The organism is Shewanella sp. 125m-7, from assembly GCF_052977045.1.
Map to the genome: position 1 here is coordinate 57,672 of NZ_JBRILQ010000001.1, position 57,671 is coordinate 115,342.

The following is a 57,671-nucleotide window of genomic DNA, read 5'->3' on the forward strand; positions in this document are numbered from 1 at the left end:
GGCTTTAGCGGGTCACTGGGCTGATAAGCTTCCGCAGGATCCGCAACAAAATATTGTTTATCAATGTGCTGAATTTTTCTTGAGCCATTTAGATAAAAGTGCGGGTCTTAAATTAACCTTAGAAAAGAATTTACCTGTTGGTAGTGGCTTAGGTTCGAGTGCCAGTTCAGTTGTCGCCGCGTTAATGGCATTAAATGAATTCTTTGAACAACCATTTAACCAACAAGAACTGCTGCGTTTAATGGGGGAGTTCGAAGGTAAAATTAGTGGTTCAGTGCATTACGATAACGTAGCTCCTTGTTACTTAGGTGGCATGCAATTGATGCTCGATACACCAAAGTCTGTTTGTGAGGCGATCCCAGAGTTTAAACAATGGTACTGGGTAGTGGCTTACCCAGGGATTTCGTTATCAACTGCAAGAATGCGTCAGTTGATGCCAAATGAATTTGATAAACAAACCACAATTGATTTTGGACGTTACTTAAGCGCATTTGTACACGCATCCTATAAGCAAGATGCTGAACTTGCGATTAGTGTTTTAAAAGATGTGTTAGCAGAACCTTATCGAGCGGCGGAAATCCCCCATTATCAAAAGGCTAAAGCGGCTTTAGCCGAGGTAGGCATGCTAACTACAGGGATCTCAGGCAGCGGACCAACCCTATTTAGCATCACTGATGATTTAGCTGTGGCAAACACTGCTCAACAATGGTTAGACAAAAACTATGTCGAAGCGGGTAAAGGCTTTTCTCATATTTGCCAAATTGACAATCAGGGCGCACGAAGGGTGGATTAAGCCATTTTTCGTAAGCAATGCCAGAACCTAATATTTAGAATTTAAAGGAAGTCACCATGGAACTGTATAACCTAAAGCACCCTTCTCAAGTGGTGAGTTTTACTGAAGCGGTTAAGTTAGGTCTAGGAAAAGACAGAGGATTATTCTTCCCAAAACAGATCCCGCAGCTAGAAGATGTAGATAGTTTGTTGGCATTGCCTTTTGTTGAAAGAAGTCAAAAAGTCATTGGTGCTTGGTTAGCATCTGAGCTTGGACAAGACATTGTCGATAGATTGGTAGAGCGTGCCTTTAACTTTGAATTACCCTTAGTAAAAGCTGACGATAATCTGTATAGCTTGGAGCTGTTCCATGGCCCAACGTTAGCGTTTAAAGATTTTGGTGCCCGTTTTATGGCCCAGTGTTTAAATGAGCTGGCAAAATCAGAAAAGATTAATATTCTTACGGCAACTTCTGGTGATACTGGCGCAGCGGTTGCTGATGCATTTTACGGCTTAGATAATATCAATGTGGTTGTGCTGTATCCAAAAGGTAAGATCAGCGTACTACAAGAAAAAATGTTCACCACCCTAGGGAAAAATATTCACACCGTGGCGGTGGAGTCAGACTTTGATGCTTGCCAAACTCTAGTTAAGCAATCATTTGAAGATCTCGATATTAGAGACGGTTTGCATCTTAATTCAGCGAACTCTATCAATATAAGTCGCTTACTCGCTCAAATTTGCTACTACTTTGAAGCGGTTGCACAGTTTAAACGACACAATGAAAGCGATCCTGTGATTGCTGTACCAAGTGGTAACTTCGGTAACCTAACCGCGGGTTTATTTGCTAAAGCCATGGGGCTGCCCATTAAGCGTTTTATTGCTGCTACAAACAGTAATGATACCGTACCACGTTATCTTGGCAGTGGTGATTGGCTACCCGTTGCCACTGTTGCCACAATGTCTAATGCGATGGATGTGGCAGAGCCAAGCAATTGGCCGCGTGTTGAAGCGATAGTCGCAGCAATGGATTGGTCTTTAGAGGATATTGTCGGTTTGGGTATGTCTGAAGCGCAAACAGTTGCGTCGGTAAAGGCACTTAGCAGTGCGGGTTACCTTTCAGAGCCTCATGCTGCAATTGCAGCACTTGCACTTAAGCAAACTATGTCAACTGATGAGTCGGGTATTTTCTTGGCAACAGCACACCCAGCTAAGTTTAATGAGGTGGTCGAGGAGATCCTTAATACTGATCTAGTTTTACCAGAACCTTTAGCTCGAGTCGTACCTAAAGCTATTTTATCTGCAGAGTTACCGGCAGATTTTGAACAGCTCAAGGCTCATTTATTCAAGGTTCTAGCTGACTAATTTGCTATGTTCCGTTACTTATAAAAGGAAGCTGTTAATGCTTCCTTTTTTTTGTTGGTACTTTGTGGGTTTCAGTTAAAACCCTCTGATGTGGCTGGGTTACTGTCTCATGTGCTTGATGGTTAGTCATACTTTTTAACAGGTGCAACCAGGTGTAATGTGTAAACATAATATTGTGTGATCTGAGTCACTAATTAAACTGGAGAATTTTTATATCGTGCGCCGCAGTTTTTAAATGGAGTCGATATTGTGTTTCGTTTTGTTATGGGTGTTTTGTGCATCAGCCTGTTAAGTGGTTGTGCGAGTGAAGAGTTTGAGTTGTACCATAGAATAAACGAAGCTTATGACTTTGAAGTAACCCATTGTGATAGCTTTGCAATGGTTACTGGGGTTGGACGCGGCGATAATGCGCTCGCTGATGCAAGGCTAAGCGCCATTAAGCAAGGTGAAGCGCTTAAAGGCACTCATATAGTATGGTTGCAATCAGATTTAGGCGAACCGACTAAAGTGGTTGCAGTAATTTATAAGTGTTTGATATAAAACTAAAGCACTTTTCAGTGTGCTTTACTTTGCAAGAAAGCGTAACCAATTAATCTCTTGTTGCCAGTTCTCTGGTCGTACAGTCTCTAAAATGAGTGGGATCCCTTTAACGACCTCTAGTTTCATCAAACTGGCAAAAGCCTCTTGACCTATCTCACCTAGACCCAAAGATTCATGGCGGTCGACACGGCTGTTTAGCGGCGTTTTACTGTCATTTAAATGCATGGCTTTGAGGTATTGATTACCTACGACTTTATCAAATAACCCAAAGGTCTGTTGGCAAGTTGCCTCTGTTCGAATATCGTAACCTGCTGCAAAGAGATGGCAGGTATCGATACAGACACCCACTCGAGATTTATCTTCTACGCCCTCTATTATCTGCGCTAATTGCTCAAAAGAGTGCCCAAGGTTTGAGCCTTGTCCTGCGGTATTTTCAATAACAGCGGTTACGCCAGATGAGCGTTCTAAGGCTAAGTTAATCGATTGACTAATTTTAGCTAGGCAATCATCGATCGGCATTTTTCTTAGGTGACTACCGGGGTGAAAGTTCAATAAACTTAGGCCTATCTGCTCACATCGCTGCATTTCATCATAGAAAGCAAGGCGCGACTTTTCTAACTGCTCAACATCAGGATGACCTAAGTTAATCAAGTAACTATCGTGAGGCAAAATGGCATTTAGAGAGATCTTAGCATCATCACAATGGCGTCTAAATAGCTCTATTTGCGTTTGCTGTAACTCATTGGCTTGCCAGCGACGTTGATTTTTAGTGAATAAGGCAAAAGCGTTAGCACCAATCGCAGCGGCGTTAAGCGGGGCATTTGCGATACCACCTGCAGCGCTAACATGGGCACCAATATAGTGAGAACTTTGCATCTAGAACTGTCCTTGCTATCTATTTTCTATTTTTGGTTATTATGCCACGAGATAGTAATGTCGATTTGTCTTATGGAGTTAATATTTATTTTTATTACCGTCGATGACTGTAAGTCAGTGTTAATTATGCAAAAGTAACTTAATCTCTATCATTAAGCTACTGATAAGTAGTTTACGGCATTGGGTGTTATTTATACTATTTACTATTATAAAGGGTAGTGGCGCGAATGAAAATGGAGATGACAATGCTAGAGAGACTGATGCATGACCATAAGCATATCGCTGTTTTGCTGAAAGTGTTAAAGGGAAAATACACCAAATTAGCTGCAGGTGAAGCGATTAACTACAACGTTGTTCGAGATATCGTTGAGTATATGCAAAGCTATGCGGAACACAGTCATCACCCTTTAGAAGAAGTGATTTCAGAATTTTACTGGCACAAACTGGGTAAAGCTCATATCAACGAAAAGCTGACTTCTGAACATGCAAAGTTGGGTGTAGCCTCCGCGGCATTGATGACAACATTAAATCTCATTTTAAATGACATAGTGGTATCGAAAGAGCAGTTAGTTGCCGATCTTGAAAGCTATGTGCGAATGCTGCAAGTTCATATGGAGTTTGAAGAATCTACGGTGTTTCCTAAGTGGAAGGAGGTGATTACTGATGATGACTGGGTGCTAGTTGCCGCGATGTGTGATGCTCGATTGATTGATGACCCCCTGTTTAGTGACAATGATAAAGCATTGTTTGAAGAGTTGAGGCAATACCTAGCAACAGCAGAATAGCTGTGTTGCTGAATAATTGAACATCACAACGAATAATTTAGAAGCGATATAATGAAAAAGAGCGCGTTAGGCGCTCTTTGTGGCTATTACATCAGGAGTGTATCTAGTCTACCGTCGAAACTATTGTCCATATCTTGTAGTTCTTTAAGTAAACGGTGCTTTTCCTTTAGTGCTTCAATTTCACGCCACTTTCGCTTCTTGCTGGAGCTTTTAGAGCGGCTTGGTTTCTCAACTACACTATCTAGATCTAGCGCACTACCATAATCGAGTCGATTCATGGCAACCTCCTGTTGTTTATTTTGTCTTCAAATTAATAGCATGATTTTCGTTCATGATGCAATCAAAATGTTTCATAAATGTTAAATTGAAATGAATTTTAAATGTTTCAACTATGGGGGAAGAGAAGCTAGATATGAGTTTATGATTAACTGATTTGGAATGCCCTACTGTAAAAAACAAAAAAGCCAGTCGAAACTGGCTTTTTGATTGATAGCGCGGATTTAGATTTTTCCCTGCCTAAACAGGTTGATTAAGCCATTACTCGATGTGTCGAGTTCATCTGCATCTTTGCTTGCCACAAGACGGTCTAGAACATCGTTGCCTAACTGCTTACCGAGTTCTACACCCCATTGATCAAAAGAGTTAATCTGCCAGATAGCACCTTGAACAAAGGTTCTATGTTCATACAGGGCAATTAGTGCACCTAATGTTGATGGTGTTAGCTTATCCATTAACAGGGTGTTGCTTGGCTTATTACCTGGCATTGCCTTATGTTTAGCGATAAGTTGCTTCTGTTCATCGCTAAGAGCGCTTGTGCTTAACTCTGCTAATGCTTCTTCATAGGTGCGACCTTGCATCAATGCTTGAGTTTGACCAAAGCAATTTGAAGCAAGTTGCACATGATGCTCACCGATAGGGTTGTGGCTATTAAGTGGCATAATGAAGTCAGCAGGGATAAGTGCTGTACCTTGATGCAATAGCTGGTGGTAAGCGTGTTGGCCATTAGTGCCTTCACCGCCCCAAATGACGGGGCCCGTGCTGTAATCAACATCGGTACCATTTAGAGTGACAGACTTGCCGTTACTTTCCATATCAAGCTGTTGGAAGTAAGCCGGTAAGCCTCTTAGATAATGATCATAAGTTAACACTACATGAGACTGGGCATTAAAAAAGTTACCATACCAAAGTGAGAACAAGCCCATAATGACAGGCATGTTATCTTCTAATGGCGTATTGGCAAAATGTTCATCCATCTCGTGAGCACCAGCCAATAACTCGCGAAAATTATCCATGCCGATAAGTAAAGCAATTGGCAAACCAATAGCTGACCACAGTGAATAACGGCCACCAACCCAGTCCCACATTGGGAAGATGTTTTCAGCATCTATACCAAATTCGGTTGCTTTAGCAACATTTGAACTCACAGCGACAAAGTGTTTAGCCACATCAGACTGTGATGCACCTTGGCTTAAGAACCACTCTTTAGCGGTAAGGGTATTAGTTAGTGTTTCTTGAGTGCCAAAAGACTTAGAAGACATCACAAACAATGTCGTTTGCGGATCTAGGCCTTTTAGCTTTTCGGTGATTGAAGTTCCATCAACGTTAGCAACAAAGTGGCAATTTAGCTCACCTGTCCAATATGGACGCAAGGCTTGGGAAACGATTTTAGGCCCTAAGAAAGAGCCACCAATACCGATACTGACAACATCGGTAATCGTTTTTCCGCTGTAACCTTTCCAGTGACCGGAAGTTAATGACTCAACGAACTCACCCATCTTCGCCAATGTTTGCTGCACCTCGGCGACAATATTATTACCGTCGACATTTATCACTTTGTCAGCTGGTGCACGAAGAGCTGTGTGTAGTACCGCTCTTTGTTCAGTGTTGTTAATTACTTGACCCGCAAACATCGCCTTGATTTTGGATTCAAGCTGAGTGTCTTTTGCCAGCTTAAATAGTAGAGACATGGTCTCTTTTGAGGCGCGGTTTTTAGAGTAGTCTAGAAACAATCCACAGGCTTGAGTCGACATGTCATTAAAACGTTGAGGTTCGTTGCTAAATAGCTCGCGCATATGTGAAAGCGTTTTACTATGCTTTTCTAATGCTTGCCATGTGGCTTGTTGAGTGAGTTCAGTCATCTTCTTGTCCTATAGGGTTAAGACGAAAGCTTGTCTTTAAGCATGACTTCAAGCTTACCTTGGTCGATAGCGAAGTTGCGAATACCTTCAGCCAGTTTTTCAACTGCCATAGGATCTTCGTTAAACTCCCAACGGAATTGTGCCTCTGTCATTTCAGCTTCTGCTGCAACGACCTCTGTTGCAGGAAGTAGCTTTTGCACGATTGGCGTGGTGCTATTTTGTAGCTCTTCTAATAGCGCAGGACCAATGGTCAATCGGTCACAACCTGCAAGCTCGATGATTTCACCCGTGTTTCTGAAGCTTGCACCCATAACGACGGTGTTAAAGCCATGACGCTTATAGTAGTTGTAGATACTCGTGACTGATACAACACCGGGATCATCAGTTGCTGAATACTCAAGACCGGTATCTTTCTTATACCAATCTAGGATTCGGCCAACGAATGGAGAAATAAGGTAAGCACCGGCTTCTGCACATGCACGTGCTTGAGCAAAGCTAAATAGCAAGGTTAGGTTACAGTTAATGCCTTCTTGCTCAAGTTGCTTGGCGGCGCAAATACCTTCCCATGTTGATGCTAGCTTAATAAGGATACGAGACTTGTCGATACCCGCTGCTTGATAAAGGTCGATAAGCTTATGCGCTTTGGTGATTGAGGCTTCTTTATCAAATGATAGACGGGCATCAACTTCTGTTGAAATACGACCAGGAACAATTTTTAAGATCTCGAGACCGATATTAACCGCAAGTTTATCCCCAGCATCTTCTATCTGTTGCGCAATATCGTCACTCTGGCTTTTTGCCCAGTCGATTGCGTTTTCAATGAGTGTGCTGTACTCAGGAATTTCTGATGCTTTTAAAATTAGAGAAGGGTTAGTCGTTGCATCTTCTGGCTGATAACGTTTTATGGCTTCAATATCACCGGTATCGGCAACGATGGTTGTAAAAGGTTTAAGTTGTTCTAATGTATTGGCCATGGGTATTACATCCTTACGCTAGGAACTGCATCTATATTAGGCAATTAATCTTATTAATCTAGCAGCTATTAAAAGCCATTTTAATCAACATTCCAACTGTATATGAAAAAAAATTACAAAAAAGTTGCATAAAATCATTTTAAGCGTGTTTTTTTGGTAATCTAACTACGAGATTTGCTACGAATTGATGTTTGATAAGAGTTTAATCAAGAAGTATAGCGTTTTTATGAAGGCATAAAATTAAAAAAGCCCACGGCTGTGATAACCGTGAGCTTTTACTAACGAGCAGTGTTTTTATTTAAGCACAGGAGTCACTTCTGTATCTGTTACATGGGCTTCGATACGACGGTTAGCGGCGTTAGCTTCAGCAGAGCTGCCTTCCATTAGCGGCCTTGTTATACCGTAACCTATTGTTGATATTCTACCCGGTGCAATACCGTATTCATTAATAAGCACTTCGGCAACACCAATTGCACGTCGCTCTGAAAGATCCATATTGTAATCGGCCTTACCTACATTAGAGGCATAGCCTGAAATAGTCACCGTTGAATTGGGGTACTGTTTCATATAGGTAACGAGTTCAGTCATGGCACCATATGAAGACTTTTCTACTTCAGCTGAGTTATTAGCAAACTTAGCTCCAATATCAAGCTGAGTTTCTACTTCTAGATATATAGGGCAGCCATTTGCGTCAACCTTATAGGTAATCGGTGTGTTTGGACACTGATCCATATCGTCATTGACACCGTCATTATCAGAGTCTAGTACTGGAGTAACAGGCTTAGCTTTACTACCAAAGCGATAGCTCAGCTCGAGTCCCCAATAGTTACTCTCCATCTCGAGTGTTTTCCACTTGTCTTCGTCTAAATTTTCATAACGACGATACTTAGCTTGAATTTTTAGATTGTCAGTAATGTTGTAGCCGATACCCGCACCAACATACGGCGCGACACCACTATCACTGTAGTATTCACTACCGTAGTTTTTGTTGTTTGAAATAAGGTAGTTGAAAGCACCTGCTTCGGCAGATAAGCTCCAATCACCAGCAAATGGCCAAAATGCCACTAGGCCAAGGTTGATACCTTTAGCGCCAACGTCATTGAGTTTATTTGAGTAGTCGACCCATTCTGCACGGCCTAAGTCGCGATAACCTAGCTCTGCACCGAAGTAGTCATTAAATAGGTAACCTGCAAATACGTCCCATGCATAGGGATCATCTTTACCACAGCTTTTCATGGTTTTTTGATCGCAATTGGGTTCGTAATTATTGATGCCGACACCGCCACCTACATACCAGGGGCTCATGCCGTCAGCTGCGCTAGCAGCGAAAGGTAACATCGAAGTAAGCAGAACTGCTTTTAGTGTATTGTTCATCATTCAAAATCCTTATGTTTTATTTATAAAACTCCTCCGTCTACTTATTATCGTCCTAAGCAGCGCTAGCACTTATCACGGAGATCCTTTATGTTTTAGCTAGCTGACACTATTATCTGTTGCAAGTGTAGTGTTTTCCACTTTAATTGTGAAATATTATGTAGTTTCTGGTTGCAAAGAAAAGGGCGCCTTTGTCAAAGGCACCCTTTAATTTAAATCACTGTGTGAAACTTGGATGATTAACGCGTCCAAATCCAGTTTTCGATGCTTTCAGGATCAACACCGTTGGCCTTAATGTAATTTCTATGGTCGACTAAGCGTTGCAGCATATCGGTGGTGATAGCAACGTGCTGCGTCTCATCGATGACACCTTGCTGAAATAGCTTATAGGCCATGTCGATAACGAGGTGATAACGAGATGTTCCGTTACGTACACCCATATCAAATGGCGTTGTTGTCGAACCTTCTTCTTCATAGCCTTTAATTCTGAAGCGCTTACAACCTTTATAATCAAACACCAATTTCTTAATCGTGTTTGGATAACCGTGATAGTTGAAGACAACACCTTTATCAGCGGTAAACACTTCATCCATTAACCAAGGTTTGCTTTGGAAATCTAAACTGCCTAGGCCGCTGCTTGTCAGTTCTGTAACACTGACAAAGCGGATACGTACACGTGGTAGAAGCTCTCGGATAAGCACAAGTGCTGCCATCGCTTCTTGAGTCACATAGTCACCACACCCTACTAGAACCACATCAGGATTTTCATCTGATGCGAAATCCCAAACCATCACACCGTCTTTTGCTTGTTGACGGGCTTCATCTAGCGTTAGCCACTGTGGTAGATCTTTCTTACCCGCAACTAAAATATTTAATTTGTCGCGATCAGCATAAGCACGCTCAGTATAAACCAAGGTACTATTACCATCTGCAGGTAAGTAAGCAGAGATTATCTTTGGATGTTTCTCAAGCATCGCACCCAGGAAAGACGGGTTTTGATGCGAGTAACCGTTGTGATCTTGGCGCTCAAGTAGTGAAGATAAAACCACGTTACAAGCTGGAACAGGCTTACGGAAATGTACGCCTTGGCTTGCGTACACATATTTACAGTATTGGTCGGCCATTGAAGAGACAACTTGTGAGAATGCCTCATAAGTTGGGAACATTGCGTGACGACCCGTCACTGTATAGCCGTGTAGCATGCCGAACAGTAAGTTTTCAGAAAGTAGCTCGATGACTCGACCGTCGCGAGACATATCTTCATCCCAGCTTTCTATTGGCCACTGCCATGCGCGGCTCGTTTCTTCAAACACCGCTTGCAGTTGGTTTGAATAGGTCTCATCTGGACAGAAAATACGAAGGTTACGTTGATCGCGGTTTAGTTTAAACGCTTCACGCATCCATTCCCCCATCTTGTACATCGATAGGCCGCGATGTCCGCGGGGCGTTTCTGGACCATAGGCTAGCTTTTTAAGATCTGGATTAGCCAGTGCACGTACTACTTCACCGCCATAACTTAGGTGTTGGCGGCCACAAGTTAGTTCTTTAGGGGGGAGAAGAGTCTGAATGTCCTCATCAAAGATCAATTCGCCTTTATCATTGATGTTATACAGTTCGTCAAATTTGTAGCTGGCAAGCCAAGTATTTAGTGCGTCTAGCTGACCTTTGTCACTAGCACACTTGTTGACAATAACTTGGTGCGACTCGCAGTTACCGACGAGCTTCTTACCATTATACTCAGCAGTCCCTGTCCAGCCTTTGGCTGTGCGCATTAAGATCACAGGCCAACGTGGCTTAACGATATCTTCGCCTGCTCGAGCACGGGTCTGAATGTCGTTAATCATTGCATATGACGTGTCCATCGCGGCAGTCATTTGCAAATAAACGTCTTCTTCTAATTGATCATCAACAATAATGGGGTGATAGCCTAAACCTCTAAACTCAAGATCAAGTTCTTCATGGCTCATACGGCCCATACGGGTAGGACCCGAGATTTTATAACCATTGATATGAACGATAGGTAAAACAGCACCGTTGTTTTTTGGCGACACAAGACGATTCGCATACCAAGATGCCGCAAGTGGGCCAGTTTCAGACTCACCATCACCAATAAGACAAGCAGCAATCAGATCTGGATTATCTAATACAGCGCCCCAAGCAACTGAAAGTGAGTAACCGAGTTCACCCCCTTCAAGGATTTGCCCCGGTGCTTCTGGATTTGCATGAGAAGGGTAGCCATAGGCGGCTGAGAATTTTTGGCAAATATCAGTGATCCCGTTTTCATCATATGGAATAGTGTCGGGGTAGAAATGGCTCAATGAGCCTTCCATAAATAAGTTTGCTTGCACTGCAGGAAAACCATGACCTGGGCCAACTAAATAAACGAATGAGCGATTGTGTTTGGTGATGAGCCGGTTAACGTTGGCGTAGACAAAATTGATACCTGGGCAGGTTCCCCAGTGACCCAGCAGCCTGGGTTTGATATCTGAGTGTTCAAGTGCGCGTTTATGCAGCACGTTTTTCTTTAAATAAATTTGTGATGTCGCTAGAAAGTTAGTTGCTCGAACAAATTTCTTTAGTGCGACAATTTCTTGCTGATGTGCCATAAATAACCCCATTTACGTAATCATAAAGTTAAACAAATTTCATGTTATTTACTATATTTGTAATTTTATTACAAAAACGTGTGCTGTATCCGATTTATTGAAAGAATTTTGTACAATTAAATGTAGCTAATTGTCGCGTGATCACTATGTTAATTTAGTTGTATTTTATGGTGGTGGATTGGTGCGGCTGTGATGTGGATGTCAGCTAAATGAGAAACTGTGATCTATATCGCTCAGGGTTGAAGCAATGCTATGCTATTTTGCTGCGCGGAATACAGCAGGCGTGATGTAGTTTTTGCACGTTTAAGATAATTTGAAAATAAAATCTGCTGTTATTTAAATACTTTAAGAAGGATAAACACAGGGTAAACCTAATCTAGTGTTCGACTCGCTTGATTATGTTTGTCATGGGGATTGAAATTATATGATAGAAACGACGGTTAATTTTCTCAATGCGCTACTTTGGGGAAAACTCTTAGTATATGGTCTGGTTGGCGCCGGACTGTATTTTACAATTCGACTGGCATTTATACAGATCACACATTTTAAGCATTCTGGTGAGATTATGCTTAAAAGCCGACAAGGTGAAAGTAAAGGTGGCCTTTCATCATTCCAAGTATTTTGTACTAGCATGGCAGCCCGCGTAGGTGCGGGTAACATGGCGGGTGTTGCGGTTGCTATTGGTGCAGCAGGTCCAGGTGCCGTATTTTGGATGTGGTTGATTGCGGTGCTCGGTATGGCAACAGCAATGGTTGAATCAACGCTTGCTCAGGTCTATAAAGTACGCGATGAAGATGGTCAGTATCGTGGCGGCCCTGCTTACTATATGGAGAAAGGCTTAGGACAGCGTTGGATGGGGATCTTATTCTCTATCTTCTTGATTATTGCTTTTGGCTTGGTCTTTAACGCGGTTCAGGCCAACACGATTACCGGCGCTATGACACAGGTGTTCGGCTTAGATCCGACTTATGTCGGTATTGGCATTGTAATTGTCAGCGCGTTCGTGATTATGGGCGGTTTACGTAAAGTCGCTAAAGTGTCTGAGATTGTTGTCCCTGTGATGGCAATAGCTTACATTTTGATTGCATTTGTCGTCGTGGCAATGAATATTGAAAAGCTACCTGATGTATTCATGCTGGTGATTAAGAGTGCCTTTGGTCTACAAGAAGCTGTGGCAGGTGGTGTGGCTTACACTATTGCTCAGGCTATGCAAGCCGGTATTGCGCGTGGTTTGTTCTCTAACGAAGCGGGTATGGGTAGCGCTGCAAACGTTGCAGCAAGTGCTTCTCCAAATCCAAATCATCCAGCATCACAAGGTTTTGTACAGATGATGGGGGTATTTGTCGATACCATCGTTATTTGTACTGCGACTGCAGCGATTATTTTGCTAGCGGGTGATGTCGGCGCTAATGGTGACGGTATTAAAGTCACGATTGATGCGTTGACTCAGCATGTAGGCCCTTGGGGTGGCGGGTTTGTTGCGTTGGCTATTTTATTGTTTTGCTTTACATCTATTATTGCAAACTATTCATACGCAGAAACTAACGTGATGTTCTTATCGGGTAACAGTAAGAAAGCACTGCCAATATTTAGGCTCTGTGTTCTTGGCATGGTAATGTTTGGTGCGGTGGCTAAGGTTGGTTTAGTTTGGAATCTAGCCGATGTATCGATGGGCTTAATGGCGACGGTTAATATTGTTGCGTTGTTACTGTTGTCAGGCGTGGCTATTCGCGTCATTAATGATTACCGTCAACAGCTTAAAAGCGGTAAAACACCGACATTTGATGCAAGTCAATTCCCTGAGTTATCTAACTTAGAAGGGGAGATTTGGACCAGTAAAACCGTAGCGGAAGAGATTAAATCACAAGAAGTTGCAGATGCGACTCGTGCTTAATCTATAAGCTTCATCAGTACAATCTAAAAAACCACGCTGTTAAAGCGTGGTTTTTTTGTTTTTGATCAGTATGATTGTGTCAGTTTAAGAATATCTCTTTATAGGAATTAGCTATGCTGATTTTAATTTCTCCAGCTAAAACGCTAGATTTTGAAAACCCACCAGGCACTGAAAACTATTCGATGCCAACGCTGCTGGATCAAAGTGAGCAACTTATCCATGTTTGCCGTGGGCTGACTCCAACCGATATTGCCAGTTTGATGAAGGTAAGCGATAAAATTGCTGGGTTAAACGTAGCAAGGTTCAGTTCTTGGGATAAAAACTTTACCCCAATTAACGCTAAGCAAGCCGTGTTCGCCTTTCGTGGTGATGTTTATACTGGGTTAGAGGCCGATACATTATCGGAGGTTAGCTTACAAAATGCACAAGCGCAGTTAAGGATTTTGTCTGGTTTATATGGATTGCTTAAGCCGCTGGATTTGATGCAAGCCTACCGTTTAGAGATGGGCACCCGATTGGCGAATGACAGAGGCACGAATCTCTATCAGTTCTGGGGCGACATTATTACCGATGAAATCAATAAGGCTACCGCGGCGCAGGGCGATGAGTTTATTATTAACTTAGCATCGAACGAGTATTTTAAAGCGGTCAAGCCTAAGAAGCTGACAGCAAACCTCATTACACCGGTTTTCAAAGATCGCAAGAATGGCCAATATAAGGTGATTAGCTTCTTTGCCAAAAAGGCGAGAGGTATGATGGTACGTTATATTCTCGATAATAATGTTGATTCACTGCAGGCGTTAACTCAGTTCGATACTGCGGGCTATTACTACAGCGAAAAAGATTCGACAGTCAACGAGCCCGTTTTTCTGCGTGAAGAGCAATAACCCCTGTTGGGTGATGTAAGCCGCCGGAACTTGGTATGAAGCAAAAAAGAAGCAGCCGAATGGCTGTTTCTTTGTTTTTAAGTGCGAGTAAGTGAGTCGGGGATGAGTATTACTTTGCCGCTCGCGGACGAAGCTCAATACTCGATTGTGCCATTAGGTAAGCAAATTGAGCGTATGCGGCGACATTTTGCTGCGGTGCAGCAGGCTCAATCTTATCTAATGTGTCATTAGGAGTATGGTGATAATCAAAGTAATCGGCGCCGTCTTGTCTTAAAGAGGCTGCGGGGACGTCTGTTGATGGCAATATCGATACGTCAGGGCCGCCGGAGGCCGCGTTACTGCCCATAACGATGCCATTGTCGTCATTAGCTGACTTAGCTTAACAAGTTGCTCATATCCTTGCTCACTGGCTCTAAAGTCAACTTGATAGATACTCGCTGCGCCAAAGTCTGATCCTACGGCAATATAATGCTTATCAAGCTCTGTTTCATGGGCTCTTTCATACACTTTATCAAAGCCTAGGCTGTTGAGTTTTGATTCCGCCTACTGCACTGGCGTCAAATTTTTGTTACTAGCGAGTCTTGGATCCACCTTCTACTGTTAAAGATTCAACCTGCTCGTAAGCAAGATTGGATATAGATGTTTTTCATGAGTTTCCTTTGTTTTTATTACGTATGTCCCATTGTTTAAAAACAATCTAGTAAAAAGTGTGCTTTACCTCCCGACTATATCTGTAAGGCAACGCTATATTAGGGCGTCGGTTTGTTTTAGGAGAAATAGCTCGTAATGAATATAGAATTAATGCAGCAACGAGCAGACCATGCCGTTGTATTGTTGAAAGCATTGGCTAACGAACGTCGTCTGTTTATCTTGTGTTATCTTCTTAATGAAGGCGAGATGTGCGTTGGTGAAATGAACAAGAAATTGGGGCTAAGCCAATCAGCTTTATCTCAACATTTAGCTTGGTTACGTAAAGATAATTTAGTTGAAACACGCAAAGAAGCTCAAACGGTTTACTATTCGTTAAAGAGTGAAGAAGTCGTAGAGATCATTAAATTACTGAATAACATCTATTGTGAAAGCTTAAAAACTGTTGCTTAGTCTACTGAAAGACCGTTGTTAATCATCGAAAGGTTTATTTGCGACGGGTTTTTATTGACGCGATAGAAGTGACATAATGGATGACTAATGGAGAGGCTTGCCTCTCTATTTTTTTGCCTGCAGTTTGTCATTATACTGATTACATCTTAGTACAATAGGTATCATTAAAGCTCAATACAGAAATTACAGATATAAAAAAACCGGCCAAGGCCGGTTTTTTTCATTTGCTTTACAGCTAAAACTTAAGCAGCAAGTGCTTTGATTTTAGCGTTCAAGCGTGACTTATAACGAGCAGCCTTATTCTTGTGAATAAGACCTTTAGTCGCCATACGGTCAACAATTGGTTGTGCTACAGCGAAAGCAGCAGTAGCTGTCGCATAGTCACCTGCATTAATTGCAGCGATTATTTTTTTAACGTAAGTACGTAGCATTGAGCTACGGCTAGCGTTGTGCTGGCGACGCTTTTCAGATTGAAGCGCGCGCTTCTTTGCAGACTTGCTATTAGCCAAGGTGCAACTCCTAAAACTGGGTTTGGTATTTTTAAGGTCGAGGAATATGCCCTATTTATGTCACTTTGTCAATGACAATGATTAAATCAATTTGATTAACGCAAAATAATTCAACCAGCTTGGCTTTCTTCAACCTAACTCGTGTAATATGTGGCGCAATTCTAGCAGGTATTGTTATGAGACAATAGGGCTAATAACAATTTTTACGTGATATTGGCAAAAGTTATTTAGCTCTGTAACCGGAGCAGGGGGCGTTTTGAGCAGAAAGTTAATTAAGTCTGGCATAATAGTGAGTGCCATGACCTTGATTTCTCGCGTTTTAGGATTAGTTCGAGATGTGGTTATCGCGAATCTAATGGGCGCGGGAAGTAGCGCAGATGTTTTTTTCTTTGCTAATAAGATCCCCAACTTTTTAAGGCGTTTGTTTGCAGAGGGCGCTTTTGCACAAGCATTTGTGCCAGTACTGACTGAATATCAAGAGAAAAATAGCAGTGAAGAAGTTAAAGATCTAATTTCAAAAGTCGCGGGCACCTTAGGTGTACTTGTTAGTATTGTGACCTTAGTTGGTGTTATAGCTTCCCCCGTTTTAGCGGCTTTGTTTGGTGGAGGTTGGTTTTTAGCTTGGCTTAACGATGAGCCCAACGGAGCAAAGTTTGAACTTGCCTCGTTAATGCTAAAAATTACTTTTCCCTATTTATGGTTTATTACGTTTACCGCGTTAGCGGGATCTATACTCAACACTCGTGGGCGCTTTGCCGTGTCGGCATTTACGCCGGTATTTCTTAATATTGCCATTATCGCAGCGGCTATTTACCTTGCGCCCAATATGCAGCAACCTGAAATTGGTTTGGCGTGTGGTGTGTTTTTAGGTGGCTTAATTCAGTTCTTGTTTCAAATCCCTTTCCTGATGAAAGAGAAAGCGTTGGTGAAACCGAGTTGGGGCTGGAGTCATCCCGGGGTGACAAAAATACGTACCTTGATGATCCCGGCGCTTTTTGGTGTCTCGGTGTCCCAGATTAACTTATTGCTTGATACTTTTATCGCTAGTTTCTTGATGACGGGCTCCATTAGCTGGCTTTATTACTCCGACAGGCTATTGGAATTTCCTTTAGGATTATTTGGCATTGCGATTGCGACCGTTATTTTACCTGCGTTGTCGAAAAGACATATAAACGCAGAAACTGATGAATTTGCAAAAACCATGGACTGGGGAGTAAAAGCGATAATTTTGCTCGGATTACCGGCTATGTGCGGTCTTATAATGTTAGCTAAGCCCATGCTGATGGTGCTGTTTATGCGCGGAGCCTTTAGTTATGAAGACGTTGAAATGGCGTCATACAGCTTAATGGCATACGGTAGTGGTCTACTCAGCTTTATGTTGATTAAAATCTTGGCGCCAGGGTATTACTCGAGGCAAGATACCAAAACGCCTGTACGTTATGGCATTATCGCCATGGTGAGCAACATGGTGTTTAACCTTATTTTTGCGATTCCATTTGGTTATGTCGGTCTAGCGATCGCCACTTCGATGTCAGCGTTGCTTAACGCGGGACTACTGTATCGTGGATTGCATAAGGCTAATGTTTACCGAGTTAATAAGGCTACACTGTTGTTCTTAGCTAAATCAGTGGTAGCGGCTGGGGCAATGTTGCTTGTGTTATTTCAATTTGATCCAACAATAGCGCAATGGCTTGATCTATCCTTTATTGAACGCAGCTATACTTTAGTTAAGTTGATTGTATTTGCAGCAGTCGCTTACTTTATTTGCCTAGTTTGCCTTGGAATTCGCCCTTGGAAGATGAAAGCTGCTGTTTGAGTGCTGATTATAAAGCCTAGCTGGTATATAATCCGCCCATTTACTCTCATGTGTCGTGTAAGATAATGGAATTAATCCGCGGTATTCATAATATTTTGCCGGAACATCGAGGTTGCGTATTAAGCATCGGCAACTTCGATGGTGTTCACCGTGGTCATGCGGAAGTGATTAATCGGCTGGTAAAAAAAGCAGAGCATTTAGGTTTGCCTGCAGCGGTAATGACTTTTGAGCCGCAACCACAAGAGTTATTTCGAGGTGAAAACGCACCGGCACGTTTAAGTTTACTGCGAGACAAGATAGTCTTACTCGATGAGTTAAAAATAGATCGCTTATTGTGTGTAAACTTTAATAAAAAGTTTTCAAGTTATAGCGCTGAAGAGTTTATCGAACAACTACTCGTTAAGGCCTTAGGTGTTAAGTACTTAGTTGTTGGCGATGACTTTTGTTTTGGCAAGCAGCGCCAAGGTAATTTTGAGATGCTACGTAAGGCCGGAGAGAAGTTCGGTTTTGTCGTAGTGAGCACTCAGAGCTTTATATTAGGCGATAAGCGCGTTAGCTCTACAGAAATAAGACAGCTACTTGCAAAGGGTAATCTCGAGCAAGCTAGACGTTTGTTAGGGCACCCTTTTACATTAAGCGGCAGGGTCGCTCACGGTGAAAAAATTGGGCGAACCATAGGTTTTCCTACAGCTAATATTGCCTTGAAACGCAAAGTGACGCCCGTAAGAGGTGTGTTTGCCGTTAAAGTGTATTGGGATAATAGCGACATATATGAAGGCGTGGCCAATGTTGGTTTTAGACCAACGGTAAATGGTCAAGTCTGTCAGTTAGAAGTCCATCTGTTTGATTTTGACGGTGACCTTTATGGTAAAACGGTCGAAGTTGAATTAGTGGCAAAGATTAGAGACGAGCAGCCATTTGGATCGTTAGATGCGCTGAAAAAACAAATTAAAGATGATGCCAATAGAGCGAAAGCCCTACTTGGTAGCGATGCAGGCTGAACAGCTTAGCTAACAAAACGGTAAAGGATCAATGAGCGACTATAAATCTACTTTGAATTTGCCGGAAACAGAGTTTCCGATGCGTGGTAATTTGGCTAATCGTGAGCCAGAGATGTTGAAATCTTGGAACGAGAACGGACTGTACCAACAGATCCGCGAAAGCCGTAAAGATGCAAAACCGTTTATTTTGCATGATGGTCCTCCCTATGCGAACGGTGATATTCATATTGGCCACTCAGTAAACAAAATTCTTAAAGATATTATTATTAAGTCAAAGACCATGTCGGGTTTTGACGCGCCATACATTCCTGGTTGGGACTGTCACGGTCTACCAATTGAGCTGAAAGTCGAGCAAAAAGTGGGTAAGCCAGGCCATAAAGTTACAGCTGCGGAGTTCCGTCTGAAATGCCGTGAATACGCTGCTAAGCAAGTTGATGGCCAGCGTGAGGACTTTATCCGTTTAGGTGTATTTGCCGATTGGCAAAACCCGTACCTAACGATGGATTTCAGCACTGAAGCTAATATCGTACGTTCGCTTTCTAAGGTGATTGAGAACGGCCATCTGCATAAAGGTGTTAAGCCTGTTCACTGGTGTACAGATTGTGGTTCTGCGTTGGCTGAAGCTGAAGTTGAATATGAAGACAAGATGTCGCCAGCGATTGATGTTGCCTTCTCTGTTGTCGATAAGCCTGCCTTACTCGCCAAGTTTGGCCTAAGTGATTATGCTCACAACATCTCAATGGTTATTTGGACCACTACACCCTGGACTATACCTGCTAACCGCGCTTTAGCTGTAGCGGCTAATGTTGAGTACACCTTGGTTGAGATGGTTAAAGAGGGCAAAACTCAGGCTTTAGTCCTTGCAACTGATCTGTATGAATCATGTATTGAGCGCTTTGGCGCACAATCACACACTGTACTGGGTACGGTTGTGGGTAGCGATTTAGAGCTACTGCGTTTTAATCACCCATTCTATGATTTTGACGTACCCGTTATTTTAGGTGATCACGTCACCGTTGATTCAGGTACCGGTATCGTTCATACCGCACCGGGTCATGGTCAAGACGACTTTGTCGTTGGTCAAAAGTACGGTCTAGAAGTCGCTAACCCTGTGGGTGATAACGGCGTTTATAAGCCAGATACTGAAATCTTCGCTGGTTTACATGTATTTAAGGCAAACAAGAACGTTGTTGAATTGCTAGAAGAGAAGGGCGCGCTGCTTAGTCATGTACAAATCAAGCATAGCTACCCGCATTGTTGGAGACATAAAACGCCAATTATCTTCCGCGCTACGCCGCAGTGGTTTATCTCTATGGATCAAAAAGGTCTGCGTACGCAGGCAATAAGTGAAATCGAGAAAACTAAATGGATCCCAGATTGGGGTCAGAGCCGTATCGAGAAGATGGTAGAGAACCGTCCTGATTGGTGTATTTCACGTCAGCGTACATGGGGCGTGCCTATCACGCTATTTGTACACCGTGAAACTGAAGAACTTCACCCTGACAGCGTGTCTTTGATGGAGCGTGTAGCAGCTCGTATCGAGCAACAAGGTATTCAAGCTTGGTGGGATCTAGATGCATCTGAACTATTAGGTGACGAAGCAGACCAGTACCGCAAAGTGACCGACACATTAGATGTTTGGTATGACTCTGGTTCAACATTCTCGACCGTTGTTGCTGCACGTCCAGAGTTTCATGGTCATCCAATTGATTTGTACCTTGAAGGTAGCGATCAACACCGTGGTTGGTTTATGTCATCGCTAATGATTTCAACAGCGATGAATGGTAAAGCACCATATAAGCAAGTGCTGACTCATGGTTTCACCGTCGATGGCCAAGGCCGTAAGATGTCTAAGTCTGTTGGTAACGTGATTTCACCGCAGCATGTGACTAATAAGTTAGGCGCAGACATTCTACGTTTGTGGGTAGCAGCGACTGATTACAGCGGTGAAATGACGGTTTCTGATCAGATCCTAAACCGTAGCGCAGATGCATACCGTCGTATCCGTAACACGGCTCGATTCCTATTAGCTAACATCAATGGCTTTAACCCAGAAACTGATTTAGTTGCTGTTGAAGACATGGTTGCACTGGATCGCTGGGTAGTTCGCCGTGCAGCTGCATTGCAGCAAGAGTTGCTAGAAGCGTACGACCAGTACAACTTCCACTTAGTGACACAAAAGCTGATGCAGTTCTGTTCTGTTGAGCTAGGTAGTTTCTACTTAGATATCATTAAAGACAGACAGTACACCGCAAAGGGCGACAGTAATGCACGTCGTAGCTGTCAATCTGCGCTGTACTTAATTTCAGAAGCTATGGTGCGCTGGATTGCACCAATCCTAAGCTTTACAGCTGATGAAATTTGGAAGCTACTACCAGGTGAGCGTGGTGAATACGTATTTACTGAAACCTGGTATGAAGGCCTAAAGTCGGTGACTCTAGAGTCAGACTTAAGCGATGAGTACTGGGACCAGTTACTAGCCGTTCGCGCAGAAGTGAATAAGGTGATTGAAAATGCCCGTCGTGAAAAGCAGATCGGTGGCTCTTTAGAAGCCGAAGTGACTTTATTTGCCGATGAAGCATTATCAGCGGTACTTGAGAAGCTAGGTGATGAGCTGCGTTTTGTATTGCTAACGTCTAAGACTGATGTTGTTGCGCTAGCGGCTGCACCATCTGATGCGCTTGAAACTGAGCTTGCTTCACTTAAGTTAGCCTTGAAGAAGTCAGAAGCACAGAAGTGTGAACGTTGCTGGCACCATAGAGAGGATGTAGGCCAAGTTGCCGAGCATCCAACTCTATGTACTCGTTGTGTGACTAACATCGAAGGCGAAGGCGAAGTTCGCCAGTTCGCTTAAGCAGAAATTACAACGGCTCTCAAGAGCCGTTGTTTCTTTGTGGCCTACGTTTGTATTGTTAAGGGGTTTTATCTTAACGATATGACAAAACAATATTCAGATTGAAAAGGAACGATAGATGCCAACTAACTGGAAAGACAGTGGCCTGCGTTGGTATTGGATAGTTGTGTTGGTATTTGTTGCCGACCAACTATCTAAGCAATGGGTGTTGTCGAATTTTAATCTTGGTGAATCAATTCAGTTACTGCCGGTTTTTAACTTTACCTATGTGCGGAACTACGGCGCAGCATTTAGCTTTTTAAGTGATGCTGGAGGTTGGCAGCGTTGGTTATTTACCTTCGTCGCAGTCGGCTTTAGCGTATTGTTATCAGTTTGGCTGCGTCAGCAGCCAAGCAAGATGTGGCGCTTAAACCTTGCTTATACTTTAGTTATAGGTGGCGCGCTAGGTAATCTGATCGATCGTCTTCAGCATGGCTATGTTGTTGATTTTTTACATTTCTATTGGAATACCAGTCATTTTCCTGCATTTAATATCGCTGATTCGGCAATTTGTGTGGGTGCAGCACTTATTATCTTAGACTCGTTTATTACGGGAAAAGATGAAAAAAAAACTGATGGTATAAAGGAGTAGCTAAATGTCAGAGATGCATTCAATTTTATGCCACATGAATATCGTGCTTGAAGATGGCTCAACCGCTGAAAGCACGCGTTCAAGTGGTAAGCCTGCACGATTTAATGTGGGTGATGAAAGCCTGAGCCCTGCATTTGAAGCTGAGATTATCAACCTCAAAGAGGGAGGTAAGCACAAGTTTACATTGCAAGCCGCTGATACATTTGGCGAATCAAATCCAGATGCTGTACATCATATGGACAAGAGCCGTTTCCCTGCCGATATGACTCTTGAGCCGGGTGTGATAGTGAGTTTTGCAGGCCCTGGTGGTAGCGAAATTCCTGGCATGGTCAGAGATGTGGCCGGTGACTCGGTAACAATCGATTTGAACCATCCATTAGCGGGACAAGTGCTTACCTTTGAACTCGAAGTAGTACAGGTACTGTAATTATGAATATCCTTTTGGCAAACCCACGTGGTTTCTGTGCTGGTGTTGATCGTGCTATTAGCATTGTAGAGCGTGCGTTAGAGCTTTTCTCTCCACCAATCTACGTTCGCCACGAAGTGGTTCATAATCGCTATGTGGTGCAAAACTTAAAAGATCGTGGCGCAGTGTTTGTTGAAGAGCTCGATCAAGTGCCAGATAATAGCATCGTTATCTTTAGTGCTCACGGTGTGTCACAAGCGGTACGTAAAGAGGCTAAGATTCGCGGTCTTAAAGTGTTTGATGCCACGTGTCCGCTGGTCACTAAAGTCCATCTACAGGTTGCACGTGCTAGCCGAAAAGGCACTGAGTGCATCTTAATTGGCCATGCGGGCCATCCTGAAGTGGAAGGCACCATGGGGCAATACGATAATCCCGCTGGTGGGGTTCACTTGGTGGAGTCACCAGAAGATGTCGCCAACCTAGTGGTTAATGATCCTGAGAACTTGTGCTTTGTCACTCAAACGACGTTGTCGATGGATGACACTCGCGATGTTATCGCATCTTTACAGAAGAAATACCCTTCAATTGAAGGCCCACGTAAAGACGATATTTGCTACGCCACTCAGAATCGCCAAGATGCGGTACGTAATGTGGCAGAACAAGTTGAGCTATTTATTGTGGTCGGTTCGAAGAATAGTTCGAATTCAAACCGTCTGCGTGAATTAGCTCAGAAGAAAGGTACACAAGCTTTCTTAGTCGACAATGCTGATGATGTTGACGCAACTTGGTTCAATGGTGTTCAACGCGTAGCGGTAACCGCAGGAGCATCGGCCCCAGAAGTATTGGTTAAACAAGTTGTTGATGCTATCGCTAATATGGCGCCAAGTGTGGTGACTGAAGTCGAAGGACGTCTAGAAGACACCGTTTTTGCTGTACCTGCCGAGCTTCGTTAATACCTAACGACACTCAGATACAAATTGAAATAAAAAAGAGGCCTAGGCCTCTTTTTTTTGATCAAAATTCAGGTTAACTTTGCCTGTTAATCATGTTTATGACTTAGTCACTACAGTTCAACATTCGACTAATTTACTATTAACCTGTATGTTTTTGTATTACTATAAGTTGCCGTTTTTAAACGCTAAAGTAACATCTTTAACGTCAACAATATGACAAACGTAAAGGAATTGACGGAATGGGAACCAGGGAGAAAGGACTTTCATTGATCGAAGTGCTCGTTGCTTTGGTTATTTTAACCGTCGGCTTGATTGGTGTTTTCAATCTCCACGTGGTTTCTAAGCGTGGTAGTTTCGAGTCCTTCCAGCAAACCTTAGCCGCTTATTCAGCGAATGATATTGTCAATAGACTGCGTTTAAACCGCACTCAGATGGCCGCTTATAGCGGAGAGTATACCGGTACTTTGACCAAGCCTGGGAAGTCTTGTGATGTTGCTGTTGGCGCCGTCGTCACCTGCTCAAATGCTGAGACGTTAGCGTGGGATATCTATCAATGGAAGCTGTTGATGGATGGATTAGATGATGTAACTGCGTGCATAGATGCAAACGTGAACGGTAATGTATCGATAGCGATAACTTGGCGAGGGATCAGAGAAGTCAATGACGGCGCTGAGAATAGTACCTCGTTTGTCAAGGCGTGTGGCGTGGCAAGTGATCGCCGAAGAATATACCTACTCGAAACTGTGATTATATAAATATGAAAAAGTTAGTTAACGCTTATTCACAACAAGGCTTCTCATTAGTCGAGTTGATGGTCGCTATGCTAGTGAGTTTATTTCTAACCGCTGGTTTATTCTCAATGTTTGCCATGTCTTCTTCCAATGTCACAACCACTAGCCAATTTAATCAGTTACAAGAAAATGGGCGTATAGCTTTAGCATTAATTGAGCGTGATGTGAGTCAAGCTGGCTTTATGGCTGAGTTAACAGGTGTTGATCTGAATGTGGGGTCAAGCACCAGTATTATCGCTCCAGCTATCGCAGCTGCCAGTGATTGTATTGGCGGTGGTCCAAACAATGCCAGCTTTCCTGCGAGCGTTACATCTTCAAACTTTAGAAAAATTTGGGGCTACGAAAGTGGAGTGGGTGGAGAGGCCATAGCCTGCTTAGGCACTGTGGTAGCGAATACCGATGTACTTCAAATAAAACGCTTAATTGGGCCGAGTACCACATCCTTTAACGCCAACCGGTATTACATGGGGACTAATTCAAGTGAAGCGGTGATTTTTGCTGGTAGTCAAACTCCCCCGAGTCTAGATAACGGACGGTTTTGGGAATACCAGCACCATATATATTTCATCCAATTGAGTAATGGCGTGCCGGTTTTAATGCGGAGGGTTCTCGGTGTTGGTGGCATGACAGGTTCAAACTCATTAGAGCAACTGGTAGAAGGGGTTGAGGACTTCCGTGTTATGTATGGCTTCGACACGAATGGTGACAGAACAGCCGATAGTTTTATGCCAGCACAAAATGTCACTTCTCCTATTTGGGATGGTTCTCCTAATCAACGATTAGTCGCACTTAGGTTATACCTACTGGTTCGCACTGTAGAAGAAGATAATAGTTATACCGATGAGCAAACTTATGTACTCGGCGATAAGACTATTGCCGCGGCAAACGATGGTTTTAGGCGACGAGTGTTATCGACAACTATCGTACTTGAAAACCCGATATTAGTAGGAAGCTAATCATGCAAAAGCAGAAAGGGATCGTGCTATTTTTTTCACTAATTGTACTGCTGATTATGACGGTAATTGGTGTTGCGTTAGCAGTGAACTCTACGCAATCAATTCGAATGGCAGGCGCCGGTTCTGAGCGGGTAGAAGCCGTTGCTGTGGCTCGCGGTGCGCAAGACCGAGTTATTGCCAATAATAGCGGCACCAACCTGGCACTGATCCGCACTGTCACAACAATTGCGGATGGCACATTTGATGTGACTAATACACTAACGCCGTTATCAGATGGAGATGTCGACTGTATGAGAATGCTTCACCCAAATCAAGCCGGGATGATTGATTGCGTGCCAATGGAAATATCTAGTGAAGCAACCTTTGGTCGTAACGATATGGGACGATTAACGTTAGTTACTGGAATTGAACAAGAAGTTCTCGGTGGAACAGGGAATTAATGATGAAAATAAACAAGTGTCTTAAGTCCATTGTTGTATCTATTTCCATGGCAATGACAGTCGTTTCTGGTGTGAGTTATGCTGATGATACCGAGCTATATGTATTTGAATCGTCTGCACGTTCAGGTTCTCGCCCTCAAGTTCTTATTATCTTTGATAACTCAGGCAGTATGAGTACGGATGAATATACTGAGGAGTTTTATGATAGAGGGGAAACCGTCGATAACTCTACCAAGATTTATTACAGCAAAGGTGGAATAGGGGTTCCAGAGCTCACCAGCCCTAATCACTTCTTTGGCTCTGTTAATGGCTGCCAGTCATCGCGCAGGTATTTACGTTCTTATGGTATGTTCACTGGTTTTGTTCGCCAATATAGCTATACCGGTGAAAATGGTGAGTGGACAGAGCTCCCTGATACTTTAAATGGCAACGTCACTACGCTCGATTGTTTTGAGGACTTTGAAGATCGCGACAAACTGTATTTCGGCAATGCTAGCGGGATCGATAAAGGATTTCCGGTTGATAGCTTAGGCTCTAAAGAAAGTCCGGTTTTGTATACCTATGTTAATAAAAATTCAAATTCATCTGATATTGACTCTTCAGTTGAAACTGCAAAATTGACAAAATTTGGTACCGGTAAGTCAGTGACTTTTTATACTGAGCGTTACGTTAATTGGTATAACTCGACTAAAAGTAAGGGGTGGGAGTCGCGTTTAGATATTGCCAAACGGGTAATGGAAGATACGGTTGTTGCAACGCCTGGCGTAGATTTTGGTTTAGCGGTATTTAACGGAAACTATTACAGTGACCAAAATGGTGGGCGCGTGATCTCAGGGATAAAGCGTCTTAATCCAGCCGATAAAGTGTCTTTGATTAATACTATTAACGATCTTGGTGCTGATACTTGGACACCACTTTGTGAAACCTTATATGAATCTTACCGCTATTTTGCTGGTTTATCAGTTAAATACGGCTTGCAAGCTTCTGGCTTAACGCCTGATAGGGATACCTCAGTAGAAAAAAATGGTATCTATGAGTCGCCATTTAACGCGATGCAATGCTCTAGTAATGCCTATGTTGTTTACATTACGGATGGCTCTCCGACAAACGATACCAATGCTGATTATTATGTTAGCCGTATGAATGGTTACCGTTCATCAGATCGTGAAGGAGGCAGTTATTTGCCTGCACTGGCGAGTATTATGAACCGTAAAGACGTTAATACGTCAATGGATGGTGACCAGCATGTCTCCACTTTTACTATTGGCTTCAGTGATGGGGCTAACAGCGCTGCGCCTATTTTGAAGAAAACGGCAGAATTAGGTGGCGGTAAGTATTTTGCGGCTAAAGATGCATCGGCACTGCAATCCGCTTTACAAGAGGTTTTCTCTCAGATCCTAGAAGTTAATGCCAGTTTCACCTCTCCTTCCATTGCCAGCAATAACTTCGATAGAACACAAACCTTCGATTCTGTTTACTACGCAATGTTCTTGCCGAATAAAGGGCCGCGATGGCTTGGCAATATCAAGAAATTTAAGGTGACGGGTAATGGTGATATTGTCGATAAAAATGGTGCAAATGCCATTGGTGATGACGGTAACCTAAAGGATTCAGCTTGTTCGTATTGGACGCCTAATTCAGTTTGCTCTGCAGCAAGCGGTGGTGGTGACGGTAACGATGTGCGTACCGGCGGCGTGTTACATGAGTTACAAACTACAAGTACCAGTGACCGAACTATTTATGGTGATTTTGGTAACAATGGGAGCCTGTCTGCATTCAGCCGAAGTAATGCGGTAGCCAAAGCGGGCAGTGAAACAGCATTGGCAGCCTATATGGGCATAGATAAGTCGCAAATATCTAGCTACATTGATTGGGTAAAGGGTAAAGACACCGATGATGACGATAATGATAATTCGACATCTGATATTCGAGAAGATGTGTTTGGAGACCCGCTGCATTCTAAGCCGTTAGCGATTAACTTTGGTACTGAAGGCAATCCTGATCTTCGGATTGTATTAGGGACTAACCACGGCTTCCTGCACATGTTTAAAGATGAGGGTAACACCGTCTCAGAAACTTGGTCATTTATGCCCTATGAGCTGTTACCCAATATCAGAGAGTTAAGAGCCAATGTCCCAACTGGATTGCATTCAGTGTATGGCTTTGATAGTTCAACAGTGTCATTTGTGAAAACCAAAAGCTCTGGTGAAGTAGAAAAAGCTTGGCTATTTGCAGGAATGAGACGTGGTGGCAAGTCCTATTATGCGTTAGATATTTCCAACCCAGATAGCCCTAAAAAGCTTTGGAAGGTCAGTGCTAATGATCCCGGAATGGCTGAACTTGGGCAAACTTGGTCTGAACCTGTTGTGACTTACATTCCGGGCTGGCCAGCAGGCAATACTGAATACTCTAAAGCAAAACCGGTATTGATTTTTGGTGCAGGTTATTCACCAGCAACTAAAGATAGTGCAGCCGTTGGCACGAACGATTCTCAAGGTCGTGGAGTATTTATATTGGATGCCGAAACGGGGGCGTTAGTGCATTCGTTTGGTCCAAATAGCGGTGCTAATATCACTCAGATACCTGGTATAACAGACAGTATTCCTAATGCGGTAGCTATATTAGACAGTAATGGTGATAAGTTAACTGACCGTATCTATGCATCAGATACAGGTGCGAATGTATGGCGTATAGACTTACCAAGCGCTAATCCTAAGGATTCTAATAAACCATGGACAGCATTTAAATTTGCAGATTTAGGCGGGAATTCCGTCACCAGTGATAGACGTTTTTTCGTTGAGCCTGCAGTAGCCCAAACGGTGTTTACTAATATTGCCGAAGTTGATGTCACTGTTGGAGGGCAAACAAGCAGCACTACAACGTATCAAAGTGTGCCATATGATGCGGTGGTGATTGGCTCGGGCCATCGCCCACACCCTTTGGATGTAAAGCGAAATGATTACTTCTTTACCTTGCAAGATCGTAATGTAGTTACTCGCTCGTTTACCGGATCGGGTGATAATACTATCCCAAGTCCAATTAGCTTTAATAACCTCTACGATGTGACTTCAGGCTCCCCGGCAACAGATACCGAAAATATCGAGTTTGGCAAGACACTCGGTTGGTACTATAGCTTTGGCGGCGTGGGAGAAAAGAGTTTAGCTGCGGCAACAATTATCGAAGGGCGGGTGTTCTTCACTTCTTATGTGCCAGGCCAAGCCTCAGATGCTAACCAATGTTTAGTTAGCGGCGTTGGTCGTCTATATGGATTTGATCTTCACCGCGGGATCCGCTCATATACTCATGAGTATTTAGAAATGGGTGAGAGAGTACCCGATACCCCGCAGCTAGTTGTGCCACCAAATGGTTCAGATGACAGCTACATGTACCTTATTGGTATCGGTGCAGCAGGAGATAAAATGGAGCTTAAAGATTGCCCTGCAGGTAGTATAGATTGCCCACCGCCTCCTCCTTGTGCACCTGGTGACAATAAGTGTGTTGGTGGCGCATTAGGGGTAAACCGAATTTATTATCATGTAGACGAGTAGGTTAGATAGATGTTGAAACATAAAGGTTTTACCTTAATTGAGTTAATGATTACGGTCGCAATTATCGGCATTTTGGCATCAATCGCTTATCCATCATATGTAGAGTATGTGGCAAAAGGTGTTAGAGCTGATGGTTTATCGCTACTTGTTGAGGCGGCAAATAGACAGGAGCAGTTTTATTTAGATAATCGTGTTTATACAACAGACATGACCAATCTGGGCTTTGATAAAAGCCCATATGTGAGTGAAAGTGGTGATTACAGCCTGAGTAGCTCAACCGGAACGGGTAGCTTTACTTTGACGGCGACAGCATTGGCTGGACAAGCTAAAAGAGACAGCGAATGCGCGACAATAAAAATCACTGAAACTGGAGCAAAAACTCCTAAGGCGTGTTGGTAATGAAATGGCTTCTATTTCCTATATTGTCTTTTTCTGCGGCTGCAGTTGCACAGGACCAGCCAGTAGAAAAAGCAGAATATAAGTGTTTTGTAGAAACATCTGTGAGTAAGAAAGTAGTGTTTTATCGTTGGGAGGTTAATCGCTTTCAACGCAACATGAACCGTTTATCTGCTCGTAAAGTTCCAAATGATGGTCGCAGTAATAGACCTTATATTAAAGATGTCTTTGAGTGTGTTTTACTTGATGAGCCTTTCAAGAGTGCTGAAGCTAACGCGTTGGATAAAGTTACACCTAGATAAACATTTCTAGGTAAAAGAGGGGGGAAGTCATCGCAGTGGCTTTCAACTTGCAACCTAATAACCTTTAATGAACTTACCTCTTGATATATTTAAACATCAAAAGGAGTGTATTGCTGTTGCCATTTAGCTGCTACTTTTATTCTATTGTGGCAGCTAAAGATAGCAATTAGCTGCAAGTTAAGCCAGTGGCAGAAGAAGTACGCAGCTTTCCTGATGACATAATATCGACCGCTTTCGCATTCTCGTTGCTTTTACTAGAAGGGCAATAAATAATTTGTCTAGTACCGCCTGATGAAATTCCTGTCAACATCCCTTCGGGGTTAAAGCTGATAGAGCTTAAGTTATAGCTTACAAAATCATTGGAATTAAAAGCATCGACTTGTCTAATGACCTGATCTTTCACACCATTAGTACTATCAATCGTACCAATAGTGCCGTTATCGATAAAAATACTATAGCCACCTTGCCAGTTTGTGCCACAACTTGTACCTGATAATGGACAGACGGTAACGATAGCGCCGTAACTAATAGCATGGCTTCGAGCGACGGTTAAAGATTGCTGAATATTTCTAATGCTTGAGTCGCTACGAGAAGCTTCGTACATAGCTGTAAAGGAAGGGGCGGCAATACTGATCAATATGGTTGCAACGGCTAACGTCACCATTAGCTCAACAAGAGTGAAAGCTTTTATTGTATTTTTGTACTTTCTCATGGCGATTTCCTTTGCCTAATAACGCCATCAGTATATTACACTTTCGATGTATTTTCAGTAACCAAATCCGCCACTTTACATGCCAATATATTGGCTCGAAAGACTTTTTTGACTTTATTCGAGAAGACATTAACTGTATTAATTAGCAAAGGTTCTACAAGCCTTTAGTCACAACTGATATCCGTTTTCTTTGAGAAGCGGATTCGTCCCGACTGACTGACAATGATAGCTCTCGAGTATTCACTGTTTGCTGAATCTGGACAGTATTTTAATGTGCCGTTAGTACCAGAGGCGAGACCTTCAGGTTGAAACCGAATTGCCGATCGATTGTAACTAATGTAATCCTTTGAGTTAAATGGACCTATTTGATAAATAATTTTGTCATTACCATCAATAATATTAGACTGGCCTGAATCAGTAAAAATACTGATATTACCTTGCCAATCATTGCCACAGGCATGCGCCGTTAACGGACAGACTGTCACCCTAGAACCATAGGCAACCGCATGGTTTCTTGCCATCTGAATTGACTGCTGAATTTTTCTAATATTAGAATCGGATCGCACGCCTGCATATATAGAGTTAAAAGAAGGCACTGCAATTACTGTCAAGATGGTGGCAACAACTAAAGTCACCATGAGTTCAACTAAAGTGAATCCGCTTGATTTATAGTACATATTAACTCTTCCTTGAGTCAGTTTTAATATTTACATCCTGTAAATATTGGAGGGGTAAAGCTAAAGTGTAGCGTAAGGGTGACTAACTTAAGCGCTCATTGATATATTGTTCGGTTATATGAAGACTGCGTTTACTTTTGTGCTAACCCATAAATCACTTTAGACTTCATAGTTTTGCTACTGCATGATAAGCTACCGCGCAGTCAAATTAAGCCTTTCAGCAAGTTTTTAGGGAGTTTTACAATGAAAAAAGTCGAAGCCATTATTAAACCATTTAAGTTAGATGATGTGCGCGAATCACTTGCTGATATTGGTATTACAGGTATGACTGTTTCTGAAGTAAAAGGCTTCGGTCGTCAGAAGGGACATACCGAGCTTTACCGTGGTGCCGAGTACATGGTTGATTTCTTGCCTAAAGTTAAAATTGAGCTAGTCATTCAAGATGAGCTACTTGAGCAGGCCTTAGAAGTCATCGTCGATACGGCGCGAACCGGTAAGATTGGTGATGGTAAAATCTTCGTGACAGATATTGAGCGCGTGATTCGTATTCGCACCGGTGAAGAGAACGAAGAAGCGGTATAACGCTTAACGACTTTTTCGCATTATCTGTTATGACAAATAATGCGAAAAAGTAGAGTCTTACTTATATATTTAATTAAACTCGCGGTTTAGTTGAGGAGTCTCTAATAACAGGCTCAGGCTGGAAGATTTTAGCCAAATCAGACTTTTGGTCTCGGCGTTTAGCTATTAGCAGTTCTGTAGCAATATGTGCTATTTCTTCATTGGGCTGATGCACTGTCGTTAGCTTAGGCCAAGTTTGACGTGAAAATGGGCTGTCCTCAAATCCAACAATAGAGATATCTGCTGGAATATCTACCCCTTCGAGTCTTGCTGCAAATAATGCACCTGCGGCGATCTCATCATTACAAGCGACAATAGCCGTAGGTCTTAGCTGTTTTTCAAGTAAAATTTTAGCCCCTTGAACACCAGACTCAAATGAATACTTTCCATCAATAATATTGCTTTCATTGAGTGGGATATGGTTATCTTTTAATGCTTGTTTAAATCCGGCTAAACGTGCCTTGGTCGATTCATGTTCATGATCGCCACTCAAGAAAGCGATATTCTTATGGCCAAGATCAATCAAGTGCTGCGTAATTGAAATAGCACCGGATCTATCGTTAACCATAACTGCCAGTCCTGTGCCTGTTTCTACTTTATCCCCTGCGATAATGCGCACATAGCTAGCATCGATTTTGTCGAGTTCGGCTAGGATAATAGGATCTTCAGATAACGGCGGGGTTAACACCAAACCGGATAAACGGTTGTGCTTAACTAATTTAGTCAGCTCTTCACAAATATCTTTCGATTTAGAGTTGCAAGGGTGAATGAGCAGCTCGTAACCCAAATCTTTGCAAGCAGAAAGAATGCCGTTTTGCATATCGATGATGTAATAAGCATTAGGGTTATCATAAATAAAACCAATTACATATGACTTTGTACCAGCCAAGTTTCGCGCAGCCAAGTTGGGCTGGTAATTAAGTTCTGCGATCGCTGCATTCACTTTGTCGATAGTCTCTTGCTTTACCGAAGGCTCATTATTGGTAACCCGTGACACGGTTTTTATCGATACGCCGGCATATTTAGCGACATCATTTATGGTGACTTTCATTAAGCGAGATTCTCTTAGTTACACATTCTGTATTGCCAAATCATGGTAACACAAGATTAACAATTGGCACTGAGATGGTGCCATTTGCCCGTAAATTTAGCGGTATAGTGCGAAGTTTTATTCAAATTAGCAATGATAAGCTGGCAACTTTTATGTTTTTTTACCCAGATTAAAAAAAAGTCACTTATTGGTCACAATGTTTTCTGTTATTTAACTATATGTATTTTAATGATTATTAAGTCGTGCAATATCGGTCATTGTTATTTTATACAATTATAATGAGTGCGCTGGTTATTTTGTTGTGGCGTGGCTGTTAATAATTGTGTAATGTTTGCTCTAGACATGACAGCGTTGTCATTCCGCTTCTGGAATGGTTATGGATATAAAAAAAAGATAATAAGTTATGGAAGGGAAACGAGATGCGACCATCTACCTTTAAGAAAAGTGTACTAGCTACAAATATCGCGTTGCTAATGAGCGGCGCTATGTCTGTTTCTGCTATGGCAGCAGAGGCTGATGCGAAAGCGGCAGCTGCAGACGAAAACATTGAAAAAATTGAAGTTCGCGGCATGCGCGCTTCAATGAAAGCGTCAATCAATGAAAAAAGATTTTCAGATTCTGTTGTTGATGCCATTACCGCAGAAGATATTGGTAAGTTTCCCGATGGCGATGTGGGTGAGTCACTCGCTCGTATTCCGGGTGTTACGGTTAACCGTCAATTTGGCCAAGGCCAACAGGTTTCTATTCGTGGTGCATCAAGCCAGCTAACCCGTACCTTATTAAATGGCCACGCTGTTGCATCAACAGGTTGGTTCGATCAGCAAGCTATTGACCGTAGCTTTAACTACTCACTGCTACCGCCTGAGATGGTAAGTGGTATTGAGGTTTACAAGTCATCTCAAGCAGACCTTCCTGAAGGGGGCATTGGTGGTACGGTAATCGTTAAGACTCGTAAACCACTTGATTTAGATGCAAACACCGTTTTTATTAGCGCAAAAGGCGATTACGGTACGATTTCAGAAAGTATCGACCCTGAGCTTTCTGGTCTTTATAGCTGGAAAAATGATGATGAAAACTTTGGTGTTTTAGTCTCAGCAGCAGGTTCTGAAACTGACTACCAGCGTAACGGTATTGAAACACTGCTTGGTTGGGGTGAAATAGTCCCATCTACTTTCCAGCAAGACCGTAAACGTACCGCTATCAATGTGGCTGCACAGTACCGTCCAACCGATGCGCTAGAGTTTGGTCTGACTTATACCGGCTTAGAGATGAAAGCCAATAACGCCAATACCTCTATCTTCCTATTCCCAACTCAGCAAGGTGAGAATACCTGTAATCAAACAAATGCCGCAGGCGTTTGTACAGATATTACCCATACGGGTGAAGGTGGATTTGCTTGGGCTCAAACGTGGGCGCGTAAAGCAAAAATGACTTCAGATACGGTTGATTTTGATTTTAACTATGAAGCAGAAAACTTTACGCTTGATGGCCGTGTGGGTAACACTAAATCAGATGGTGGTACTAGCTTAACCTCTAACTATGGTAACTCAATTGGTCAGCCTGGCGACTTTGCAGGTCGTTACGATGCCACAGGTAAGATTATTGACATCGATATCGCTAAAAAAGACTTTGATGCAGGTGATTTCAATGGCGACCTGTCAACAGCTGCTTGGGCATTGAAGAAGCAGCCAAACAGTGACGAAGAAACCTATGCAGATTTAAACTTTACCATTCCTGTTGAGTTAGGTGCAATTACCTCATTCAAGACGGGCGTTCGTTATGCAGATCATGACGTAACACAGCAAACCGATATTGCAACTGTTGGTGACATTGCAGTGCGTGATCCATCATATTATTACAACGGTACAATCTCATCGGGTGCAGGCTTTACTCTGCCAAAACCTAACTTTGACGCAATGATCAACGATGCGAATGCCGCTATTACCGGTTTTGAGCGTGATAAGTCAGGTTATGGAACGCTGAATGAGAAAAATTTCGCTATGTACGCCATGGCAACATTCCAGTCTGAAGGTATTCGCGGTAACGTCGGCCTACGCTACGTGTCTAGTGACGTCACGTCTGATTATTATGCATTAAGTGATAGTGGTCAGTTTGATGATAACCTCAGTACCGATAAAGCCAGCTACAGCGATGTATTACCAAGCATTAATATTGCGTTTGATTTAACTTCAGATTTAATTTTACGTACAACCGCTGCTCAGGTGATGTCTCGTCCTAACTACTCTGAGTTGTTTGCGACATCGACCTTACCAGGTTTAAACGATGGTACGCCGCATAACGAAAAGTTAAACATTGGCTCTGTTTCACTTGACCCATTTAAAGCGACGCAGGCTGACGTGAGCCTTGAGTGGTATTTCGGTGGCGAAGGGCTTGCGGCGATTACCTACTTTATTAAAGACGTAAATTCATTTGTCTCTACTAAACAGAAGCTTAAACAACAGATTGGTATTGATGATAATGATGTAAAAGCTGATTGGGAAGAAAATGGTAACCCAAGTGCTTGTGGTGAAGGCGTATTTGACTGCTGGACAGTGAGTGAGAAATACAACGCCGATGGTGGTAGCATTGAAGGTGTTGAACTACAGCTTCAAGACTCTTTCGATAATGGTCTAGGTTACTCGGCTAACTATACCTTCGCTGATGCGAGCTCTCCATCAGAAAACTATCCAGATCAAGTGGGTGTGTTCTCTGATTCATCTAAGCACACCGTTAACTTGGTTGGCTTTTATGAGATGGATGCGTTATCTGCACGTGTAGCCTATAACTGGCGTAGTGAGTACATGATGCGTGAGCTTCCAGGTTTCTACGGTAACCGCCAGCACGAAGCATATGGAACACTTGATTTGAGTGCATCATACAGCGTAACAGAGTGGATGGACGTGACGTTCGAAGCGGTTAATATTTTGGAAGAAGATAGCGTTCAAACGGGTGTCGCTCCACTTGATGCTGAGGTTATCCCAGAGTTTAAAGCTGACTACCCAGTGTGGAGCTTTGAGGGCGAAGCACGTTACAAAGTTGGCGTAGCATTGCGCTTTTAAATAAATAAAAAATAGTTGTAATCTAAAAGCCCAGCATTTGCTGGGTTTTTTATTGAAGAAGTAAAATCAGTTAACGCTAATTAAACTCAGAGGCCCTTTTCGGGAAGTAAAATTAAGGCGGATAAGTGCTAGAGCTTGCTGTTTACTGGAGGTAATGATGGATATTAAAAGAGTTGCGATTGTAGGGGGCGGCACCGCGGGCTGGCTAGCGGCCAACCATTTAGGTAAAGCGCTGCTTAACAATGAGCAGCTATCAATCACCCTAATCGAGTCTCCAGATATTCCAACCATAGGGGTAGGAGAGGGTACTGTCCCTGCAATCCGTCAATCACTCAAAAGCTTTGGCATAAGTGAGACTGAATTTATTCGTCGCTGTGATGTGACTTTTAAGCAGTCAATAAAGTTTGTAAATTGGCTCGATAAAAACAGCCATGGTGAGGCTAATTTCTATCATCATCTGTTTGATATGCCCGCAGCAATGGGTGAAGAGTTAACCGCTCAATGGCTTGCTAAAAAAGATCGTGCTTACGCAGGAACAATATCGCCGCAACACGCAGTTTGTGAGGCATACAAGGCTCCTAAAACAATTACGGATGCTGAGTATAATGCGCCTTTGGGTTACGCCTATCACCTTAACGCTGCAAAGTTTGCTGAGCTATTAGGTGAGAATGCCAAAGAGCGCTTTCGAGTCGAACATATTCGCGCGAACGTCCAAGAGGTTGTGTTAGGGGCAGAGGGAGAGATCAAATCTTTAGTGACTGATACCAGTGGTACGCTTGAATTTGACTTTTATATCGACTGCAGTGGTTTCGCCTCCTTGCTAATTGACGGCTCATTAAAGGTGCCGTTTATCAGTAAGGCTGAGGAGTTGTTTGTCGATAAAGCCATCGTTGTACAGGTGCCTACCGCCAGTGATGCTATTATCCCACCGTTTACGATTTCCACGGCCCATCAAGCTGGTTGGATTTGGGATATTGCGCTAAGTAATCGACGCGGGATCGGCTTTGTGTACTGCTCTAAATACATGGATGATGTGACTGCGGTGAGTAAACTGGACAAGTATCTCGGTGGCAAGCTTTCTGAGCATCAGCACAGAATGATCCCGATGACGGTCGGCTATCGTGAGCGCTCGTGGGAGAAAAACTGCGTCGCATTGGGGTTAGCGCAGGGATTCTTAGAGCCATTAGAAGCAACATCTATCTTATTAACCGACTTTGCCGCAGGTTTTTTAGCCAGTCACTTTCCTCGCTCTACAGAGCAATTACCTGTGCTGAGGCAGCGCTTTAACCATGTAATGGAGTATGCCTGGGAGCGAGTGGTTGATTTTATCAAGTTGCATTACTGCTTATCTGATAGAACCGACTCTCTGTTTTGGATTGATAACCGCGATCCGCACACCATGTCAGATGAACTTAAAAAGCGCTTGGCCCTTTGGCAAGATTTTGTACCGAATAGAGAAGACTTCTTTAGTAAGTTTGAGGTTTTCGATTTAGAAAACTACCTCTATGTGCTTTATGGCATGCACTATACCACTGAGGTTAATCAGGAAAAAAGCGAACTGAATAGCAGCGCCTATCAGCAAAGGCTTGATGATATTTCAGCTCAGTTAATTACTGCTCTGCCAGAACACCGAGAGCTACTTGAAAAAATTAAGCGCTATGGTCTACAAAGGGTGTAGCGTCTAGCTATGCTCAAATAGCGCTTACGGAGAGCATCTAAGAATCGTGCACCTGGGAATAGTACTCAGAGGAATAGTACTCAGGGATAACATCCAGGGATAACGTACTAAGAGTACGGATTAGATCCTCTCCACTCTTTACCGTAAAGGGACTGCAGCTGTTGTTGATGAGGTGGAAAGTGCTGACTGACCAAATTAAAGTAGTGGTTAATGTCATCAATATTTACCGTGTTATCGCTTATTACGTTGTGTGTCGTATGTTGCTTAAAGCGGCTTTTCCCGGCTAATAAACAGTACCAACTCGGAGTCAGGTAGGCGGTATGGCTTTGCGTTTCTTCTAGTACCTTCTCAAGTTCGTCCTCTGCTGTATCCCAACCCGCACTTAGTGCTGCTGATTCTGTGAACGGTGGCATAGCTTGTGTGTTATTGATAATTGATGGGATCGCGATAGCACTGTCATTGAGCAAACTATCAGAATAGTCTCTGAATGGAGTGTTTAGGGGTTTACCAATGAGTAAGCCAGTAAACCCTGTGCAATGTCTGCAGAATCTATAACGGTAATGTTACAGCCTGCATTAGCCCAAGCGTGCTGCAGAAGGCTAGCACTCATCCAGCCAGCGGTGCCTCCACCGATAATAATGATATTTTTGGGGGGAGTCATAGACATGGTTTTGTGCACCTTCGGCAACAGTGAAATATCAGCCGTAAACTTACTGATATAGTTCACGGCTTAATTTGCTTATGAATTAATGGGTTAAATCATACTCGTTTTGTTTTTCAATAAGGCGAGGGATCTGCTGTAGTGACAGTAGGTGAGCATAAATTAACGGTAGTAACCCCTTTTCTTTTAGAGATAAAAACTCTTCATTGCTCAACTGATTTAAAGTTTGTTCATCAATGACATAAACCCCATCAATATTGATAGGTTGCTGACTTTGCGCAAGCTTTACGGTTAGTTGCTTGACGGTGAATAACTCTTTTGATGCGATTAACTGACAGATATTGTTTGTCTGTTCATTAAAGGCGGCTATCTCGAGTAATGCTTGAGTACGCTTCTTTAAGTATTCACTCTGCTCTTTATCATCGTTAAACACTCGCTGGGCAGTTTCATTTGATTCTGTAACTAATGAGCTGCTGGTATCAATACAGACAAGCACATTATCACTATCTTGGGAGGTTTTGACTAAAGAAAGAGGGGCATTGTTAAAGCCTCGAGGTCTCACTGCTGCTGGCCAGTCACTAGTTTGGCAATACAGGTTTAGGCTATTTTTTATCCCCATCATAGCGACGGGAATAAACTGACCTGTTTCGCTGTTTTTTACAAAAACGAGTGGAAACTCTGTCGCTAACTGGTGAAATTCATGGAAAACCACCGGGATAAGGTTTTGATCGGCAAAGCGACTGTAGTCCTGTGACTCGCTAATGAGTAAGTTAAGGTGGTTGTCAGAGTTAAGCGGGACGATATTATTGTTCATTTTTATGGGTCCTTTACTACAGCTATTTAGACTGTGAAATGTAGAGCCGTGAATATTGATTAGCAAACCTTGAGCGATAACGGTTAAGTTGATAAGCATATTTCAGCCTAAACTAGGCTATTGCTTATGTGTGCAGCTTGTTAACGTTAGGTATACTGATAAGTGATAGCCCTGTCAATGAATGACCTGGGGCCGCTGAGGTTTTTTTCTTCAAGCATTGCAATTAGCAAGTATCGAAATGGAGGAAACTGAGTACTCTATGGCTGCGAATGACGTTAGCTTTAGGATATAAAAGTAATCTAAATATCAACGATGCTAGAGTATCTATTTGTTTTTTATGGAATTTTAATTTCGCTACCAAGGGGGGAGAGTGATTTTAATATCGAATGTAAGAAAAATGTAGTTGTTTTGTGTGCTTTTGTGTATATTTAAATGACAGCGTTGTCATCTGCTTGTGTGACAAGTTGTTTGTAAGGTTGACATGAAGAGGATGAGGTCTCCTGTTCATGTTTTTGACAAACGCTATGTTTGTTACTCCTATATAGTCTCTCCCCAGAAACTAGTATGGGCCGAGTGCTTTATGAGTACTCGGCCATTTTTTTATCTGGCACAATGGTAGAGATGTTTAGGATGGTGTATCGGGATTCGCTTACTTCTTAAGGGGAGGAGGTGGCGAGGCAAATCCCTGTAAAAAATTAAGTTATTTCACCTTTAATATAAGAATATAGATAACGAGGCAAGTAATGAAAATTAACGTGGTCGTCGCCGCAATGGCATTAGCATTAACAGCAAGTGCTTGCTCTAATCCAAATGACTCCCCTGCAAGTTTGCAGGCATCTAGCCCGCAGACAGTAAATCAAGATGTGTTGACGCAATCTGTCCTTAACAAGATTGCTGATACCCTCGATGTTCAATATACCGTTGTAACCAATGTTCCCGATGATAACTGTGATAAAAACATAGGTGATGGACGGTGTTTCTTAGCCGAAATTGCACTCACTTCCCAAATGGATATCAGCAATAAAGACTGGTCTATCTATTTCTCTCAGATGCGTCCGATCCAAAGCATCGTTGGCGATGAGTTCGATATTACGCGAGTGCAGGGTGACTTACACAAAATCACTCCTGCCGCGGGCTTTAGAGGGCTTAAGCAAGGCGAAACTAAAACCATCCAGTTTAGAGGCGAGCTGTGGCAACTTTCAGAAATTGATGCCATGCCAAATTACTATATCGTTGCTGAAGGCCTTGAGCCCGTCATTATACGTAGTACACAAGTCACGGTTGATCCTGAAACGGGCATGGAGGTGCGTCCTTATGTCACAGCCTTTACCAATAGCGAAACTCAATATAAGCGCCGTGAGACCGACAAGCTCGAGTGGGCGACAAGCTCAGTGCTCTACCGCAATAACCTCGTTACGCCTAACAATGCAGCCTTGGCCGACAATAGCATTTTACCGACACCAACTAAGGTTAGCGTTAAAGCAGGTGAAAAGCCGCTATCGTTAGTGTCTGGACTCAATGTCGACTTTAACGATGTTGATTCTGCCGTCGTCGGCGCAGCGCTACAAAGATTAGCGCGAATTGGTGTGAGTCAAAGTGATAAAGGGCTCAAGACCGTGCTATTGCCATTAACGTCGCCAGCGACTACAGGACAATATCGTTTGGATATTTCTCCTGAGATGATCAGTATTTCTGCCGCCGATGACGCGGGCTTCTCATATGGTCTTGCCTCATTGGCATCTCTTGTCGATGCCAATACGTTAGAGGTTAACCCAATGCTGGTGGAAGACTCACCACGTTACGATTTTCGCGGCATGCATATCGATGTCTCGCGTAACTTCCATAGCAAACAGTTGATTTTAGACCTGCTAGATCAAATGGCAGCATACAAGCTTAACAAGCTGCACCTGCACATGGCCGATGATGAAGGTTGGCGTTTAGAGATTGCAGATCTTCCTGAGCTGACAGAGGTTGGCAGTAAGCGTTGTCATGATCTCAATGAAGATAGCTGTTTATTGCCTCAGCTGGGTAGTGGCCCCTTTAGCGATGCTAAAGTGAATGGCTACTATAGCAAAGCCGATTACATTGAAATTCTAAAATACGCTAACGCAAGACAAATCCAAGTGATCCCATCGATGGATATGCCAGGTCACTCACGCGCAGCGATTAAGTCAATGGAAGCAAGGTATCGCACCTTGATGGCTGCAGATAAAGCCGAAGCAGCAAAACAATATCTATTGTCCGACAGCGAAGATAAAACGGTTTATTCATCAATACAGTACTACAACGACAACACCTTGAATGTGTGTATGGAATCGACCTTTACCTTTATTGATAAAGTCATTGATGAAATCGCTGCGATGCACAAACAAGCGGGTGTGCCGCTTAACCTTTATCACATAGGTGCCGATGAAACGGCTGGTGCTTGGTTAGCGTCTCCAGCATGTAAGGCCTTTATTGCTAATAATGATAAAGGCGTAACTAGCATGGAAGAGCTCGGTGCTTACTTTATTGAAAGAACGGCTAAGTTACTTGCTGATAAAGGTATTGAAGCTGCAGGTTGGAGTGATGGTATGAGCCATACTCGCCCTGAAAACATGCCCAAACAAGTCCAATCAAATATTTGGGACGTAGTCGCTCATGGCGGTTATCAACGCGCTCACACCCAGGCTAATCTTGGTTGGCAGGCTGTGTTAGGTCAACCTGAAGTCTTATATTTTGACTTCCCGTATGAGGCCGACCCTAAAGAGCACGGCTATTACTGGGCGAGTCGTAATACCAACTCACAGAAAATACATAGCTTTATGCCGGGTAACTTACCAGCCAATGCAGAGCAATGGACAGACATCGAAAACTTGCCTTTTGAAGCCGATGATACGCTTAAAAAAGATAAAGCGGGTAACATCATTAGCGGACCATTAAAAGCCTCAATGCAATTTACGGGTATTCAAGGTCAGCTATGGAGTGAGACGGTACGCAGTGATGATGTTGCTGAATACATGATGTTTCCACGGGTGATGATGTTGGCTGAGCGCGCATGGCATAAGCCACAGTGGGAGGTGCCATATCAGTTCCAAGGTGCGGTCTACAATCAGCAAAGTGATTATTTCACGAAAGAGATGCGCCAAGCTCAAGCCCAAGATTGGCACCGCGTGGCAAATACCTTGGGTGCTAAAGAGCTACTTAAGCTGGATAAGGCTGATATTGCCTATCGAGTACCGACACCGGGCGCTGTCATCAAAGATGGAAAATTGTTTGCTAATGTCATTTTCCCAGGACTTGAAATTGAGTATCGTTCAGCTGGTGGACAGTGGCAGGCATATTCCGATGGTGTAGCAATTACCACACCTGTTGAAGTGCGTGTGATTGCGGCGGATGGTAAGCGTAAAGGACGTACATTAGTTGTTAGGTAACAATTGCTCAACAGGTGTGTAATTGTACGTGTAGCGAGTCAACAAGCTTGAACGTAGTAGTGCTAAAGGCATTGCTACGTTTTTTTGCTTTTAATAAGCAAGCTTAAAAAACAAATGACAACGCTGTCATTAATATTGTAACATGAGGTTAACTTAGTGGGTTTTATTTGCGCTATGAGTGTATAAAACCCTGACCCATTCTGTGCTAAAAGAATGAGAACAATAAAGAGGTCTGTCATGGGCATGAGCCAGTTGAAACAAGAGTCCCTATACATTGGAATCGACGGTGGTGGCAGTAAGTGCCGTGCAACAATTTACACTCGTGATTATCGTATTTTAGGTACGGGTGTCGCAGGGCGCGCCAATCCACTTCATGGCTTAGCTCAAACATTTGAATCTATTGAAGCGTCAACTCAATTAGCACTGGCTGATGCGGGTCTTGCTCCTGCTGATGGCAAGCGATTAATTGCAGGCCTTGGTCTAGCGGGCGTTAATGTGCCTAGGCTTTATCAAGATATTGCGACTTGGCAGCATCCGTTTGCCAGTATGTATTTGACGACTGATTTACATACTGCCTGTATTGGTGCACACCAAGGCCAAGATGGCGCGGTTATCATTACAGGTACCGGCTCTTGTGGTTACGCTCGAGTCGCAGAGAAAGAGCTGTTCTTAGGTGGTCATGGCTTTGCATTAGGCGATAAAGGAAGCGGCGCTTGGCTTGGTCTAAAGGCCAGTGAGAGCGCGTTATTAGATTTAGATGGTTTTGGTGAAAAAACCTTATTAAGTCAGCGACTATATGATTACTTTGAGGTTAATAGCGCATTAGGCATTGTTGAAAATCTCGCTGGCCAGTCATCGAGTACCTATGCCAAGCTTGCTAGAGTCGTGTTTGAATGTGCGGCGCAAAACGATGGCGTCGCTCTAGATATAGTCCGAGAAGGCGCGGGCTATATTAGCCAGCTTGCTAGGAAATTATTTGAGCTTAATCCACCACGATTTTCAATGATAGGTGGGTTAGCAGAGCCACTAGCTGCGTGGTTAGACGAAGATGTCTTAAGCAAGTTGTCACCGACTTTACAGCCGCCAGAGTGGGGCGCTGCTTTTTATGCTCAGCAACAGCATGCTAACGCTTGAGCGCTAAATGCAACCAGATTGATCGATACTAGATAGAAAAACAGATGTAGAACAAATACCGCCATACTTGAGTAAGTGAGAATAAAATGAAACAGACGATAATTGCAGATCGCGTGTTTGATGGAACCCGGTTCCATACTGACTTGCCTATCACGTTTGAAGACGGCCATATATTGGCGTTTGATACGGTACAGGGGGCTAGCGAGTCACGCGTAAGCGGCTTTATTGCCCCAGGCTTTATTGATGTACAAGTGAATGGTGGTGGCGGCGTATTATTTAATGCCTCTCCGAATTTAAGAGGCATTGAAGCCATTGGCCAGGCTCATGCAAAATTTGGTACTACGGCTTATCTACCGACACTCATTACCGATGATGTCAGTGTTATGCGTCAGGCCGCTGATGCGGTTGCCGAGGCGGTAAAGTTAAATAGTGCTGGGGTTATTGGTGTGCATTTTGAAGGGCCGCACTTAAGTGTGCCTAAAAAAGGTGTGCACCCGCAGCCACATATCAGGCGTATTTCTGATGCAGAGCTTGAAGTCTTTAGTCGTCAAGATTTGGGCATAAAAGTGGTCACCCTCGCACCTGAAAATGTGAGCCCTGACGTCATAGAGGCTTTAGTTAAGGCTGATGTAAGAGTGTGTCTAGGCCACTCTAATGCAGATTACGAGACGGTGAAAAGAGCACTCAAAGCTGGCGCTTCAGGTTTTACTCACCTGTTTAATGCTATGTCTGCATTAGATTCAAGAAACCCGGGTATGGTCGGTGCTGCGCTGGAGAGTCAAGATGCTTGGTGTGGTTTAATTGTTGATGGCCACCATGTACATCCTGCTTCGGCAAGAGTGGCAATCAATGCTAAGCCTAAAGGTAAGGTGATGTTGGTTACTGATGCTATGCCGCCAGTTGGGCTGGAGGAAGAGGTCAGTTTTGAGCTGTTTGGTACTCAGGTGTTGCGTGTAGGCGATAGGCTTAATGCTATAACGGGCGAGCTTGCTGGCTGTGTGCTTGATATGGCTGGCGCCGTGGCTAATACCATCAATATGTTAGGCATTGAACCTGCCGAAGCTCTGCGAATGGCATCGTTATATCCTGCTGAGTTTCTAGGGGTAAGTAATAAGATGGGAACGCTCAAGCTTGGCGGGCAGGCTGATATGGTGCTGGTGGATAATAACTATGGTATTGAGCAGACCTTTATTGCTGGAGAGGTCGTTTTTAAGCGTTAACTTGTCTAGTTAAGTTTGCTCATGAGCTTATGTTGGGAGCCGCCATATTAGTGACTTTGTGCTTGGGTAACGCTGTGTTGAGAGCCACTTTATTAAGGATGTCTTCATTGATAACCTTTTATTAAGAAGTCTTTACTAATAACTTTCTGGTTAAGTCGTTAAGAAGCCCTCATCTAAGTCATCGCTATCAATCAAAATCTCGGTAGCGAATACTGACTTGATAAAATGAAGGCTTTATTTTTACCCATTACAAAAAGTCATAGAAAGGGTCGTTAAAATGACAATAATAACAAATAACCCCCAATCGAATGAAAAGCCCCGAGTAAAGCTTAGACTCAAGTCTTTAGATGCTCTGCGTGGCTTTGATATGTTCTGGATCTTAGGCGGTGAGGCGATATTTGCAGCTCTGCTGGTGCTAACGGGCTGGGCTGGTTTTAAGTGGTTTGATGCACAGATGCATCACAGTGCTTGGAATGGCTTTACTTTTTATGATTTGATTTTCCCTCTATTTATCTTCCTATCTGGCGTCGCGCTAGGCTTATCGCCTAAACGCCTTGATAAGTTACCCATACCCCAGCGCTTACCTTTATATAAACATGCGATAAAGCGACTCTTGCTGTTGCTACTTTTTGGCGTAATTTATAACCATGGTTGGGGGACTGGGGCACCATTTGTCCCCGCTGATGTTCGCTATGCCAGTGTGTTAGGTAGAATCGCTTTTGCGTGGTTTTTTTGTGCTTTTCTGGTTTGGCATACTAGCCTGCGGACCCAAGTTATTACCGCCATTACGGTGCTAGTTGTTTACGCTTTACTACAAGCGTTTCCTGTTATAACCCTTGATAACAGCGGTGCTTTTAGCATGACAGGATCAATTAATGCAGCCGTTGATAGCCTGCTATTGCCTGGTGTTATATATCAACATGCTGCGGTCGACCCTGAGGGGATCCTTTCGACTATTCCTGCAGTGGTTAATGGTTTGATGGGCGTATTTGTGGGGCACTTTATCGTTAAACCACATGCTAAAGGTGAATGGTTTAAGGTGATAGTATTAACAGTGTCAGGTGTAGCTTTAGTTACACTAGGCTGGATTTTGTCTCCTTTTATCCCAGTGAATAAAACACTATGGACCAGTAGCTTTACCTTAGTCACATCTGGTTGGAGCATACTATTATTAGCACTATTTTATGCCATCATCGATGTCATTAAAGTGCAGAAGTGGGCCTTTTTCTTTACGGTTATCGGCTGCAACTCCATCGTGATTTATATTGCGTCCAGTATCGTCAATTGGCAATACACCGCAAACAGCCTATTTGGTGGGGTGATCTCAAGTCTGCCAGATAATGCGCAGACACTTGCAAGCGTCATTGGCTTATTACTGGTGCAGTGGTTAGTACTGTACTGGATGTATAAGCGCGAGATTTTCATCAAGGTTTAAGTTGTTAGCCTTAAACTTAAGTTAAATCTAACTCTAAAGCTAAATCTTAAACTTGGGTTTTATACTGCCAGTGAGTAAGCGAGGCAAGTTTAACTAAGTTAAATAGGTTTTTTAAGTAAAAATGACAGCGTTGTCTTTTTTGTAATAATGCTTTAACATCGATGAAACATTAGGTTTGAAAGCAGCCTAAAGTGGAAAGTGACAGTAGGAAATATAAGCAGGTGACAGCTTGTATAAGCTAAGCAAGGTCAATGAAGGATGGGGTAGCAGTTTAATCTGGTATCATAAAATCAATTACTATAAGAAGCAGGTTTAATACATGACAGCAACGACTCAGGCTCAAGCGGGCCATAAGAGCAGCTTACTGCCTATGACCATTATAGGTGTGCTCTTTTTCATCTTCGGATTCGTGACTTGGCTTAATGGCTCACTGATCCCTTTCCTTAAAATCATTTGTGAGCTTAATGAATTCCAAGCGTTATTTGTTACGTTTGCCTTCTATATTGCTTATACCGTGATGGCGCTGCCAATGTCATCGATACTTAAGAAAACGGGCTATAAAAATGGTATGGCAATCGGCCTAGCTATTATGGTTATTGGCTCCTTGCTGTTTATTCCGGCGGCTCAGAGTGCAAACTTTATCTTATTCCTTGGTGCCTTGTTTGTATTAGGTACGGGATTGACCATTTTGCAGACCGCATCTAACCCTTATGTTGTGCATATTGGCCCTAAAGAAAGTGCCGCAATGCGCATTAGTATCATGGGCTTGATTAACAAAGGTGCTGGTGTAATCGTACCTATTTTATTTACTGCATTGGTATTATCAGGTTTTGAAAACTTCACCGCTGATCATTTAGCTGCATTGAGTGAGGCAGACCGTTTAGCGCAGATCAATGAGTTATCTTCAAGACTGGTCATGCCATACATCTATATGGCAGTGGCACTGACTTTCTTAATTGGCTTAGTTAAGTTCTCATCGCTTCCAGAACTTGAGTTTGAAGCAGCAGAGGATCATCAAGACAAAGGTAGTATTACGCATTTTCCACAAGTGGTATTAGGTGCCGTTGCTCTATTTGCCTATGTTGGTGTAGAGGTTATTGCTGGTGACACCATTGGTTTATATGGTGAGAGTTTAGGGGTAAATAACTTCGCATCTCTGACATCTTACACCATGGTGTTTATGGTGTTTGGTTACATTATTGGCGTAACTTGTATTCCTAAATATATTAGCCAAGAAAAGGCGCTGCTAGGTTCAGCTTTAGCGGGAATAGCATGTATTATTGGTGCGGCGTTAGCTTCGCGTGAAAGTACAATGATTGCCGATGTTCTCTGGGGCTGGAGTGGTATTCCAGTGATCCCTGATACGGTGACATTTGTCGCACTGATGGGTCTAGCTCATGCACTTGTGTGGCCATCAATTTGGCCGTTGGCATTAGAAGGCTTAGGTAAGTTTACCGCTCAAGGTTCTGCGTTATTGATTATGGGGATCTCTGGTGGTGCAATCTTACCTTTGATATTCGGTAAGGTCGCATACTTTACTGACAATATTCAGGTTGCTTATTGGGTCGGTTTACCGTGTTATTTGTTTATCTTATTCTACGCCTTAAAAGGCCATAAGATGCGCAGCTGGTAAATCCGTGATATCGGTTCCTTGAGTTAGGGACAGTCATTAAGGAGCCCAAGGGCTCCTTTTTTGTTTTTGTACCATTTTGGTTAGGCACATCAAGGAACGATAAGGCTCTGTTAAATGCAAGTAAGCTAAGGCGGTAAGAGCCGGTAAGCACAAGAGAGTAGCAGGATACAAGCCTAAGGAAGCGTTTAGCGTTAAAGGTCTGTAAATAGCGAGTGAGTGCCAGATAGAAGCCGGAAAAGCTGAAAGAGAACAGGCGAAAAGATAAGAGGTCTGTAGGTCGGCATTTATGCCGTCATTGGCTTATAAAAAAGAGACTAGGTACGAGTAAATTACAGATACAAAAAAGCCACTCTATTGAGTGGCTTTTTTGTTTTTATGGTGCCGGCACCAAGAGTCGAACTCGGGACCTACTGATTACAAGTCAGTTGCTCTACCAACTGAGCTATGCCGGCTTATTTGTCTAACCAGTTAATTAACTCTCGTTAAGTAACTCATTACAAAATGTTGGTGCCCGAACCCGGAATCGAACCAGGGACACGAGGATTTTCAATCCTCTGCTCTACCGACTGAGCTATTCGGGCAACTAATCGCTACTAAAGTAGGCGTTAGATTTGCTACTTCAAACTTGGGCTTTAAAGCCTGTGTCGTTTGGAGTGCGCGTATAATATAGCGATGTTTTACAGGGTGCAAGTGCTTTTTTTGTTGAGTGGCTTATTAGTAACCTAAATCCTTGTTTATCTTTTTTGTTTGGTTAAAAAAATACCGATACCATAGTGTAAAGGTGTTATCGCTCTGCGGGATCCTAGCGGTTCAGTGTAAGAGTTATTAATCGCACTTCGGTAACTGCTCCTGCGTTACTCTATCCCCTATATCCATATTTTGCTGGATAAGTGACATTCGCAACATCTGAGCTCTATGCTTTATGAAATATCTTATAAGATCTATGTGTTAAACATCCATTAGCTCTAAAGATATTTCCCATAGTTCAATGGGGCAGTGTAGGGACGCCTTATGTATGTCAGCAAGATGCAAGATCATGTCGCTCGCATGCGTGCAGAATATCGCTTTTTTACGTTTAAGTGCGTTAACAGTGAATCTGATGCGCTATAACTTATTTGTATGAATTTTTGGACGTTCAATTTATGCGTTAATGGCTTCACAAAGCACACCAGTACTCTGTTATTCATCGACTTTGAACTCGCGGGCCCCAAAGCACTCTGAGTTGCTGCCTTTCTTATATTGGCCGGTATAACAATAAGCTGGTTCTACTTGAAAGTGTATGCTTTGAAAATGCGAATTGTTATTAGAGAGGGGGTGGGGGTGATCAGGAGATACAAAAAAGCCACTCGAAGGAGTGGCTTTTTTGTTTTTATGGTGCCGGCACCAAGAGTCGAACTCGGGACCTACTGATTACAAGTCAGTTGCTCTACCAACTGAGCTATGCCGGCTTATTTGTCTAACCAGTTAATTAACTCTCGTTAAGTAACTCATTACAAAATGTTGGTGCCCGAACCCGGAATCGAACCAGGGACACGAGGATTTTCAATCCTCTGCTCTACCGACTGAGCTATTCGGGCAACTAATCGCTACTAAAGTATGCGTTAGATTTGCTACTTCAAACTTGGGCTTTAAAGCCTGTGTCGTTTGGAGTGCGCGTATAGTATAGCGATGTTTTAGATGACGCAAGTGCTTTTCGGTGCGACTGCGCAACAAATAGACGTAAGAGGGCGTTAATCTTTATTTTTAGTATTGGTTGTATTTTCTTGCAGCAAAAACGTCAATTGAAAGGGCGAGGGCAACTGAATTAATTATCGAAATATATTTAAACCAAACCATATATATGACGCTTGACGAAGGTAAGGAAGGGTTTCCTCATGGGAGAAGTATTTTGCAGATGCTAATGACTATGACTATGACTATGACTATGACCCAAGGCCCACTCGATCAAGAATGGTGTTTTTCTAACGGGGGGGACTGTTCTGGGCATATGAATAGCTACAGATTAATAAACACAGGCTAAAGAATGACGTTGTTTACGTACATGTTATTAGGCTGAAAGAATTACAGATGCAAAAAAGCCACTCAAAGGAGTGGCTTTTTTGTTTTTATGGTGCCGGCACCAAGAGTCGAACTCGGGACCTACTGATTACAAGTCAGTTGCTCTACCAACTGAGCTATGCCGGCTTATTTGTCTAACCAGTTAATTAACTCTCGTTAAGTAACTCATTACAAAATGTTGGTGCCCGAACCCGGAATCGAACCAGGGACACGAGGATTTTCAATCCTCTGCTCTACCGACTGAGCTATTCGGGCAACTAATCGCTACCAAAGTATGCGTTAGATTTGCTACTTCAAACGGAGCTTTTAAAGGCGGTCTCGTTTGGAGTGCGCGTATCTTATAGCGGTGAAAAAATTCCTGCAAGTGCTTTTTTAATTGAGCGGACTGTTCGGCTAGTTTGTGTGCAAATTTGAAAATGAGAACAATCATTGTGGCATCGATGGTAATAAAATTGCTCAATCCAACCTGTAACAGCCTATAACATCGTGACCAATAGGTGTTGATTGCTGCTAGAGGAACAGCAAATAAAAAGGCGTCGCTTAAATTATGCTTAAGCAACGCCTCTTTGGACTTTTTTAAAAACTTGGAGTGTTACTCGTCGTCTTTTTGCGGTACGTAGCCTTCAATTTCAACGTCTTTACCTTCAAACAAAAAGTTTACCATCTGCTCCTCTAAGAACTTGCGGTCATCAACATTCATCATGTTGAGTTTCTTTTCGTTGATAAGCATGGTTTGCTTTGACTGCCAAAGTGCCCAAGCTTCTTTACTGACATTGTCGAAAATACGCTTGCCCAAGTCACCAGGGTAAAGCTGAAAACCTAGGCCTTCTGCTTCTTTGTTTAAGTACACGCAGTTTACTGTGCGAGCCATGATTACTCCTTAATTAATACAGAACCTAAATCGGCCAAAATTCGCTCGGTTGCAGCGGCTAAACCAACTTTAGGTGGATGAGTTAAGTTATACCAGACAGTGGAGGCTTGTTCCATGATCTGGTTATCGCTAATGCCACTTACACGTACTAACACCGGTTGGATGTCGAGATGAAAGTGGCTAAAAGTGTGTCTAAAACCGACTAAATCCTGCTGCGAGCTAACCTTGAGTTGCTTGTCCTTAATATAAGTATCGAGTTCGGCTCGATCATTAAACTGAGGAAAGCACCAAAGTCCGCCCCAAATGCCAGCAGAAGGTCGTTTTTCAAGATGCACACTATGCTTATCTTCTATAACCAATAGCCAGGCTGATTTTTCTGGGGTAATTTTCTTTGGTTTTTTGCCTGGATACTCAGTCTGACGGCCACTTAACTGGGCCTTACAGTCTATCGCTACAGGGCATTGGGCACAGTTAGGCTTTGAACGCGTGCATACAGTTGCCCCAATATCCATCATAGCCTGATTATACTTTTGAATATTTTTAGCTGGAGTTAACGTTTCGGTTAATAGCCAAAGCTGTTGCTCGACAGGTTTCTTACCCGGCCAGCCTTCGATTGCACCATGGCGCGCTAAAACACGCTTTACGTTACCGTCGAGAATTGCAAAGTTAAGCCCTAAAGATAGCGAGAGCACGGCGCCGGCTGTTGAGCGGCCAATACCAGGCAATGCCAATACATCATCAAAGTCGGTTGGGAACTCGCCGTTAAAATCTGATTGCATAATCTGCGCGGCTTTATGTAGGTTTCGTGCGCGAGCGTAATAACCCAGTCCAGTCCAATGATGTAACACTTCGTCCTGCTCGGCACTGGCTAAGCTATCGATATCAGCAAATCGTGCAATAAACTTTTCGAAATAAGGGATAACCGTAGCAACTTGGGTCTGCTGTAGCATGATCTCTGAAACCCATACTTTATATGGGGTTTTATTAAGTTGCCAGGGAAGTTGTTTACGACCAAAATTGTCGTACCATTCGATAATTCTTGTTGAAAAAAGCGCAGTAGTTTTCATCGGCGCAGTGTAACTTCAGCCTAGGGTTTAAACAAGCAAAGCGCTGGGCTTTTTATGGCAAAGTGGCTGGAGTGGTAAGCAAAAGATGGCTTATTTAGCGGTAAAGCAAAGGCACTGCTCGCACAAACTGAGATTATTGGTATAATTTCGCCATAATAAGGCTTGCACTGAAGGTTTAACTTTGGATAATGCCTTTCTTTTTTAAATTATGCTGTCTTAAGCGAGGGCGAAAATGAGCGACGTAACAACCGCTGAATTCAATGAAGAAGGTAAATACCTTCGCAAAGTGAGAAGCTTTGTATTGAGAGAGGGCCGCTTAACGAAGGGCCAAGCTCAAGCAATGGAGCAGCAATGGCCAAAAATTGGTCTGGATTATACTCCTGAGGCAATCGACTTAGTTGAAGTCTTTGGCCGCGAAGCTGATACCGTTTTAGAAATTGGTTTTGGTATGGGTGCGTCATTAGTTGCAATGGCTAAAGCATCTCCAGAGCTAAACTTTATTGGTATAGAAGTGCATAAACCTGGTGTTGGCGCATGTTTGGCAGAAGCTGCCGAAGCGGGCGTGACTAACCTACGTGTTTATCACCATGATGCGATTGAAGTGCTTGAAAATAGCATTGCTGAAGGCAGTCTGGCTTGTGTGCAATTATTCTTCCCAGATCCTTGGCATAAAACTCGTCACCATAAGCGCCGCATCGTTCAAGCGCCATTTGCTGAATTGATCCGCAAGAAACTTAAGGTTGGCGGTGTATTCCATCTGGCAACAGATTGGGAAAACTACAGCGAACACATGTTAGAAGTGATGACAGCTGCACCTGGTTATAAAAACCAATCTGCAACAGGTGACGTTATTGAACGTCCAGATCATCGTCCATTGACTAAGTTCGAAGCGCGTGGCCACCGTTTAGGTCATGGTGTTTGGGATCTTATGTTTGAGCGCGTTTAAGCGCTAAATCGAATTTATATACTGTAAATAAGCTATCTAGGAGAACAACCATGGCAGCAAATCGTAGTCGTCGCTTACGTAAGAAATTACGCGTAGATGAGTTCCAAGAGTTTGGATTTGACGTTAACTGGACTTTTAATGAGTCAGTAACTGAAGAGCAAATTGATGCAATCGTTGATCAGTTTATCGATCAAGTGATTGAACCAGCAGGTCTTGGTTATCATGGTGGCGGACACCGTGAGTGGGAAGGTATTATTGCCACTCAAGATATTGGCAAATGTACCGAAGAAAACAGAGCTGCTGTTAAAGCGTTCTTTGATGCTCAACCTGTATCAGATCTCGAAATTGGTGAGCTTTTCGATATCTGGTGGGGTTAATGCCTGAATTGGCATTACTTGAAGAGGTCATCGAAAAAGTACGGCCTCTTCTAGGACAGGGCAAAGTTGCTGATTATATTCCAGCACTTGCCCAAGTCGATGCTAATAAGCTAGGTATTGCCGTGACCACCTCTGATGGTGTCACTATAGGGGCTGGAGATTATCTCGAGCCCTTTTCAATTCAGAGTATTTCTAAGGTCTTTAGTCTGACCTTAGCGCTCATGCTATATGAAGAAGATGAAATTTGGTCGCGGGTGGGTAAGGAACCCTCGGGTCACTCTTTTAATTCTTTAGTGCAAGTCGAGTTGGAAAAAGGCTTACCGCGAAATCCATTTATCAATGCAGGTGCGCTGGTTATTGCCGATCTTTTGCAGAGTCGTCTAGGTGCACCTAAACACCGTATGCTTGAGATTGTTCGTGGTTTAAGTGAAAACCATCGACTCGGTTACGACAAAGTGGTTGCCGCATCTGAATATCAACACAGTGCGAGAAACGCCGCGATAGCTTACCTGATGAAATCATTCGGTAACTTCAATAACGACGTCGATACTGTGCTACATAGCTATTTTCACTACTGCTCACTGCGTATGAGTTGCGCAGACTTATCTCGAGCCATGTTCTATTTGGCAAACTCAGGTAAAAGCCTTGCAGGTAAACAGGTTATTAGTCCTGTACAAAACAGGCAGCTCAATGCGTTGTTAGCCACATCAGGCTTGTATGATGGCGCAGGTGAATTTGCTTATCGGGTGGGAATGCCGGGTAAAAGTGGCGTAGGCGGCGGCATTATTGCGGTTATCCCTGGGGATATGTCTGTTTGCGTTTGGTCTCCAGAACTCGATGCTAACGGTAATTCACTCACAGGTACTGCCGCGTTAGAAGCCTTGAGTCAGACTTTAGGCCGTTCGATTTTTTAGTTTTACTCAGTCTATTGCCTACAGTCAGTTCCTACCATTAGTTCCTACATCACTATCAGCATCAGCAGTTTTCGATATTTGGCCAATTGTTAGTTTAATTGGCTAAATATATTCTCATCTGAATTAAAGATATCACTTCTATTATATCAATTGCATTAGATATTTAATCAATTCAGAAGCGCTCAAGCTTTTCAATTCAAGGTGCATGGACGACAGAATGGTTATTCCCTTGTGAGTCGATGCAAAGCAGAAGTGGAATGCTTGAGCGATTCCCACTGAATGAACAAATACTTAATGCAATTGGTATTATTTAATTTTTTGAGGGTGTAACAGATTCTTTTCACTCATTACCTCTTAGCTATGAACGGGTAAGTTGCGTCTTTCTCCATCGTGGTCTCGTCTATGTATAATGATTCAGTAGCGGTAGATGCTCTATATACGAGTCCTCTAGCGACAGAACTGTCGATTATCCGGCGAATTTCCTTGACGTAATTTTAAGTATTCACTGCATTTAACTTGCTCATTACCAATACTTCATTTCTAGCAATTCAGTGTCACGACTGAACTCACATGCCCTGGAACTTGAAGTGTCTGACAACCATCGTTTTGACAAGAAACTTAAAGCATAATTGAGCTGATGAAGGTTGTAATACCAATCAGTATAAAGATTTGGTCGCTCAGCGAGAGTTTAGCGGCACTGAGACAAGGTAGCGAGTGAAGAGCATAGTTATTCTACGTTTAAGCTCGTTAATACAGTATCAGAGCCGCTAAAACTCGCCATTCTGGAGCGTTTTTGCCTGCCTACTTCTGCGTTGAACAACTTCGCAAGGGAACAACCATTCTTTCAGTTATTCGCCTTGAATTAGTTGCCAAAAAACGCTCTGAGTAGATCAACTTCTTATACTGATTGGTATAATTGACCTGTACCTCAGTGGAGTCAGTCTTGGGGGGCTTGAGGTCGTCTCAAAATGAGGCTGCTAAACGCCTATAACCCTGAGCTCAGTTCATTTTCAAATTTCCCCTTTTTGGGTAAAGGGCTTTATTCTTCCTATACTCAACTATGAATATCTGAAAAAGGAGGCCATATGTATAATAGATGTCAAACATTGTCAAAAGCAGTCTTTACCTTGTGTGCATTGTTACTCACAACTCTATATACAAATTCTCCTTCAGCTCATGGCACTCTGTCTTCCATTCAGCTTAACAGTCAGCAAGGTAAAGACTCCGTCGATAAAAGGCCGAATATTTTAATTATTGTTGCCGATGATATGGGGTGGTCGGACATTGGGCCTTTTGGCTCCGAGATCCTTACGCCCTCGTTGGACAAAATGGCTGAGAGTGGTCTCCAGTTCACACAGTTCTACGTTAATCCTGCTTGCTCTCCAACACGTTCATCACTGATGTCAGGGACAGATCATCACCTTACTGGTATGGGAACGAATGCAGAGCTTCTTTCAGAAGAGCAGAGGAAAAACCCTGAACCGGGCTATGAAGGCTATCTTAATGACAGAGTCGTGTCGGTGGCTGATACGCTGAAGGATTCCGGTTACCAAACCTTTATGGCCGGTAAGTGGCACCTTGGTGAAGAAGAAGAGCATTGGCCAGACAAGAGAGGTTTTCAGCGCTCATTTGCGCTGATGCAGGGCGGTGCCAGCCATTTTGGAGATGAGGCCTGGATGTCCAACAATTATTATCCCGTATATGCTGAAGATGGTGTACGTACACACACGCCTGATGATTTTTATTCGTCAACCTTCTATGTAAATAAAATGATTGATTACCTCAGTACAAGGGACAAAAACAAACCTTTTTTCGGGTACGTTTCATTCACCGCTCCCCACGACCCTTTGCATGTACCTGACAAATGGAATGACAAGTATAAAGGCAAATACGATGCGGGTCCGGATGCTGTCCGTAAACAACGTTTAGCTAGGCAGACAAAGATGGGGCTTTTTCAGGAGAATACCAAGCTATGGGAGATCCCCAACCCACCTAAAGGGCATCCCCAGCACGTGCCGACATGGCTGGAGAGACCGAAGGAAGTGCGTGCCTACTCCGTCCGAGGGATGGAGGTTTATGCCTCAATGGTCGAACTTATGGACCAGGAGATTGGCCATCTCATCGAATACCTGAAAAAGACGGGACAGTACGACAACACCTATATATTGTTCTTTTCGGATAACGGGGCCAATGGAGCCGGTATGGGCAGCTATCCAGATACCGGTGAGGAATGGGTAGCCCGGAATTCGGATAACCGTTATGAAAATATCGGTCGCAAAGGGTCACGTAATGCTATCGGCTTCGAATGGGCTGTGACAGCCAATACACCTTTACGTCTTATAAAAGGGACTATCGCTGACGGGGGCACGAGGTCACCACTCATAGTAACAGGACCTGACATAGCCAAAGGCAAGCGTTCCGATGCCTTGTTACATGTCAAGGATATGGCTCCTACTTTCTTAAAGATCGCTGGTACTAGCCACCCCAAACAATACAACGGAAAAGATGCCTTGCCTATCCAGGGTAAGTCTATGCTCACTATCTTGAAGGGCGAAAGCCAAAGCGTGCGCTCTGAGCTGGATACTTTAGGTTGGGAGCTGATTGGGCTGAGAGCTATACGTAGCGGTAATTGGAAAGCGACAAGACTTGCTCCTCCTTTCGGGGAAAGCAATTGGCAGTTGTTCAACATGAAGGATGATCCCGGTGAAGCCGTGGATATTGCTTCCAAGTATCCGGTAAAACTCAAGGAGATGATCAAGGCCTATGATGAGTATCAGGAGCAGAACGGTGTCGTTGAAATCATGATAGATATCGACCTAAATTAGGGGCGCTCAAGTTGATTCAATGTTAACTAGGTTTGACTAAGATTGATCTACAATTTAACTTGAGAATCTAGTTATGAACTGAGTGATTTGAAGAGTGATTGCGGGGTGGGTCTGGTGATGTGTAATGCTCAATAATTTGAATAAGGGACTTTGACACTAAGGAGTTACAAAGGGTGGCTAAGCTGTCCGTGTGTGGTCGCCTGAACTCGATGTTAACGGTAATTCATTCACTGGTACTGCCGCGTTAGAAGCCTTGAGTCAGACTTTAGGCCGTTCGATTTTTTAATTTCCCTCGCATTATGATCCATATCAATATCGACATCAGTATCAATATCAGCTGTTTGTAATATTTGGCCAATTGTTAGTTTAATTGGCCAAATATATTATTTCACAGCGTGTGTCATCTCTATTAAATTTAAGTGATAACCTTTAAAAACATAGCTTTAGGTTGTTTGGCACGGTCTGTGCTTTATCTCTGTCAAGATTGAAAAATAAAATCATACAGACAATAGCGATAAAGGATTGATGCGATGAAAAAACTACTTACTTCTGTTGGGATCTCAGCCGTATTGTTATCGGCAACTAGCCTAC

The 57,671-nt window shown here is 43.1% G+C and carries 48 protein-coding genes, 6 tRNA genes and 2 pseudogenes (2 of these 56 cut by a window edge); 33 read left to right on the forward strand and 23 right to left on the reverse strand.

Annotation, left to right across the window (positions count from 1 at the left end):
• From thrB to ACVBIL_RS00285, 3 genes are all read left to right on the forward strand, one after another.
• Positions 1–793 carry the 3' portion of a homoserine kinase gene (gene thrB / locus ACVBIL_RS00275; RefSeq protein ID WP_447165003.1) on the forward strand. Its footprint begins 143 nt before the window's first position, so 793 of the gene's 936 nt are visible here — the last part of the coding sequence; the start codon falls outside the window, past its left edge; it ends in the stop codon at positions 791–793.
• Positions 794–849: 56 nt separating this feature from the next.
• Positions 850–2,136 (forward strand): threonine synthase, encoded by a 1,287-nt coding sequence (thrC, locus tag ACVBIL_RS00280; protein ID WP_447165004.1) that lies wholly within the window; start codon positions 850–852, stop codon positions 2,134–2,136.
• A gap of 264 nt (positions 2,137–2,400) precedes the next feature.
• Positions 2,401–2,676, forward strand: a complete 276-nt coding sequence (locus tag ACVBIL_RS00285) for a hypothetical protein (RefSeq protein ID WP_447165118.1) — start codon at positions 2,401–2,403, stop codon at positions 2,674–2,676.
• A gap of 24 nt (positions 2,677–2,700) precedes the next feature.
• Here ACVBIL_RS00285 and nfo read toward each other — a convergent pair whose 3' ends face one another.
• Positions 2,701–3,552, reverse strand: a complete 852-nt coding sequence (gene nfo / locus ACVBIL_RS00290) for a deoxyribonuclease IV (protein ID WP_447165005.1) — start codon at positions 3,550–3,552, stop codon at positions 2,701–2,703.
• Positions 3,553–3,797: 245 nt separating this feature from the next.
• Here nfo and ACVBIL_RS00295 point away from each other — a divergent pair, with 245 nt between their 5' ends.
• Positions 3,798–4,337: a hemerythrin domain-containing protein gene (locus tag ACVBIL_RS00295; protein WP_447165006.1), complete on the forward strand. Its 540-nt coding sequence runs from the start codon at positions 3,798–3,800 to the stop codon at positions 4,335–4,337.
• A gap of 86 nt (positions 4,338–4,423) precedes the next feature.
• Here ACVBIL_RS00295 and ACVBIL_RS00300 read toward each other — a convergent pair whose 3' ends face one another.
• The 5 genes from ACVBIL_RS00300 to ACVBIL_RS00320 form a co-directional block, all read right to left on the reverse strand.
• A complete protein-coding gene (locus ACVBIL_RS00300; protein ID WP_447165007.1) occupies positions 4,424–4,615 on the reverse strand; it encodes a DUF3545 family protein in 192 nt (63 codons plus the stop codon).
• 222 nt (positions 4,616–4,837) lie between these two features.
• Positions 4,838–6,475, reverse strand: a complete 1,638-nt coding sequence (pgi, locus tag ACVBIL_RS00305; RefSeq protein ID WP_447165008.1) for a glucose-6-phosphate isomerase — start codon at positions 6,473–6,475, stop codon at positions 4,838–4,840.
• Between the two features lie 17 nt (positions 6,476–6,492).
• Positions 6,493–7,449 (reverse strand): transaldolase, encoded by a 957-nt coding sequence (gene tal / locus ACVBIL_RS00310; protein WP_447165009.1) that lies wholly within the window; start codon positions 7,447–7,449, stop codon positions 6,493–6,495.
• Positions 7,450–7,743: 294 nt separating this feature from the next.
• On the reverse strand, positions 7,744–8,826 hold the full coding sequence (locus ACVBIL_RS00315) for an OmpA family protein (RefSeq protein WP_447165010.1): 1,083 nt from the start codon (positions 8,824–8,826) through the stop codon (positions 7,744–7,746).
• A gap of 236 nt (positions 8,827–9,062) precedes the next feature.
• On the reverse strand, positions 9,063–11,429 hold the full coding sequence (locus ACVBIL_RS00320) for a phosphoketolase family protein (protein WP_447165011.1): 2,367 nt from the start codon (positions 11,427–11,429) through the stop codon (positions 9,063–9,065).
• A 424-nt stretch (positions 11,430–11,853) separates the two neighbouring features.
• Between ACVBIL_RS00320 and ACVBIL_RS00325 the strand changes: the two genes are divergently transcribed.
• A complete protein-coding gene (locus tag ACVBIL_RS00325) occupies positions 11,854–13,323 on the forward strand; it encodes an alanine/glycine:cation symporter family protein (protein ID WP_447165012.1) in 1,470 nt (489 codons plus the stop codon).
• A gap of 113 nt (positions 13,324–13,436) precedes the next feature.
• Positions 13,437–14,210, forward strand: coding sequence for a peroxide stress protein YaaA (gene yaaA, locus ACVBIL_RS00330; RefSeq protein ID WP_447165013.1), 774 nt, complete (start codon positions 13,437–13,439; stop codon positions 14,208–14,210).
• A 109-nt stretch (positions 14,211–14,319) separates the two neighbouring features.
• Here the strand turns inward: yaaA and ACVBIL_RS00335 are convergent.
• A pseudogene (locus ACVBIL_RS00335) lies at positions 14,320–14,720 on the reverse strand (peptidase M28 family protein); the annotation flags it as partial.
• A 276-nt stretch (positions 14,721–14,996) separates the two neighbouring features.
• On the opposite strand from ACVBIL_RS00335, the gene ACVBIL_RS00340 reads away from it, so the two are divergent.
• Entirely contained in the window at positions 14,997–15,311 is a 315-nt protein-coding gene (locus tag ACVBIL_RS00340; RefSeq protein ID WP_447165014.1) for an ArsR/SmtB family transcription factor, read from the forward strand.
• A gap of 242 nt (positions 15,312–15,553) precedes the next feature.
• On the opposite strand, the gene rpsT is transcribed toward ACVBIL_RS00340, so the two are convergent.
• Complete coding sequence (gene rpsT / locus ACVBIL_RS00345) at positions 15,554–15,820, reverse strand: 30S ribosomal protein S20 (RefSeq protein WP_447165015.1); 267 nt, start codon at positions 15,818–15,820, stop codon at positions 15,554–15,556.
• Between the two features lie 256 nt (positions 15,821–16,076).
• On the opposite strand from rpsT, the gene murJ reads away from it, so the two are divergent.
• The 12 genes from murJ (at position 16,077) to ACVBIL_RS00405 (ending at position 29,914) form a co-directional block, all read left to right on the forward strand.
• Positions 16,077–17,636 carry a murein biosynthesis integral membrane protein MurJ gene (gene murJ, locus ACVBIL_RS00350; RefSeq protein WP_447165016.1) on the forward strand — a complete coding sequence of 520 codons (1,560 nt, stop codon included), beginning with the start codon at positions 16,077–16,079 and terminating at the stop codon, positions 17,634–17,636.
• A 65-nt stretch (positions 17,637–17,701) separates the two neighbouring features.
• Positions 17,702–18,637 (forward strand): bifunctional riboflavin kinase/FAD synthetase, encoded by a 936-nt coding sequence (gene ribF / locus ACVBIL_RS00355; RefSeq protein WP_447165017.1) that lies wholly within the window; start codon positions 17,702–17,704, stop codon positions 18,635–18,637.
• A gap of 31 nt (positions 18,638–18,668) precedes the next feature.
• Positions 18,669–21,491 carry an isoleucine--tRNA ligase gene (gene ileS / locus ACVBIL_RS00360; RefSeq protein ID WP_447165018.1) on the forward strand — a complete coding sequence of 941 codons (2,823 nt, stop codon included), beginning with the start codon at positions 18,669–18,671 and terminating at the stop codon, positions 21,489–21,491.
• A gap of 118 nt (positions 21,492–21,609) precedes the next feature.
• Complete coding sequence (lspA, locus tag ACVBIL_RS00365) at positions 21,610–22,122, forward strand: signal peptidase II (RefSeq protein WP_447165019.1); 513 nt, start codon at positions 21,610–21,612, stop codon at positions 22,120–22,122.
• A gap of 4 nt (positions 22,123–22,126) precedes the next feature.
• A complete protein-coding gene (gene fkpB / locus ACVBIL_RS00370; RefSeq protein ID WP_447165020.1) occupies positions 22,127–22,549 on the forward strand; it encodes an FKBP-type peptidyl-prolyl cis-trans isomerase in 423 nt (140 codons plus the stop codon).
• A 2-nt stretch (positions 22,550–22,551) separates the two neighbouring features.
• The gene (ispH, locus tag ACVBIL_RS00375) at positions 22,552–23,481 is read left to right on the forward strand and encodes a 4-hydroxy-3-methylbut-2-enyl diphosphate reductase (RefSeq protein ID WP_447165021.1); all 930 of its coding nucleotides are present in this window, start codon (positions 22,552–22,554) and stop codon (positions 23,479–23,481) included.
• Between the two features lie 239 nt (positions 23,482–23,720).
• Positions 23,721–24,236, forward strand: coding sequence for a type IV pilus modification protein PilV (gene pilV, locus ACVBIL_RS00380; protein WP_447165022.1), 516 nt, complete (start codon positions 23,721–23,723; stop codon positions 24,234–24,236).
• A gap of 2 nt (positions 24,237–24,238) precedes the next feature.
• Complete coding sequence (locus tag ACVBIL_RS00385; RefSeq protein ID WP_447160462.1) at positions 24,239–25,228, forward strand: PilW family protein; 990 nt, start codon at positions 24,239–24,241, stop codon at positions 25,226–25,228.
• A 2-nt stretch (positions 25,229–25,230) separates the two neighbouring features.
• Positions 25,231–25,668 (forward strand): pilus assembly PilX family protein, encoded by a 438-nt coding sequence (locus tag ACVBIL_RS00390; RefSeq protein ID WP_447165023.1) that lies wholly within the window; start codon positions 25,231–25,233, stop codon positions 25,666–25,668.
• Between the two features lie 2 nt (positions 25,669–25,670).
• Positions 25,671–29,216 (forward strand): pilus assembly protein, encoded by a 3,546-nt coding sequence (locus ACVBIL_RS00395; protein ID WP_447165024.1) that lies wholly within the window; start codon positions 25,671–25,673, stop codon positions 29,214–29,216.
• Between the two features lie 9 nt (positions 29,217–29,225).
• Positions 29,226–29,615, forward strand: coding sequence for a type IV pilin protein (locus ACVBIL_RS00400; RefSeq protein ID WP_447160465.1), 390 nt, complete (start codon positions 29,226–29,228; stop codon positions 29,613–29,615).
• Entirely contained in the window at positions 29,615–29,914 is a 300-nt protein-coding gene (locus ACVBIL_RS00405; protein ID WP_447160466.1) for a TapY2 family type IVa secretion system protein, read from the forward strand. The genes ACVBIL_RS00400 and ACVBIL_RS00405 overlap by 1 nt, the downstream gene beginning before the upstream one ends.
• Positions 29,915–30,080: 166 nt before the next feature.
• Here ACVBIL_RS00405 and ACVBIL_RS00410 read toward each other — a convergent pair whose 3' ends face one another.
• Together ACVBIL_RS00410 and ACVBIL_RS00415 are read right to left on the reverse strand one after the other, a co-directional pair.
• Positions 30,081–30,626 carry a GspH/FimT family pseudopilin gene (locus tag ACVBIL_RS00410; protein ID WP_447165025.1) on the reverse strand — a complete coding sequence of 182 codons (546 nt, stop codon included), beginning with the start codon at positions 30,624–30,626 and terminating at the stop codon, positions 30,081–30,083.
• 164 nt (positions 30,627–30,790) lie between these two features.
• On the reverse strand, positions 30,791–31,303 hold the full coding sequence (locus ACVBIL_RS00415; protein WP_447160468.1) for a GspH/FimT family pseudopilin: 513 nt from the start codon (positions 31,301–31,303) through the stop codon (positions 30,791–30,793).
• Between the two features lie 243 nt (positions 31,304–31,546).
• Between ACVBIL_RS00415 and ACVBIL_RS00420 the strand changes: the two genes are divergently transcribed.
• Positions 31,547–31,885, forward strand: a complete 339-nt coding sequence (locus ACVBIL_RS00420) for a P-II family nitrogen regulator (RefSeq protein ID WP_012154353.1) — start codon at positions 31,547–31,549, stop codon at positions 31,883–31,885.
• Positions 31,886–31,958: 73 nt separating this feature from the next.
• On the opposite strand, the gene ACVBIL_RS00425 is transcribed toward ACVBIL_RS00420, so the two are convergent.
• Complete coding sequence (locus ACVBIL_RS00425) at positions 31,959–32,975, reverse strand: LacI family DNA-binding transcriptional regulator (RefSeq protein WP_447165026.1); 1,017 nt, start codon at positions 32,973–32,975, stop codon at positions 31,959–31,961.
• A gap of 419 nt (positions 32,976–33,394) precedes the next feature.
• Here ACVBIL_RS00425 and ACVBIL_RS00430 point away from each other — a divergent pair, with 419 nt between their 5' ends.
• Both ACVBIL_RS00430 and ACVBIL_RS00435 read left to right on the forward strand, forming a co-directional pair.
• Entirely contained in the window at positions 33,395–36,034 is a 2,640-nt protein-coding gene (locus ACVBIL_RS00430) for a TonB-dependent receptor (protein WP_447165027.1), read from the forward strand.
• A gap of 157 nt (positions 36,035–36,191) precedes the next feature.
• On the forward strand, positions 36,192–37,712 hold the full coding sequence (locus tag ACVBIL_RS00435; RefSeq protein WP_447165028.1) for a tryptophan halogenase family protein: 1,521 nt from the start codon (positions 36,192–36,194) through the stop codon (positions 37,710–37,712).
• 107 nt (positions 37,713–37,819) lie between these two features.
• Here the strand turns inward: ACVBIL_RS00435 and ACVBIL_RS00440 are convergent, their stop codons facing one another.
• The 4 genes and pseudogenes from ACVBIL_RS00440 to ACVBIL_RS00455 all read right to left on the reverse strand — a co-directional run bounded on the left by ACVBIL_RS00440 (position 37,820) and on the right by ACVBIL_RS00455 (position 39,187).
• Positions 37,820–38,125 carry a hypothetical protein gene (locus tag ACVBIL_RS00440; protein ID WP_447165029.1) on the reverse strand — a complete coding sequence of 102 codons (306 nt, stop codon included), beginning with the start codon at positions 38,123–38,125 and terminating at the stop codon, positions 37,820–37,822.
• Positions 38,126–38,143: 18 nt separating this feature from the next.
• A pseudogene (locus tag ACVBIL_RS00445) lies at positions 38,144–38,224 on the reverse strand (hypothetical protein); the annotation flags it as partial.
• On the reverse strand, positions 38,209–38,379 hold the full coding sequence (locus ACVBIL_RS00450; protein ID WP_447165030.1) for a tryptophan 7-halogenase: 171 nt from the start codon (positions 38,377–38,379) through the stop codon (positions 38,209–38,211). The gene ACVBIL_RS00450 and the pseudogene ACVBIL_RS00445, both read right to left, overlap by 16 nt.
• A gap of 79 nt (positions 38,380–38,458) precedes the next feature.
• Positions 38,459–39,187 carry a SapC family protein gene (locus ACVBIL_RS00455; protein WP_447165031.1) on the reverse strand — a complete coding sequence of 243 codons (729 nt, stop codon included), beginning with the start codon at positions 39,185–39,187 and terminating at the stop codon, positions 38,459–38,461.
• Positions 39,188–39,930: 743 nt separating this feature from the next.
• Here ACVBIL_RS00455 and ACVBIL_RS00460 point away from each other — a divergent pair.
• The 5 genes from ACVBIL_RS00460 (at position 39,931) to ACVBIL_RS00480 (ending at position 48,022) form a co-directional block, all read left to right on the forward strand.
• Entirely contained in the window at positions 39,931–42,600 is a 2,670-nt protein-coding gene (locus ACVBIL_RS00460) for a family 20 glycosylhydrolase (protein WP_447165032.1), read from the forward strand.
• A gap of 237 nt (positions 42,601–42,837) precedes the next feature.
• Positions 42,838–43,734 (forward strand): N-acetylglucosamine kinase, encoded by an 897-nt coding sequence (nagK, locus tag ACVBIL_RS00465; RefSeq protein ID WP_447165033.1) that lies wholly within the window; start codon positions 42,838–42,840, stop codon positions 43,732–43,734.
• Positions 43,735–43,820: 86 nt separating this feature from the next.
• Complete coding sequence (gene nagA / locus ACVBIL_RS00470) at positions 43,821–44,954, forward strand: N-acetylglucosamine-6-phosphate deacetylase (protein WP_447165034.1); 1,134 nt, start codon at positions 43,821–43,823, stop codon at positions 44,952–44,954.
• Between the two features lie 277 nt (positions 44,955–45,231).
• Positions 45,232–46,389: a transmembrane glucosamine N-acetyltransferase NagX gene (nagX, locus tag ACVBIL_RS00475; protein ID WP_447165035.1), complete on the forward strand. Its 1,158-nt coding sequence runs from the start codon at positions 45,232–45,234 to the stop codon at positions 46,387–46,389.
• A 319-nt stretch (positions 46,390–46,708) separates the two neighbouring features.
• Positions 46,709–48,022: a sugar MFS transporter gene (locus ACVBIL_RS00480; RefSeq protein WP_447165036.1), complete on the forward strand. Its 1,314-nt coding sequence runs from the start codon at positions 46,709–46,711 to the stop codon at positions 48,020–48,022.
• Between the two features lie 376 nt (positions 48,023–48,398).
• Here ACVBIL_RS00480 and ACVBIL_RS00485 read toward each other — a convergent pair.
• The 8 genes from ACVBIL_RS00485 to mutY form a co-directional block, all read right to left on the reverse strand.
• Positions 48,399–48,474: transfer RNA gene (locus tag ACVBIL_RS00485), tRNA-Thr, on the reverse strand.
• Between the two features lie 53 nt (positions 48,475–48,527).
• A tRNA-Phe gene (locus tag ACVBIL_RS00490) sits at positions 48,528–48,603 on the reverse strand.
• A 791-nt stretch (positions 48,604–49,394) separates the two neighbouring features.
• Positions 49,395–49,470, reverse strand: a tRNA-Thr gene (locus ACVBIL_RS00495).
• 53 nt (positions 49,471–49,523) lie between these two features.
• Positions 49,524–49,599, reverse strand: a tRNA-Phe gene (locus ACVBIL_RS00500).
• 531 nt (positions 49,600–50,130) lie between these two features.
• Positions 50,131–50,206, reverse strand: a tRNA-Thr gene (locus ACVBIL_RS00505).
• A 53-nt stretch (positions 50,207–50,259) separates the two neighbouring features.
• Positions 50,260–50,335: transfer RNA gene (locus ACVBIL_RS00510), tRNA-Phe, on the reverse strand.
• Positions 50,336–50,672: 337 nt separating this feature from the next.
• On the reverse strand, positions 50,673–50,951 hold the full coding sequence (locus tag ACVBIL_RS00515; RefSeq protein WP_012276265.1) for an oxidative damage protection protein: 279 nt from the start codon (positions 50,949–50,951) through the stop codon (positions 50,673–50,675).
• Between the two features lie 2 nt (positions 50,952–50,953).
• The gene (gene mutY / locus ACVBIL_RS00520) at positions 50,954–52,018 is read right to left on the reverse strand and encodes an A/G-specific adenine glycosylase (RefSeq protein ID WP_447165037.1); all 1,065 of its coding nucleotides are present in this window, start codon (positions 52,016–52,018) and stop codon (positions 50,954–50,956) included.
• A gap of 232 nt (positions 52,019–52,250) precedes the next feature.
• Between mutY and trmB the strand changes: the two genes are divergently transcribed.
• The 6 genes from trmB to ACVBIL_RS00550 form a co-directional block, all read left to right on the forward strand.
• A complete protein-coding gene (gene trmB / locus ACVBIL_RS00525) occupies positions 52,251–52,964 on the forward strand; it encodes a tRNA (guanosine(46)-N7)-methyltransferase TrmB (protein ID WP_447165038.1) in 714 nt (237 codons plus the stop codon).
• A 50-nt stretch (positions 52,965–53,014) separates the two neighbouring features.
• Positions 53,015–53,341: a YggL family protein gene (locus tag ACVBIL_RS00530; RefSeq protein ID WP_447165039.1), complete on the forward strand. Its 327-nt coding sequence runs from the start codon at positions 53,015–53,017 to the stop codon at positions 53,339–53,341.
• Positions 53,341–54,255, forward strand: coding sequence for a glutaminase B (glsB, locus tag ACVBIL_RS00535; protein WP_447165040.1), 915 nt, complete (start codon positions 53,341–53,343; stop codon positions 54,253–54,255). Before ACVBIL_RS00530 ends, glsB begins: the two co-directional genes overlap by 1 nt.
• 1,085 nt (positions 54,256–55,340) lie before the next feature.
• A complete protein-coding gene (locus ACVBIL_RS00540; RefSeq protein ID WP_447165041.1) occupies positions 55,341–57,080 on the forward strand; it encodes an arylsulfatase in 1,740 nt (579 codons plus the stop codon).
• Between the two features lie 190 nt (positions 57,081–57,270).
• Positions 57,271–57,366: a glutaminase gene (locus tag ACVBIL_RS00545; RefSeq protein ID WP_447165042.1), complete on the forward strand. Its 96-nt coding sequence runs from the start codon at positions 57,271–57,273 to the stop codon at positions 57,364–57,366.
• A 244-nt stretch (positions 57,367–57,610) separates the two neighbouring features.
• A protein-coding gene (locus ACVBIL_RS00550) for a YggN family protein (RefSeq protein ID WP_447165043.1) crosses the window boundary here: on the forward strand, positions 57,611–57,671 show its 5' end (the start). Its footprint extends 755 nt past the window's final position; the window shows 61 of its 816 coding nt (coding positions 1–61); its start codon is at positions 57,611–57,613; its stop codon lies beyond the right edge, outside the window.

Excerpts from the sequence above, each read along its gene's own strand:
- nagX (WP_447165035.1), top strand. The coding sequence starts at position 45,232 with ATGACAATAATAACAAATAACCCCCAATCGAATGAAAAGCCCCGAGTA.
- ACVBIL_RS00440 (WP_447165029.1), bottom strand. The coding sequence starts at position 38,125 with ATGCCACCGTTCACAGAATCAGCAGCACTAAGTGCGGGTTGGGATACA.
- trmB (WP_447165038.1), top strand. The coding sequence starts at position 52,251 with ATGAGCGACGTAACAACCGCTGAATTCAATGAAGAAGGTAAATACCTT.
- ACVBIL_RS00515 (WP_012276265.1), bottom strand. The coding sequence starts at position 50,951 with ATGGCTCGCACAGTAAACTGCGTGTACTTAAACAAAGAAGCAGAAGGC.
- ACVBIL_RS00295 (WP_447165006.1), top strand. The coding sequence starts at position 3,798 with ATGCTAGAGAGACTGATGCATGACCATAAGCATATCGCTGTTTTGCTG.
- ACVBIL_RS00410 (WP_447165025.1), bottom strand. The coding sequence starts at position 30,626 with ATGAGAAAGTACAAAAATACAATAAAAGCTTTCACTCTTGTTGAGCTA.
- ACVBIL_RS00390 (WP_447165023.1), top strand. The coding sequence starts at position 25,231 with ATGCAAAAGCAGAAAGGGATCGTGCTATTTTTTTCACTAATTGTACTG.
- ileS (WP_447165018.1), top strand. The coding sequence starts at position 18,669 with ATGAGCGACTATAAATCTACTTTGAATTTGCCGGAAACAGAGTTTCCG.
- ACVBIL_RS00300 (WP_447165007.1), bottom strand. The coding sequence starts at position 4,615 with ATGAATCGACTCGATTATGGTAGTGCGCTAGATCTAGATAGTGTAGTT.
- tal (WP_447165009.1), bottom strand. The coding sequence starts at position 7,449 with ATGGCCAATACATTAGAACAACTTAAACCTTTTACAACCATCGTTGCC.
- yaaA (WP_447165013.1), top strand. The coding sequence starts at position 13,437 with ATGCTGATTTTAATTTCTCCAGCTAAAACGCTAGATTTTGAAAACCCA.
- glsB (WP_447165040.1), top strand. The coding sequence starts at position 53,341 with ATGCCTGAATTGGCATTACTTGAAGAGGTCATCGAAAAAGTACGGCCT.
- ACVBIL_RS00415 (WP_447160468.1), bottom strand. The coding sequence starts at position 31,303 with ATGTACTATAAATCAAGCGGATTCACTTTAGTTGAACTCATGGTGACT.
- ACVBIL_RS00430 (WP_447165027.1), top strand. The coding sequence starts at position 33,395 with ATGCGACCATCTACCTTTAAGAAAAGTGTACTAGCTACAAATATCGCG.
- ACVBIL_RS00435 (WP_447165028.1), top strand. The coding sequence starts at position 36,192 with ATGGATATTAAAAGAGTTGCGATTGTAGGGGGCGGCACCGCGGGCTGG.
- ACVBIL_RS00425 (WP_447165026.1), bottom strand. The coding sequence starts at position 32,975 with ATGAAAGTCACCATAAATGATGTCGCTAAATATGCCGGCGTATCGATA.
- lspA (WP_447165019.1), top strand. The coding sequence starts at position 21,610 with ATGCCAACTAACTGGAAAGACAGTGGCCTGCGTTGGTATTGGATAGTT.
- ACVBIL_RS00450 (WP_447165030.1), bottom strand. The coding sequence starts at position 38,379 with ATGTCTATGACTCCCCCCAAAAATATCATTATTATCGGTGGAGGCACC.
- ACVBIL_RS00530 (WP_447165039.1), top strand. The coding sequence starts at position 53,015 with ATGGCAGCAAATCGTAGTCGTCGCTTACGTAAGAAATTACGCGTAGAT.
- fkpB (WP_447165020.1), top strand. The coding sequence starts at position 22,127 with ATGTCAGAGATGCATTCAATTTTATGCCACATGAATATCGTGCTTGAA.
- thrC (WP_447165004.1), top strand. The coding sequence starts at position 850 with ATGGAACTGTATAACCTAAAGCACCCTTCTCAAGTGGTGAGTTTTACT.
- ACVBIL_RS00385 (WP_447160462.1), top strand. The coding sequence starts at position 24,239 with ATGAAAAAGTTAGTTAACGCTTATTCACAACAAGGCTTCTCATTAGTC.
- nagK (WP_447165033.1), top strand. The coding sequence starts at position 42,838 with ATGGGCATGAGCCAGTTGAAACAAGAGTCCCTATACATTGGAATCGAC.
- ACVBIL_RS00320 (WP_447165011.1), bottom strand. The coding sequence starts at position 11,429 with ATGGCACATCAGCAAGAAATTGTCGCACTAAAGAAATTTGTTCGAGCA.
- ribF (WP_447165017.1), top strand. The coding sequence starts at position 17,702 with ATGGAATTAATCCGCGGTATTCATAATATTTTGCCGGAACATCGAGGT.
- ACVBIL_RS00315 (WP_447165010.1), bottom strand. The coding sequence starts at position 8,826 with ATGATGAACAATACACTAAAAGCAGTTCTGCTTACTTCGATGTTACCT.
- mutY (WP_447165037.1), bottom strand. The coding sequence starts at position 52,018 with ATGAAAACTACTGCGCTTTTTTCAACAAGAATTATCGAATGGTACGAC.
- ACVBIL_RS00420 (WP_012154353.1), top strand. The coding sequence starts at position 31,547 with ATGAAAAAAGTCGAAGCCATTATTAAACCATTTAAGTTAGATGATGTG.
- ACVBIL_RS00395 (WP_447165024.1), top strand. The coding sequence starts at position 25,671 with ATGAAAATAAACAAGTGTCTTAAGTCCATTGTTGTATCTATTTCCATG.
- ACVBIL_RS00325 (WP_447165012.1), top strand. The coding sequence starts at position 11,854 with ATGATAGAAACGACGGTTAATTTTCTCAATGCGCTACTTTGGGGAAAA.
- nagA (WP_447165034.1), top strand. The coding sequence starts at position 43,821 with ATGAAACAGACGATAATTGCAGATCGCGTGTTTGATGGAACCCGGTTC.
- ACVBIL_RS00400 (WP_447160465.1), top strand. The coding sequence starts at position 29,226 with ATGTTGAAACATAAAGGTTTTACCTTAATTGAGTTAATGATTACGGTC.
- ACVBIL_RS00340 (WP_447165014.1), top strand. The coding sequence starts at position 14,997 with ATGAATATAGAATTAATGCAGCAACGAGCAGACCATGCCGTTGTATTG.
- ACVBIL_RS00455 (WP_447165031.1), bottom strand. The coding sequence starts at position 39,187 with ATGAACAATAATATCGTCCCGCTTAACTCTGACAACCACCTTAACTTA.
- ispH (WP_447165021.1), top strand. The coding sequence starts at position 22,552 with ATGAATATCCTTTTGGCAAACCCACGTGGTTTCTGTGCTGGTGTTGAT.
- nfo (WP_447165005.1), bottom strand. The coding sequence starts at position 3,552 with ATGCAAAGTTCTCACTATATTGGTGCCCATGTTAGCGCTGCAGGTGGT.
- ACVBIL_RS00460 (WP_447165032.1), top strand. The coding sequence starts at position 39,931 with ATGAAAATTAACGTGGTCGTCGCCGCAATGGCATTAGCATTAACAGCA.
- ACVBIL_RS00405 (WP_447160466.1), top strand. The coding sequence starts at position 29,615 with ATGAAATGGCTTCTATTTCCTATATTGTCTTTTTCTGCGGCTGCAGTT.
- pilV (WP_447165022.1), top strand. The coding sequence starts at position 23,721 with ATGGGAACCAGGGAGAAAGGACTTTCATTGATCGAAGTGCTCGTTGCT.
- ACVBIL_RS00480 (WP_447165036.1), top strand. The coding sequence starts at position 46,709 with ATGACAGCAACGACTCAGGCTCAAGCGGGCCATAAGAGCAGCTTACTG.
- ACVBIL_RS00285 (WP_447165118.1), top strand. The coding sequence starts at position 2,401 with ATGGGTGTTTTGTGCATCAGCCTGTTAAGTGGTTGTGCGAGTGAAGAG.
- ACVBIL_RS00540 (WP_447165041.1), top strand. The coding sequence starts at position 55,341 with ATGTATAATAGATGTCAAACATTGTCAAAAGCAGTCTTTACCTTGTGT.
- pgi (WP_447165008.1), bottom strand. The coding sequence starts at position 6,475 with ATGACTGAACTCACTCAACAAGCCACATGGCAAGCATTAGAAAAGCAT.